Raw genomic sequence first — 55,998 nt, forward strand, 5'->3', positions numbered from 1 at the left:
GGTTGCCCCCCCTCAGCCCCGAATCGGGGTTCCTTGAAAACCAACCCCCCCCCACCCCCGCTCCCACGACGTCAATTCGACGAACTCAGGAAACAACGGGCGTGGAGCGCACCAGGTACTGCACGCTGAAGCGCCGGTCTTCGTCCATCCACACCTTCTCGACCGACAGGCCGGCCTTGTTGGCCATCTGGGCAAAATCATCCAGCGAGTACTTGCAGCTGTATTCCACCTGCATCGCCTCGTCCTCGCGGAACGCGAAGACCTCCTGGCCCACGTGCACGTCCTGGCGCTTCGTGCTCACCAGCGTGGTCTCGATGCGACCGGCAAGCGCGTTGTAACGCGCGCGATGGCGGAACGCATCCACCTCGAAATCCGTACCGATTTCGCGGTTGAGTCGCACGAGCATGTTAAGGGTGAAATCGCGGGTGACCCCCGCGGCGTCGTTGTACGCGGCCTCGATCTGCGCCGGATCCTTCTTCAGATCCACGCCGACGATGATGCCGCCGCCATCGCTCATCTCCGTGCGCATCTGGCGCAGGATCTTGATCGCATCCTTCGTTTCGAAGTTGCCGATGGTCGAGCCGGGGAAGTAAATGACCGTGCGCCGCGGCGAGCGCGCCGCCACCGGCAAACGCAGCGGCTGGGTGAAGTCCGCGCAGACCGGCTGCATCGGCACGCCGGGGAAGCGCGTCGCCAGTTCCGCCACGCTTTCCATCAGGGCCGTGCGCGAGATCTCCACCGGCACGTACGCCACCGGCGTTTCCAGGTGTTCGAGCAGCATCCGCGTCTTGATGCCGCTGCCACTGCCATATTCCACCAGGCGCACGTCGGGGCCCAGGGTCTCGGCGATATCGCCCGCATGGTCGCGCATGATCGCGATCTCGGTGCGGGTCAGGTAGTACTCGGGCTGTTCGCAGATCGCTTCAAAAAGCGCGGAACCGCGTTCGTCGTAGAACAGCCGCGAAGGAAGCTTCTTTGGTTTCGCGGCCAGGCCGCGACGAACGGTGTGGAGGGTATCCTCGATATCCGGGTGGCGGTCGTCCAGGCGGATGTCTTTCGGTTGAGCGCTCATCGATCGTTTCCAAGTCGTAGCCCCGAAAACTGCCAACGGGCGTGGGGCGGAAAAAAGTTGCGATAGGTCGCACGCACATGGTCAGCGGGTGTAGCGCATGAACCTCCGCGGAGGATCCACTGCCCATTCATAAACTTTCCGTTGTACTCACCCAGCGCGCCATCCAGCGGACGGAACCCGGGATAACTGACATAAGGGCTCATCGTCCATTCCCAACAGTCGCCGTACATTTGCCCCAGCTCCGCCTCGAACGAGCTGGCACGGGGTTGGAACACCCCGCTTTCCTGAAGGTTCCCGCGCACCGGGAGATCGGCGGCCATCGTCTCCCACTCCATTTCCGTCGGCAGGCGCGCGCCAGCCCATCGCGCAAAGGCGTCGGCTTCGAAGTAACTGATGTGGCATACGGGGGCATGCGGGTCGATGGCATGCCGGCCCTGCAGCGTGAATTCGGTTTCGCAGGCGTCGTCCCAATACAACGGACGCTGCCATTGTTCGGTTTGTACCGTGGCCCAGCCATCGGAAAGCCATAACGTCGGGGTGCGATATCCACCGTCTTCGATGAACGCACGGTACTCCGCGTTCGTGACAGGACGATTAGCGATCGAACCCGCCTGCCGGTACGTGCGGTGTCGCGGCTGTTCGTTATCGAAATGGAAGCCGCCGCCGTCGTACCCGATCTCGACGACGCGTTCGTCGAATGGAACGTATCGCAATGCCGGCGCCGCCACCGAGAGCGTGCGCGGTGCATCGGGCGCGTAAGCAGGCTCGAGCGGATTCTGCGCAAACGCATGCTTGATGTCGGTCAGCAACAATTCCTGGTGCTGCTGCTCGTGCTGCACGCCAAGTTCGACCAGCGTTACCAGTGCCGCGTCGGCGCGCTGCGCGATGAGCTCCGCAATCGCATCATCGATGCGTGCGCGGTACGCATACACATCCGCCAGCGACGGCCGTGTGAGCATGCCGCGGCGAGGCCGCGCGTGCATCGGCCCTACCGACTGGTAGTAGCTGTTGAAGAGGAAGAACCAGTCCGGATTGGGCGAGCGATATGACGCATCGCGGCCGAGGATGAACTGCTCGAAGAACCAGGTCGTATGCGCCAGGTGCCACTTGGTCGGGCTGGCATCCGGCATCGACTGGATCACGGTGTCTTCCGGCTGCAGCCGCGACGCCAGCTCAAGCGTGCGGCGGCGGATGCGGAGGAAGCGTTCGGCGAGGTCCGCGCCCAGGGGCGTGGAGGGGGCGATGCCGAGCGGGCGTGCGGTCATGCGCTGGGTTCCATGCTCGGCCGACGTTCCGTCAGCCGTGACGCATGACCATGCCCTAGGAAACGTTCAACGGGTGTGAGTGGTTGTGTCGCCGGCCTTAACGGAAGGTGGACCAACCCCCTGCCCCCTCTCGTTTTTCCCTGCGATACGGCTTAACGTGGTATTACCAACCACCGAGGGTCTCGCCATGCATGCCCGCTACCTGACCGCTGCCTGCTTGCTCATTGTCTCAGTGGCGGCCCAAGCCGCCGGCGCCGCCCCGCAGGAGCGCCACGAGCTCCCTGTAAACGATTGCATGCGAACCGACCGGATCTCGAACTACACCGTCGTCGACGCCCGCACCGTGACGGTCGCCAACGGCCCCAACTTCTTCAAGATCACCACCGACGTCGATTGCCCGCGCATGGATCTGGGTGGCGGCGTGCGTTTCCGGGCCGCCGACAACATCCAGGCAGTACAGCCGTTCGCCATCTGCGGCAGCATCACGGAAAAGATCGTCCGCCGCGATGATCCGCCGTGCCAGATTCAGTCGGTCGAGAAGATCGACAAGGCGACCTACCAGCAGCTCAACAAGAGCCACAAGACGTCCGGCCCAGGTACCAGCGGCGGCGTGCGCTAGCCCTGGCGCACATGGATCGCGCTTGCCCCGCCGACGGGGCAAGCGCGCCGACATCAGGTCGGCTTGACGAAGTCTATGACGATATCGCTCCGGCTCTCGGAGCCATCTGTGTGCCTGGTCGATTTATCAGTGTGGATCGCATAACTCCTGCCGGCGGGAATATCGGCGTTGTCCGAGTTGAACACCAGCGATCGTGCGCCGGTCGTCAGTGCAACACCCGGTATCGAGATACCCCCGGTACTGTCGTCCGACGCATGGGCGCTCCCCATCCACGCAACCCACTTGCCGCTGTGTTCCGCCTGGTGCCTGTTAATCTCCAACTGCGCCAGGTGATTGAATGAGGCGATCCGGGATTGGCGCGACTGGATGTCCGGGCTGATCGCCCGGGCGGCGACTGAATCGAGCGGCTTTATCTCGAAGCCGTGCTCCAGCGCGTTCCTGAAGAAATCGTTCTGGCCGTGCCGCCCGCGCAAACCTCCAATCATCTCCATCAGCGCATGATCGTGGGCCGTATCGCCATTCAACTTCAGCGGTCCTTCCCAACCCGCCAGATTCTCCCTGGGATACTCGATGAACAGTGTATCGACGCCTTGCTCCCTGAGATAACCGAAACTCCGGTTCAGGAATGCCGTGGCGTCCGGCTCGTCATGTGACTCACCTACAACAAGACCCTGCGATCCCCGGTAAGCGGCATCGATCAGTTGCCGGTCGGTGGGATCGGCCGGCAGCGTGACGGCGGGTAGTTTTGGACGAATTGCCCTGGGCAAATCGTGGTACGCCGCATCGCGAAGCTCGGTGCCTTTCTCGATGGCCCGCGCCTGCGCTGCCGCCAGAGCACCCGGCTCGACCGGCACGCGCTTCGGTGGCGTGCTGAGTATCGCCTGATCCTCTTTCGAAAGATCGAAGTGAGATGGGGAATCGGCGACTGCGCGTGATTCACGGCCTGGACCGACGGTCATGTCCGAATCGTAAAGCAGCGTACCCGCCTTACGGGTGACGGCGGGGCCCGTCGCCTCCCCTGTTCCGTCCATGACGACACGGCGAATGCCATCGCTGCCCTGCGCCACCTCGATACCTGTGATGTCACCCATATCGACATATTGCCGCCCTCGCCGATGGTATATGCCGTTCGCGTCTGGCGATCCCAGCTGGTAGAGCGGCACGCGGGAGAAATCCGACAACGAGGGAAATACGCCGCTGGTGAACCAGTCCACGGCGCTGGGTCCCTGCGGCGCGTCTGATGCAGGCACGCGCCTGAACGTGGTCTCCGGCGTTAGTGCGCCGACGGGCGCGAGGGTGTCACCGTTGGCGGCTAGCAGGCGTCCGCCGGCATCGTAGCGCACGCGCTCGGGCGTCCCCTGCCCGTCGATCCGTACGTAGTGCTCGCCACCTCGCGTCGTGATGCCATTGACACTGCGCGGTGGCGGCCAGATATCACCAAGGTCGTCGAACGAATCGAATTGCGGTGGGCGGGCGGCGTTGGTTGCCGTATGCCCCGTCGGCCTGGCGCCTGCGCCTCCCGCCTGTCGGGTATCAGTCCATCCCCGCTGCGTTACTTCCACTGCGGACGGACCGTTCGTCGGTGCCGGCGCTGGGGTGACGGCCGATGCGGTTGCAGCCGAAGCGCTGCCAGCGTATTGAGGCGACGGCGGGGCGGAAGGGTACGTAATCGTCGTCATGGCGTATCTCGTGGGCGATACCGCACCTTAGGCGTCGCGACGGAAGATCGGGTGGTAAATGCTTGCGGGTGCCTCTTCGCTGCAACAAATACCGCCTGCCTGAGGCTCGTGGCGCCTACCTTTCGTCGCCAGATCCGCACGACGTGAGGCACACCATGGACGCGATAACCGGCGGCACTCGCCGTGATACTCCAGCCGCCAGTGATACCGAGGCCGCACAGCCGTATGCGGTGGGAGAAGACCCGCGCGCACGCGCGCCAAAAGGCGATGCGCAACAGACCCGCGTCAAGGCTGACCGGGAGCGATCGCCTGATCGACGTGTCTCCGGGCGGGACGGCCGCGCCGGGGCCAACAATCTGATCATCCGAACCCCAACGACGCCGAACGCGCCGGCCGCTGCACCCGTTCCGGCTTCGCCACCGGCACCGGCACCGGCACCGGCACAAGCGTCCGAGCCTGCTCTACCGGCTTCGTCGAAGCCGACATCCCCCGGTGAAAGCATCCAGGCCCTGGCAGATCGGTTGACTGCGGAGCTTCCGACGGTTCGCGGCGTCGCCGAAACGACGCTAAAGCAGATCTTCAAGGAAAAGTTCAACGTCGCCATCGAGCCAAAGAATGTCCGCATCCTTTCCTTTAATTATCGAAAGGGCGAATCGGAAACGTCGCGTGGCGCGATTTACGCACGCATGCCTCTGATCGACGCCGCGATCGCCAACGTGCAGGCGTTCCCCAGGCAGGGTGGTGTCGCCGTACCGTGGCGAGAGCGAGCGCCGCGTATCGAATTGCGGAAATCGGTCGTGCTGACGCCGGTGGAAGCTCAGTTCCCGAAGGTCGATGACCGGGGCGAGTCCAAGGTGGTCGCCAACGATTACACCGGCATCTACGAGACGCGTGACGAACCCGTACCTGGACAGATACTGGAGCCACGCACGCAGCTGCCCGCTTCCCCTAAGGCTTTTTCGGACGCTATCTGGAAGGCGGACCTGTCGTCCGCCTATCAAGCGAGCGTGAACGCCTTCTGGGACAAAAATCGCGACGCGTACGCGACGATCGCGAAGGCGAACTTCCTCAAGGCAGCTGATCGACAGCTTGCCGATGGGACGCTCCCCCGCCAGGCGCATGACCTGGCATGGCGCATGGCACACGGCGGACCTCGCAAGGCATCGTCTGCGTTAACACCTGGCGATTTGAAGCGTCCACCGACCCCTGATCCCGCGATCGAGATGGGCCTGGTGAATATCGCCGGCCACGGTTCAACGGACCTCATTTACGGCACGAAGAAGAAGAGTGGCCTGACCGTCTTGTATGTACCCGGAAGCCCTTCGCCTTTCCACACGTTCAAGGATACGGCCAGCATGAAGCGCTGGCTTGCGGACGAGATGGCGTCCCCTCTGAAGAGGGAGAACCTCGGCAGACATTTCGCGACCAGGGACCGATGGGACAGGGTCCTTGGCGTAGGCGTCGATGCCGCGCTACGCGACGTCCCCGAAGGAAAGGGCGGATCTCCAGACGAGGTCATCACCGGTACGCCCTTACCCGATCCATTCCGCGTGGCGACCGAGCGTGTCGAGCAGCGAGCGAAGGATGACGGGAAAGCGCTGATCTCGACCCAGCGTGACTATTACAAGGCAAAGCTCCGTATCGCGGTTGAGGCGGGCAAGGCGCTGGGGACAGCGACTTCGTTCATAAGCCCATACGCTGGCGCCGCGATCGGCGGCCTTGCCGGACTGGGCGAGGTGTCGCTTGGCGCCGACGACCACATCCACGGAAAGCAAGGTCAAGCCGGCGTGGTAAGCGGCCTCCAGACCTTGATCACATCCGCGGCCTCCGTTTCCAGGGCCGACCCCCGCGGACCGGCAGCGGTCTCCAGGGATGACGCCCCTCCTGCGCCTTCAAGCACCGCCGAGCTGACCAGCACGCCCTACATACCCGGGAAAGAAGGCACGAGTCATCGCCGCTCACAGCTACCGACCGAAGTGGTCAACACGTTAAAAGCCATGGATGACACGCGGCACTTCGTAGGCATCATGAACGCCAGGACGCGAGTGATATACATCTTCCCATCAGCGCTGAAAGGTAACCCTGGCTCCGGATCCGAGATCCGGGCCCCCTTGCCCGGCGGCTTCTCCTACCAGCCGGGGCCAGGTGTCGAGAGGACGCAGCATCCATCAGGGGACCTGATTGCGGTCCAGCGAAAGAACTTCGGGTTGGCCGGGCACGCAGCACTGGTCGACCTGGTGAACGGTGAATCTGCCGACTTCGTTGGTTTTTCGGGGATCAAGGAGCCGGGCGACACCGTCAGGCTCGATTGGTCATCCCCTACGCTTAACCCGCGTTACGCGAACGCGCGAACCGGGAGTTCGCAACCGGGGGCAGATGTCCTGGGTGAAAAGCTACGGCAAGCCGTGGTCGTGCGTTTTGAGCGAGCGGGATTCAGGGTCGCCCCCTGAAAGACAGGCACAAAAAAGCCCGGCCTTGGCCGGGCTTTCCTTTTAACCATCCGTGTAACGATCAATAGCCGTCGTCGCGCACGTAGCGGGTCGAGTAGCCATCGTCATACGTGGTCGTGGTGGTGGTGACGCGGCGGGTGACCACCGGGCCATCATCGTAGACCACCGTGCGCGGCTGGCTGTAGTACACCGGGCGATCAACAACGACCGTGCGCGGCTGCGTGGCGTTGTAAACCAGGGCGCCTACCGTACCGGCAACAATGGCGCCGGCGATCCAGCGGCCGCTGTGGTCGTAGTAGCCACCTCGGTGGTAACCGCCGTAGTAGCCACCGTGGTAGTAGCCACCGCCGTGGTACCCGTAACCGCCATGGCCCCAACCGCGCGCAAACGTGGTCGGTGCGAACGCCATAAGGCCCACGGCAGCAAGGGCGATGGCGGACTTAACAAACTTGGCTTTCATGACAGTTACCTCCTCAGGTGAGCGCAGATTCGCGCTCGGCCACTGAATCCGAACTGAAGTTTTCTGCACCTGCCGTTCACGTTTTCCACGGATTCACGAACGGCTTGCGGAGCAGCCAGCAACCATGGATATCGTGGCGGCGGGCGAAGTCGAACGGGATGCTCGGTGCGCTCCAGTCTTCAATGGAAAGGTGGGGTTCGAGGGCCGCCTTATCAAGCTGGAAACGGCGGAAATTGTTCGAGAAAACAATGACCCCTTCCGGCAACAGACGCTCCGCGCAAAGCAGCAGCAGCTTCACGTGGTCGCGCTGGACATCGAAGTCGTCCGCCTTCTTCGAGTTGGAGAAGGTCGGCGGGTCGACGTAGATCAGGCCGTACTGCATCGTGCGGCTCTCTAGGAACTTCACGGCATCTTCCCGCACCAGGCGGTGCCGGTTGCCGGTGAAGTCGTTCAGGGCCAGGTTTTTCGAAGCCCAGTCGAGGTAGGTACCCGACAGATCCACGGTAGTGGTGTCGCGCGCGCCGCCCGCTGCGGCATAGACGCTGGCCGTGCCGGTGTAGGCGAACAGGTTGAGGAAATGCTTGCCGGCGGCAAGTTCCCGGATCTTCGCGCGCACCAGCCGGTGGTCGAGGAACAGCCCGGTATCGAGGTAGTCGGTCGGGTTGATCAGGAACTTCAGCCCGCCCTCGTGCACCTCGATGAACTGGCCCTGCTGGTCGAACTGGCCGTACTTCGAGCCACCCTTGCCGCGCTCGCGGGTCTTCACCGCTATGTGGTCGCGATCAATCCCAAGCACCTCGGCGGCGACACGTACGACCTCGCGCAGGCGGGTGCGTGCGACGTCCACCGGGATGTCCTGCGGCGCCTTGTATTCCTGGATGTGCAGCCAGTCCTCGTAGACGTCGATCGCGGCGGCGTATTCCGGCAGGTCCTGGTCGTAGGCGCGCCAGCAGGTGATGCCCTCGCGGGCCAACCGCTTGCGCAGGTGGCGGACGTTCTTCTCAAGCCGGTTCTTCAACATCTGCGCGCCGTCGGACAACGGCTTCAGCTCGCGCGGCGGCGCATCGCCGGCAGCGCGCAGGCTGAACGTGAGGAGCGGCGTTTCCAGCGCGCCGTTGTAGAGCGCGTAGCGCTTGTCGGGGGACAGGCGCAGGGCGCGGCCCAGCTCCTCGTCGCCCGCGAGGACGGCCGCGCGCCAGCCCGGGAACCGATCCTTCAGGGCCTGGCCCAGCTGGCGGTACAGGTGCGGCAGCTCGGCGCGATCACCCAGGCGCTCGCCGTACGGCGGGTTGGTGATGACGAGGCCCAGCGGCGTTTCCGGCGGCGGCTCGACATGCACCGCATCGCGGCGATCGAGGTGGATGAAGCCCGCCACGCCTGCGGTCTGCGCGTTGCGCTTGGCGGTCTGGACCATGTGGGCATCGGTATCGCTACCGAAGAACACTGGGCGCAGGTTGCGCATGCCCTCGTCGGTGGTGGCCTTCGCCTCTTCCCACAACTGCTTCCACAGCGCGTAGTCGTGCTTGAGCCAGCCGAGGAAGCCGAAGTAGCCACGGCGCAGGCCGGGCGCCGCACCGGCCGCCATCAGCGCGCCTTCGATCAACAGGGTGCCCGAGCCGCACATCGGATCGACCAGCGCGCCGCCCTCGGCGTACAGGCGCGGCCACTGGGCGCGCACGAGCATGGCGGCGGCCAGGTTTTCCTTCAGCGGGGCTTCGCCCTGTCGCTCGCGCCAGCCGCGGCGGTGCAGCGGCGAGCCGGAAAGGTCGATCGAGAGCGTGGCGCGATCGCGGCGGACACGGACGTTCACCTGGACATCCGGCTCGTCCGTTTCGACGTCGGGGCGAGCGCCGCTGGCCGTGCGGAACTGGTCGACGATGCCGTCCTTGGTCTTCAGCGCGATGAACTGGCTGTGGGTGAGCTTGCTCAGGGCGGTGTTGGCGTCCACGGCGAGCGTGCCGTGCGGTGCCAGGTGCTCCGCCCAGTTGATCGACTGCACGCCCTGGTAGAGATCTTCGGGCGTGGCCGCATCGAATTCCGCCAGCGGCAGGAGCACGCGGCTGGCCATGCGCGACCACAGGCAGGCGCGATAAGCCGTTTCCAGCGTGCCGGTGAACGAGACGCCCGCAAGCGCCTCCTTCACGTCCCCGGCGCCGATGGCGACCAGTTCGTCTTTCAGGAGGTACTCGAGGCCCTTCGGGCAAGTGGCGAAAAAGTTCATGCCAGGCTGTCCAGGAAGCGGCGGAATTCGGCGTCGATATCGCCAAGGGTGGCGGAAAGGCGGTGGTCGTCCTGCACCAGCAACAGCGGGGCGCCCTGACCGCGAGCGAAGGCAATGGCGCCTTCGACGGGGCAGACATCATCCGCATAGCCGTGGACCAGGAACGTCGGCACATCCGGCTTCGCGGTGAAGGCGCGCGGGTAGCCGGGGATTTCGGCCGGCAGAGCCAGCAGGAACAGGCCGGCCACGGGTGCATCGAGCGAGGCCAGCCCAGACACGAAGGCGCCCATGCTGGAGCCGACCAGGACCGGAGGCACCGGCGAGGCGGCGATGGCCCCGGCCAGGCGCGACAGGCGCGGGTCGATCGAGCCGGCGTGGCCCTTCAGGTCGTCCTCCCGGTAATCCGGGCGGTGGGTGGTCCAGCCAAGGGCTTCGGCGGTGGCCGCCAGGGCGCTGACCTTGGTGGCATCGGGGCCGGAATCGGACCCGTGGGAAAGAATGATGTGGCCGCGCATGGCGGTCTCCGTACGCGGATCGACTGGCTATGTTATCAAAGCGGCATGATCGACATCCTGCGCGCCCCCCTGCCCTATGAATCCCGGCTCCCTGAACGAGCGGGCGACACCATCGACCTCGTGGTCATCCATTGCACCGAACTGCCCGACCTGGCGATGGCCCGCGAATATGGCGAGCGCGTCCTGTACGAGGATCGCGGCACGGGGGCGTCCGGCCACTACTACATCGACCGGGATGGTTCGATCCTCTGCTACGTGGATCCGTCGCGGGTGGCCAACCACACGCGCGGCTACAACCCGCGCTCCATCGGCATCGAGCTGGTGAACCTGGGCCGCTACCCGGACTGGTTCCACACGGCGAAGCAGGAAATGACCGAGCCCTACCCGCCCGCGCAGGTCGCCGCATTGCGCTCCCTGCTCGACCACCTGGTGGACCGCTTCCCGTCGCTGCGCCATATCGCCGGCCACGAAGACCTCGACACGGCCATGGTCCCGTCCAGCGATGACCCCGAGAACGAAGTACCGCGCAAGCGCGATCCGGGCCCGCAGTTCCCCTGGGCGCGCGCGTACGACGATGGCCGGCTCGGCCGGATCAAGGCCTGATTCCCTATAATCGGCGGCTACCGCGCACTGTTCCCAAAGGGATACCCATGCAGGACAACCACGTCGGCGAGCTCGTCGAACTGCTCGAACTCGAACGCCTCGAAGACAACCTGTTCCGCGGCCAGAGCCGCGACATCGGCACGCGCTTCGTCTTCGGCGGCCAGGTGCTGGGCCAGGCGCTCTCCGCCGCCCAGCGCACGGTGCCGTCGGACCGCGTCGCGCATTCCCTGCACGCGTACTTCCTCCGCGCCGGCGATATCGACGCACCGATCGTCTACAGCGTCGAACGCACGCGCGATGGCGGCTCGTTCTCCGCGCGCCGCGTGGTCGCGATCCAGCACGGCCAGCCCATCCTCAATGGATCCATCTCGTTCCAGGTGCCCGAGGGTGGCTACGAACACCAGATGTCGATGCCCGAGGTGCCGGCACCGGAAGACGTCGAGCCGATGCCGGCTATGTCGGCCGAACAGCTCGCCCGCCTGCCGGAGAAGACCCAGCGCTGGCTCGGCAAGGATGGCCCGTTCGAGTTCCGCCATGTCTGGCCCCGCGATGAACTGCTCCCGGCCAAGCGCCCGCCTTACCAGCACATCTGGTTCCGCCTGACGGCACCGATCGCCGATACGCTTTCGCTGCACCAGGCACTGCTTGCCTATGCCTCGGATTTCCACCTGATCGGCACGGCAACGCTGCCGCACGGCATCTCCTACCTCACCCGCAACATGCAGATGGCGAGCCTGGACCACGCCCTGTGGTTCCATCGCGACTTCCGCATCGACGACTGGCTGCTTTACTCGTTCGATAGCCCCACGTCGCAGGGTGGCCGTGGCCTGGCCCGCGGCATGATCTACACGCGCGACGGCAAGCTCATCGGCAGCACCGCCCAGGAAGGCCTGATCCGCGTGCGTCCCGACTGACACGCCATGCAGATCGAGCTGCGGCACCTGCGATATTTCATTGCCGTAGCCGATGAGCTGCATTTCAGCCGCGCCGCCGAGCGGCTGGGAATTTCCCAGCCGCCTTTGAGCCAGCAGATTCGCGACCTCGAGGCACAACTTGGCGTGCGCCTGCTGCGCCGGACGAACCGCCGCGTCGAGCTGACGGATGCGGGGCGTGTATACCTCGTAGCGGCGCGCGACATCATTGCGCGGGTGGATGAAGCAGGGGACATGGCGCGCCGTGCGGAGCGTGGCGAGATCGGCGAGCTGCACGTAGGGTTTACCCAGAGCACGCCGCTGATCGAACGGTTTCCCCGTGCGGTGCGCGCGTTCCGCGATGCCTACCCTGCCGTGCGGTTGGTGCTGAAAGAACACAACACGCTGCAACAGATCGAGCGCTTGCTCGAGGGCACGCAGCAGGTCGGCCTGATACGCGGAACCGACCTTCCACCACCGCTCGTGGCACGCAAGCTCGTCGACGACCCGTTGGTCGCCGTTTTACGCGCCGACCATCCACTGGCGAAAGGCCGCCGCCCGCGCGTGCGCGTCGAACAGCTCGCCGATGAACCGTTTGTCGTCTTCGGTCGCAATGCTGGCACGGGTGTAGCGGCGCAGGTCCAGCTGATGTGCCGCAATGCAGGCTTCGCGCCACGTGTCGCGCAGGAAGCGGGCGAGTCGGCGACGATGGTCGGTCTCGTCGCCGCCGGCCTCGGCGTCGCCGTACTCCCCGAATCGATGCGCCTGCTGCACGTCGAAGGCGTGGCATACGTACCCATCGATTCTCCCGACGCCGCGAGCGCCTTGCACCTCGTGCACCGCCGCTCCGATACATCGCCGCTGGTAAAGGCGTTCATGCAGCTGATGCTCGTAGCGTAGACACAAGACTCCACACCGTCGCGCCCAGCCTCAACAGTCGCCAACAAAAACGCTGCGTACATAGCCATGTCGATCTAAGCGTGCGTCTGCAAGGATGACTGACGCGCACGCCTGCGCCTACACGCACAGTCGGCATTCCCCGACATCTAGACCGCGAGAAGAACACTAATGTGGTGATGCCCTGCTGGTCGGCTGCAAGGACGTCCAGCATCTAAGGGCACCGATGATCTGAACCGAAGCATCGCTCACTATGGAGAAATTGCATGGCAAGGCCGCCAGTAAAAGGTACCGGACCGGATCGCACGAGGGAGCCGCCGGTTAGCCTACCCCCCGTCACCGTGACTCATGAGCGCCCTCGTGATCCCGCACCACGCCCTTCACCTGCGCCAGCCCGTCCAGGGCCGCTGCCTGGCACTGGTCGCACTCCGGACTCGCAAAGCACGCCATACATGCGAGGTGCCTACAAATACACAACACCAGGCGGACACAGATATAGCTTGCAGATGCGCCCGAAGGCCTCACAAACGAGCGTCATTGACCAGATTGTGGACTATGGATTCTCGCTCAGCGCACCTGAAGAGACCATCGCCATCGCAGCTACGACCGCATTTCAAGAGAGCACTTTCGGAGACCACAGCACCACATCGCAATCCAGCGCCCTAGGCGTCTTTCAGTTCACCGCTCCAACGTGGTCGGATCGCTATTCGCATCTCAATAGAGAGAGCACGGCCGACCAGGTAGTCGCTATGTACGAACAAATCAGTTACTTCCGTGGCCGATACAGCCAACACCTTGCTGAAGGGAAGATCGCTGGAAGCATGACTTTCCCTGAATATGCCTATGCGAATCATAAGCAAGGTCCGTACAGCCCGACGACCATTGCAACAGACCCAAAAACACAGGAAGCGCTTGGCCTGTTTCGGGACAAATGGTTGATTCTTTCCCTGCACATCGAATAGAGCGCATATGAAGCTGGCCATCCCCCTCGCCGCCTTTGTGCTGGCGACAATACTTTCCTTCGCAGGCTATGCTTGCCCGGTCGAGCAAGCTCGATACCGTTACACGTCGTCCGATGGACCCGTGTCGGCAAGATTTGTTTTGGGCACTGCCGGTGAGGGGGATGGCTTCGGGCCAATGTACCTGCATATCGACTTTGCCAAGGTTGGGCCGAAGCCAAGTGAGCATAGGAACGGACATATAAAGGTTAAGTACCGCCTTTCCCGAGATATCGGCCCACATATTGATTTGATCTTGCAGGACGGGCCGGATAACCATCCGCCTCCCAGGGAGGGAAGGTATCCAAATGATGTGACGCTGGAGCAAGTCAGTGAACTTTATGCCGTGAGCCGAACTCATCAATTAATAGACGTCGTACCGAGAAGGAAAGAAGAAGCCCCCGCCTTTCTGTTTCTTCCGAGTTTGAGCAGCGCACTTCGATTTGTTGACGGCGTATCTATATACGCCGGCATGTTCGAGATGGTTTCGTGCAAGAAATGAGCTGCGCACGTACAGTTACTTTATTCGCGGCCTGGCTGTCGTCAGCCAGCATGGCGCACGCATGCTCGATTGAAAGTGCACACTACCGCTATACGGTGCCAGGTGTGAACGCAACAGCCGATTTTACCTTGGTTGTCGGCGACGCACTGGGACCTTTCAAGCGCACGCGCGCTGCGCTGCATCTACGCATACCTTCATCCGCCAAGGGGAAGGAAATGTCCACAGATGATTGGTTCCTGTTCGACCAAGGTTCGAGCTTGCGAATTTATCTCATGGAAAGCACGGACAGAAACAAGCCATCATGGTCGCTTTGGGAACAGCCACACGCGACCGGGCCTCTTTCCACGCTGCGTAACTATTTTGCATGGGATAGTGACCACGTGATGATTGAAGACCTACCTTTACCTAAGCATAAGGCGCCGAATCATATTTTTCTTCCCGAACTTCCCGGCTTACTGCCAGCGCTCACGGGCTCGACATTCGCGCCGGGCATGTTCGAACTGGATCATTGCGACCCCTAGCTCATTGTCGGGAACACACGACCTCCAAGTCTGCAGTCAGGCCCTTCGGGGCGGCAATTGCGGCAGGCAAGACGATGCTGACGAGTCCTCTTGCCTAGCCAAAGCCCTGGGTGCGAACCCGGGGCTTCGTTATATCTGGAGAGGCGACTTCGCTCATGCCGTGAGCGGCTTCAGGCGACGAAGCTTGAGGGAAATCACCAGGCCAACGGCGACGAGCACGGCTACGTAAAGCGCCACACCCAGCCACCCCGCATGCACCCATGCCACGCCACCGAGCGAGCCGGCGATGCTGGATCCCATGTAGTACGAGAACAGATACATCGACGAGGCGTGCGCCTTGGCGTGCTTCGCGCGCATGCCGACCCAACCGCTGGCGATCGAGTGGCCACCGAAGAAGCCGAACGTGATGAGTGCGATGCCGGTGACGATGGCCCAGAGCGAATTGCTTGATGTGAGCGCCACGCCGGCAAGCATCATGACCAGCGTGGTCCACATCACCCTGCCTCGCCCCAGCCTGCTAGCGAGCGAACCCATCCACGCCGATGCGCCCACGCCGATCAGGTACACCATGAAGATGGCGCCGACGTGCGATTGCGATAGCGAGAACGGCGGAGCGAGCAGCCTGTACGACACGTAGTTGTAGATGGTGACGAACGCGCCCATGAGCAGGAAGCCTTCGGCGAAAAGCCATGGCAGGCCCTTGTCCTTCAACAGTTCGGCGAAGGTCGAAAGCAACGCGCGCGGATGAGCGCGGCGCTTCTCGAAATGCAGTGACGCAGGCAGGCCCTTGGCGACGAGGAAAGCGGCAATGAGGCCGAGCACGCCGATAACGCCCACGGCCACGCGCCAGGACGCATGGTCTGCCGTGAACCCCGAGATCAACCGCCCGCTCATACCGCCGATTGCATTACCGCCGATGTACAGGCCCATCGCGAAGCCCAGCGACTCACCGTGTACTTCCTCGCTCAGGTAGGTCATCGCAACGGCAGGCAAGCCAGCCAGCGTCACGCCCAGCAATGCACGCGCTGCCAGCAACAAGGCCCAGCTCGGCGACACCGCCGTGAGCAGCACGAGGAGCGAGGACGACAGCAGCGAGGCCAGCATGATCGGCTTACGGCCAAAGGCGTCGGAAATGGCGCCGGCGAACAGCATGCCTACCGCCATCACCGCGGTCGTCAGCGACAGCGACAGCGAGCTGATCGCCGCATCCACGCCGAACTCGCGCGAGAACGCCGGCATCAGCGGTTGCACGCAGTAGAGCAAGCCGAAGGTCGCGAAACCCGACGAGAAGAGCGCGAGATTGGTACGCCGGAATGCAGGCGTGCCATGGCGGCTGCGCCGATCGACAACCGCCGGCGCGGCGGGGGACGAGCCGTCCACGGGGACCTCCAGGGAATGAGCCAGGTACATAGGCTAGACCCTGAATTGAGTCGAATCGATACCGCGAAAGCTCCGGTTCCATATGCACGACGGATCAATCGAGGCCCGCGTTGTGTGTGGGAGCGCGCTTACGCGCGATGTCGGGCACCGCAAGCCCCATCGCGCGCAAGCGCGCTCCCACAACCACACCGAGAGGCTTTTCAGCGTGCGGCGGTACCGGCTGGCAGGCCATCCCACTGCACCGCCTGCGCCAGTTCCTCGTCGGTCAGCGCGAGGTCGCCGGCACCGGCGGCGGCGTGTACGGCGACGATGTGGCCATCGTGCCGGGAGAGTTCGCGATTGCCTGCATCCGTGATGGCTTTCGCCCGCCCATCGTCGGCTGACAACAGTACGAGCAAGGTCTTGCTTCCGGCGGCGAACTTCACGCCGCTGGTGGCGCCGGATTTCGCCAGTTCGGCCGATGAGAGCGGCACGACCTTCACCTTCCCCGCCCAGCGTGGCGGCGCGATAAAGGTGTACCCCGCGGCCTCGTCGCGCCACTGGAAGCGTTTCATCGGCTCGGCGGCGGGGGCCTTCTGCCCATGCGTTCCGGGTGGCGGCTCGGCATGGCTGGCCAGCGGAAGCGCGAGCAGGAGAAGGACGGCGGCGGTTTTCATGGTGGTGGCTCCGTTGAACGCCGCCAGCGTACGCGGGTGCCCTGTGGGCATGGCGTCAAGCGCCACGGTCACCCGGATCCTCAACGTGCCCCTCCCGCCCGCTCACCCAGGCGAACAGGACGATACCCACGACGATGGCCACGGCGCCCAGGCCAGAGACGGCACCCGGCAGCGCTTCATGCAGGAAGCTCACGCCGATCGCCGTGGCGAAGAGCAACTCGGCCGCCTGCATGGCCTCCACGGCGGCCAGTGCCGTCGGCTGGCGGCCAACCAGTTCGGTCGCGTGGAAGAACAACACGGTGGCGATGACACCCGAAGACAGTGCAACACCCCCGGCGAGAAGCGCTTCATGCGGCGTGGGCGGTCCGATCGTCGCCCACGTAGCCGTCGCGAACACCAGCCAGAGCGGCCAGCTCGCCAGGGTCATGCCGAACACACGCTGCACCGGCCCCAGCCGGGTGCCGGTGCGTTCCAGGTGGAGAAGGATCTTCCGGTTGCCCAGTGGGTAGGCGAACGCCGCGAGGACGACGGCACCGACCGCGAGCCACGCCGACAGATCCAGTGACCCATGGGCATTACCGAACTGGAGGAGCATGACGCCAGCTACGATCAGCGCACCGATCGCCAGGGCGCCGCGGTGCCAGCGGGCGCGCTCATCGCGATAGATAAACGGCGCCATCAACGGCCCGGCCAGCACGGTCATCTGGAAGCTGCCGGCGATCAGCCACGAGGGGCCACTGGAGGCCGCCCACGTCAGCGGCACGCCGAACAGCACGAAGCCGACGGAACTCCAGCCGAGCCAGGCCCGCGGGTGTGAGCGCAATTCGGAAGGAAGCCTGCCCAGCCCACCCTGGAACGGGAGCACGATAGCCAGCAGCGGCAGCGTGAACAGGTAGCGAAGGATCACCGCCCACTGCCAATGGCCACCACTGCTGACGACGGCACGGTTGAGCACATAGGTGAACGTGAAGAACAGCGCCGACAGCAGCGCGATCGCCACGGCGTTCAGGGCGGTGGAAAGCATGGGGAGCCTTGCGGGGGTGGAACGAACCGCGACTATGCCAGCCGGCGCACGCCTTCGTCAGCCGCTTCGTTGAGCTCGTTGAGCTCCAGGAACAGCTCCTGCAGGTCACCACCGATGGAGCGGCCATCGACCACCAGCCCCACCGAACCCTTCACGCCCGCCACCGGGCAGCAGCCATCCGCGATGCCAAGCAGGTTGGCGGTGGTTTCGACCATGACCTGGCAGACGATGTCCATGAGGGTCGCCTTGCCGTTCTCGTCGAGTGCCTGGAACAGCGAAAGCGCCCGGACCCAGTGCGGGTCGACGGCCTGGTCGGGCGACATCCTGAACAGGTCCGCGTAGACCGCGAGGTTGTCGCGAACCACGGCATCCTGCAGGGCCTGAACGAAACGTTCGGCGTTCATGGGGGTGTTACCGGTGAATGGGGGATGTGCCTTAGATGGTGGCTGGTGGCGCGGAGTCAATCTCCCCTGGGGCGTCGTTCAGGATGGCGCCACGGAGAGCATCGCGCGCAAGCGCGCTCCCACAGTCCGGTGGAAGCAGGCGGCGCGGTAGTAGCGGACTCAGTGGTTTTCGCGATTCATGCGGCGGGGGCGGCGGTGCGCCGGCACGTAGCCTGGCCAGATGGCGTCGTAGAAATAGCGTTCCTGGGCGCTGGGCGGCTCGTACGGCTTGCTGGCCGCCGGTATCCGCTTTCGCAATGAGGACTCATTGTGCTCGGCCCAGCGCATGATCATCCGCTGCATCAGCGAGACGCCCCGCAGCGTCATCCCCTGCCCCGCCCTGGGCCCATAACGCCAGCGAACGACCCAGCGATCGCCCTGCGGGCTGACACGCGCGAACGCCCGCGTGGTCCCTTCCAGGATCGCGTATTGCCTTTCCCCCATTTGCACCCAGTGGACCATCGCCATGGGGGTGACGGTACGCAGGCGCAGTCTCAGATATGTGGACAGTCTGCGCCGGGTTTCTTAAGTGCGTGGCCCAAGCAACTGATTACGTTGTGGGAGCGCGCTTGCGCGCGATTTGGGTTGTCGCGAGCACCCATCGCGTGCAAGCACGCTCCCACAACGGCGCGTTCCTACATGGGTTCGAGGTGGGTGATGAGCAGGCGGACGCTTTCGCGGCCTTGCCAGTCGTTGACCGTCAGTTCGTAGGCCGCGCGAAAGCGATGCGGTGGTGGGGTGCCGTCGTAGCAGCTGAACATCACTGCATCCAGCGGTGCGCCGCCCTGTTCGTGGCGGAGCTGGAAGCGGAGGTGCTTCGTGCCCATGGGCTTCCATGAGGCGCATTCGAATACGTTCTCGAACAGCGGCGCGGGGAACGCCTGGCCCCAGGGGCCGGCGAAGCGCAGCTGTTTCGCGAGGTCGAGGGTGTGGTCGCGGTAGTCGAGTTCACCATCGGTATGCACGATGGCCTGAAGGCGTTCGTCGTCGAGGTGCGCACGCGCGGTCGCGTCGAAGATCGCGGCGAAACGGGCGAACTCCGCGGCCTGCATGCTGAGGCCGGCCGCCATGGCGTGGCCGCCGAAACGCAGGATCAGGCCCGGGTGCTTTGCGTCGATCTCGGCGAGCGCATCGCGGATGTGGAAGCCTGGGATCGAACGCGCGGAGCCACGTAGCTCGTCGGTGTCGTCACCCGCCGGCGCGAATGCCATCACCGGGCGGTGCAGCTTTTCCTTCAGCCTGGAAGCGACAAGGCCGACGATGCCCGCGTGCCAGCCGGGGTCGAACAACGCCACGCCCACGGCATCGACGTGCGCGGTGCGGGACACCATGGATTCGGCTTCCTCGACCATGCCCGCCTGCATCTCGCGGCGTTCCTGGTTGATGGCGCTGAGCTGTTCGGCATAGCGACGGGCGATGCCGGTGTCATCGGTGAGCAGGCAGGCGACGCCGAGCGACATGTCTTCGAGACGCCCAGCCGCATTGAGGCGCGGACCGATGGCGAAGGCCAGGTCGGTGGCGGTCACGGTGGAGACCGAGCGATTGGACGCTTCGATCAAGGCGGTGATGCCCGCGCATGCCTTGCCGGCGCGCATGCGCTTCAGGCCAGCTTCGACGAATACACGATTGTTGAAGTCGAGCGGCACGAGGTCGGCGACCGTTCCCAGCGCAACGAGATCAAGCAGCGTACCAAGGTCGGGTTCGGCACCTTCAGCGAAACGCCCGGCCTCGCGCATCGCCGCGCGTACGGCGAGCAGCAGGTAGAACATGACGCCGACGCCGGCGAGCGCCTTGCTCGGGAACGCGTCGCCATCGAGGTTCGGGTTCACCATCGCATCGGCGGCGGGCAACGTATCGCCCGGGAGGTGATGGTCGGTGATGAGCACGCGGATGCCGCGCGCATGCGCAGCGGCCACGCCCGCCACGCTGGCGACGCCATTGTCGACGGTGACGATCAAGTCAGGCGCAGGCTCCAGCGAAGCGACGAGCGCTTCGCTCAGGCCGTAACCGTGGACGAAGCGATTGGGGACCACGTGGGACACGTGCTTCGCGCCGAGCAGGCGCATGCCGCGCTCGGCGACGGCGGCGCCAGTCGCGCCATCGCAATCGTAGTCACCCGCGATGACGATGCGCTGGTTGTTATCGATCGCTTCGATCAGCAAGGCCACGGCGCGATCCATGCCGCCCAGCAACGTGGGCGAATGCATGCGCGCGAGGCGGTGTTCTGCACCATCCGGCGTACAGACGCCGCGTGCGGCGTAGATGCGCTGGATCACGGGATGGATGTGCGCGGGCCAGCCGCTGGGGGCGCTCTCGGCGGTGCGCTGGCGCCAGGTCTTCACGGCGTCGCCTTGCGCCAGAAGCGCAGGCGGTGGGGCTTGTGCAGGACCGTGCGGCGGCCGTCGGCAAACGACAGGCGCAGTTCGCCGCCGTTGGTGAGGCGGCTCTCGAGGTACGGCCACCAGGTGCGGTCGAATTCCGACGGTTGTACATCCTGCAGGTCCAGGAGTTCGGCGTGGCCTGCCCCGCCTGCGGCGGGGATCGCGCGCGAGCGCGCTCCCACAAGGGTGTCGCGGGGCAGGACTTCTACGCCGGCTTTGTGGCCTAGCGCCCAGACCAGGAGGTCGTCGCTATAGATGCGGGACTGGCCGCATTCGACCCATGCCGGAAGCGTGCCGGCGCCCCACAGCCAGACGCTGTTGATGGGTGGCAACCCATCCATCTGACGTGCGCGGTTGGCCGGATGGTTGTGCAGCACCACCTGTGCTTCGTTGAGCAGCGCGCGCCAGCGGCGACCGTCTTCGCCCTTGGGGAGCTGTTCGAACAGGTCGGCACCCAGCGCCTCTTCGGGCTCGGGAAACGCCGGCACCTGGACGTAGTTCGGCACCTTGAGCTGCCAGTGCTGGGGATCGCCCACCATCAGCGCCATGCCCTCTTCCGCGAACGTATCCTGTAACGCAGCGACCATGCTGGATGCGTCGGCGCTGCTCACGGCGAGGTTGCCGCAGCCGAGCAGGCGCGCGCCACTGAGTTCGGGCTGCACCCAGGCCGGGTCCGCACAGACCCACAGCGCGTCTCCCGCGTCACCGGCCACGCTCTGCCGGATCAGCGCCGCGACAGGGAGCGGGCCATCGGGCCAGCGAAAGCATTCCGACAAGGCATGCATGTAGCCGGGCGTCGCCGCCGGTAACGACGTGCCACGCACCAGCCACTGGTTGAACGCCGCCACGAAGCTGAGCTTGTCGCGGCCGGGCAGCAGCACATTCAACACGTGCGCCATCATCAGTCCTCGATTTTTTCGAGCAGTTCCATCCATTCGAACTCGAGCGATTCCTTCTCGCCGCGCAGTTCGGCCTGGCGCTGGCCAAGCCGCGCGAGCTCGGCGGTCGGGCCGCCGTACACGGCCGGATCGGCGAGCTTGGTTTCGATGCCGGTGAGCTCCTTGTCCATGGCCTCGACGAGCGATTCGATCTTTTTCACCCGGGCGCGCATCGGCTTTTCCTTCTCGCGCTCCTCGGCGGTGAGCTTGCGCTTCTCCTTCGCCTTTTCCTTCACCGGCGCATCCGCCGGGGCGGACGCCACCGCGGCGGTCTTGCGCGTGGTCGCGCGCGTGCGCAGCCACTTCGCGTAATCGTCGAGGTCGCCGTCGAACGGACCCACCTCGCCATCGGCGACGCGCCAGAACTCGTCGCAGACCATGCCGAGCAGGTGGCGGTCATGCGAGACGAGGACGAGCGCGCCATCGAAATCGGACAACGCGTCGGCCAGCGCCTCGCGCATATCGAGGTCGAGATGGTTGGTCGGTTCGTCGAGCAGGAGCAGGTTCGGCTTGTCCCACGCGATCAGTGCCAGTGCGAGACGCGCGCGCTCACCACCGGAGAACTCATCGACGTGTTCGAACACGCGGTCGGCCGGGAAATTCCAGGTGCCGAGGTAATCGCGCAGCACCTGCTGGCCGGCATTGGGCGCCTTGTCCTGCAGGTGATCGAACGCGCTCCAGCCATCGTGCAGGCTCTCCACGGTGTGCTGGGCGAAGTAACCGATCTTCAGGTCCTTGTGGAACGGACGCTCGCCGGCCATCGGCTCGAGTTCGCCGACGAGGGACTTCACCATGGTGGACTTACCCGCGCCGTTCGGGCCGAGCAGGCCGATGCGGTCACCCGCCTCCAGGCCGAAGGCGATGTCTTTCAGCACCACGCGGTCGCCGTAGCCTGCATCCACATGGTCGAGGCGCAGCATCGAGGTCGGCAGGCGCTCCGGCTTGGGGAAGCTGAAGCTGAAGGGGCGCTCGGCGCGCACCGCTTCCGTGCCGCTCATCTTTTCCAGGCGCTTCATGCGCGACTGGGCCTGCTTCGCCTTGCTGGCCTTCGCCTTGAAGCGGTCGATGAACGACTGCAGGTGGGCGCGCTCGGCCTGCTCGCGCACGTGCGCGATCTGCTGCTGGCGCAGGTGCTCGGCGCGCTGGCGTTCGAACTGCGAGTAGTTGCCGGTGTAGAGCTTCGCGGTCCCGTCGTGCAGGTGCAGGGTGTGCGTGGTCACCGCATCGAGGAACTCGCGGTCATGCGAGATGATCAGCAGCGTGCCCTGGTAGCGGCGCAGCCACTCTTCCAGCCACAGCACCGCATCGAGGTCGAGATGGTTGGTCGGCTCATCGAGCAGGAGCAGGTCGGAGGGCGCCATGAGCGCGCGGGCCAGGTTGAGGCGCACGCGCCAGCCGCCCGAGAACGAGGCCACGGCCTGCTCATGGGTTTCCGGGCTGAAGCCCAGGCCGTGCAACAGGCGCCCGGCACGGGCGCGGCCGTCGTAGCCGTTGACCTCCTCGATGCGCAGGTGGGCCATGGCCACCGCCTCGAGATCGCCCGCATCGTAGGCGTCCTGCTCGGCCTTCAGGGCCGCGGCCACCTCGACGTCGCCACCCAGCACGTAGTCGATCGCGGCATCGGGCAGGGCCGGGGTTTCCTGGGCCACCGAGGCCATGCGCACCTTCGGCGGCATGTCGAGGTCGCCCTTCTCCGGCTCCAGTTCGCCCTTCAGCGCAGCGAACAGGGTGGATTTGCCGCAGCCGTTGCGGCCGATGACGGCCAGGCTCCACCCGGTCTGGATGGTGAGGTCCATCTTGTCGAGCAGGGTACGGGTGCCCCGGCGCAGGGCGAGGTTACGAAACGAGATCATGGCGGGCCGAAGGAGGCGAAAGGCGACTGCGCATGATAGCTGCCCTGCCCGCTGGCGTCGCCCGAATGCGACTTGGGGCACAGCCGTGAAGATGGCCACGCGCCGCCCATGGCGCGATTTCGGGCGATCTGTTAAAACGCTGTCCTGCGCCGCATGGGGAGCGCGACGGAGCCATCATGAACACCATCAAGCCTGTTTTCACCGCGATCGCCCTGGCCCTCGTGGCCGTTGCCGCGGCTCCGACCGCCCGTGCCGGCGATACCCTCCTGATGCAGCGCGTGCAGCAGGAGAAGGGCATGAACCTGCCGAGCAAGGGCATGAGCATGGCCGAAGTGGAGCGCCGTTTCGGTGCGCCGACCTCGAAGCTCGATGCCCGCGGTGGCGGCAGCCACAAGCAGCCGGTCATCAACCGCTGGATGTATCCGGGCTATATCGTCTATTTCGAGAAGAGCCACGTGATCCACACGGTTCTCAATACGCCGGCGGGCAACAACACCAACCCGCAGAACCCGAAATAACCCGGTCGGGCAACGGTCATCGGGAAGCCTTACAATAGCGGGCTTCCCTTTCCCGACCCCGCCCGCCATGACGAACCCCGCTTCTTACCGCCTGCCCGCCGAATGGGAGCCGCAGGCCGGCGTACTCATCGCCTGGCCGCATGCCGGTACTGACTGGGCCGATCGCCTCGAAGGCGTCGAGACCACCTATATCGCCCTGGCCGCCGCGGTTACGCGCTTCGAGCCGCTGCATATCATCGTGGCCGATGCCGGGCTGCGCGAACGCGCGCGGCTGGCGATCGAGGAAGCCGGCGCCGACATGTCGCGCGTGCACTTCATCGAGCTGCCCTACGACGACACCTGGCTGCGCGATTCCGGCCCGATCACGCTGACCGGCCCCAACGGCGTGCTGCTCAACGACTACCGCTTCACCGGCTGGGGCGGCAAGTTCGGCGCCGAGCAGGATGACGCGATCATCGCCGGGCTGCTCCAGCGCGGCGTGCTCAGCGGCCTGCCGCACAAGCGCATCGACTGGGCACTGGAAGGCGGCGGCATCGAGAGCGACGGCAAGGGCACGATCCTGACCACCTGGAAGTGCCTGGTGCAGCGCCACCCGGATCTCTCCCGCGAATCCATGACCGACACGTTGGCCACCACCCTGCACGCCGACCGCGTGCTGTGGCTGGAGCATGGCTATCTTGAAGGCGACGACACCGACGCCCATATCGATACGCTCGCGCGCTTCAGCCCGGATGGCGGCATCGTCTTCCAGGCCTGCGACGACGCCAGCGATCCGCACTTCGAGGAACTGGGCCAGATGGCCACCGAACTCGCCGAGCTGCGTTCGCCGGAAGGTAAGCCCTATGTGCTGCACCCCCTGCCCTGGGCCCAGCCGATCATCGACGAAGGCCGCCGCCTGGCTGCGTCCTACGCGAACTACCTGATCGTGAATGGCGCAGTGCTGGTGCCGGCCTATGGCGACCGCGTCGACGCGGAAGCGGCCCGGATCATCGGGCTGGCCCACCCGGGCCGCGAAGTGGTGCAGGTGCCGTGCCGCCCACTCATCTGGCAGAACGGCAGCCTGCACTGCATCACCATGCAGTTGCCCGCCGATATCGCCAAGTAAGTTATTCCGAGGACAGACAACCATGACCCGCAAGACCCTCAAGGTCGCCCTCCTCCAGGAAACCGACCGCGGCAGCCGCGATGCCAACCTTGATGCGATCGAGGCTGGCGTGCGCGAGGCTGCGAAAGCCGGCGTCGAGCTCGTGCTGCTGCAGGAGCTGCATAACGGCCCGTACTTCTGCCAGCACGAGAGCGTGGCGGAATTCGATCGCGCCGAGACGATCCCCGGCCCGGGCACCGACCGCATCGGCAAGCTCGCCGAGGAGCTGAAGCTCGTGGTCGTCGCTTCCATCTTCGAGAAGCGCGCCACCGGCCTGTACCACAACACCGCCGTGGTCTTCGACCGCTCGGCCGTCATCGCGGGCAAGTACCGCAAGATGCACATCCCGGACGATCCGGCGTTCTACGAGAAGTTCTACTTCACCCCCGGGGACCTGGGCTTCGACCCGATCCAGACCTCGGTCGGCAAGCTCGGCGTGCTCGTGTGCTGGGACCAGTGGTACCCGGAAGCCGCGCGCCTGATGGCGCTGGCCGGCGCCGATATCCTGTTCTATCCGACCGCGATCGGCTGGGATCCGAACGACGACGATGCCGAGAAGGCGCGCCAGCGCGAGGCATGGATCACCGTGCAGCGCGGCCACGCCGTGGCCAATGGCCTGCCCCTGCTCTCGTGCAACCGCACGGGTTACGAGGCGGATCCGTCGGGCGTCGGCAGCGGCATCCAGTTCTGGGGCTCCAGCTTCGTCGCGGGTCCGCAGGGCGAGTTCCTCGCCCAGGCCGGCACGGACGGGCGTGAGCTGCTCATCGTCGATATCGACATGGAGCGCAGCGAGCACGTCCGCCGCATCTGGCCGTTCCTGCGCGATCGCCGCATCGATGCGTACGGCGACCTCACCAAGCGTTACCGCGATTAACCCCAAAGGACCACCGACGCGCATGCAGCCCGCCGAGCACGACGCCCCCCTCCCCGCGGCCCTGGAAGGCCAGCCCATCGAGCGCATGCGGCGCGACGGGGTCGACTACGTCATCCTCGGCACGGCGCATGTTTCGCGCGCCAGTGTCGATGCGGTCAACGCGTTGCTCGAGACCGAGCACTTCGACGCCGTGGCGGTGGAGCTCTGCGAAAGCCGTGCGCACGGTATCCGCGACCCGGAAGCCTTCAAGCAGATGGACCTGTTCCAGGTCATCCGCCAGGGCAAGGCCGGCATGGTCGCGGCCAGCCTGGTGCTTGGCTCGTTCCAGAAGCGCCTGGCGGCGCAGTACGGCATCGAGCCGGGCGCGGAAATGAAGGCGGCGATGGATGGCGCGGATGCGCGCGGCATCCCCGTGTGGCTGGTCGACCGCGAGGTCGGTACCACGCTCAAGCGTGCGTGGCGTAGCGTCGGTTTCTTCCAGCGCTTCGGCCTGCTGGCCGGCATGCTTGGCAGCGTGTTCGAGCGCGAGGATATCGCCGAGGCGGATATCGAGAAGCTCAAGCAATCCGACCTGCTCGAGAGCGCGTTCAGCGATTTCGCGAAGGATTCGGCGCCGCTCTACCGCGCGCTGATCGCCGAGCGCGATGAGTTCATGGCCGCGAAGCTGCGCGAGAACGGCGACCGGATGGACGAAGCCGCGCCGAGCCGCAAGGTGCTGGTCGTGATCGGCGCGGGCCACCTCAAGGGCATGAGCCACGAGCTGGGCCACCAGCACGGCGTGCCGTCGGCACTCGCCGACGAGCTGGCCGTGACGCCGCCGCCGGCGAAGTGGCCGAAGTACCTTGCCGTGGGCATCGTGCTGGCGATCTTCGCCGTCATTGGCTACGCGTTCTATCGCAACCCGAGCCTGGGCAAGGAGGCGCTGCTCAACTGGGTGCTGCTCACGGGTGGCCTCTCGGCACTGGGCGCACTGATCGCCGGCGGGCATCCGCTGAGCATCATCGCCGCGTTCGTCGCAGGCCCGGTCAAGCCGTTCCGCCCGGGCATTCCCTCCGGCGCCGTCAGCGCCATGGTCGAGGCGTGGATCCGCAAGCCCCGCGTGGTCGACTTCGAGCAGCTGCGCGATGACATCACGCACTGGACGGGCTGGTGGAAGAACCGCGTGGCCCGGACCCTGCTGAATTTCTTCCTGGTCTGCATCGGGACGATCGCCGGCGAGTACATCGCGGGCATCCATATCATCCGGTCGTTGCTGTAACCCTGATCGCGCGCAAGCGCGCTCCCACAACGAGCTCACCCCCGTGCTGCCGCTCCCGTGGGAGCGCGCTTGCGCGCGATGCCTTGCTGCACCGCCGGTTGTCGGCCGCCGGAAGGCGCCTCTATACTCCAATGGCTACTTTCCACCCCCGGCCCCGCCCGGTACCCAGGGAACCATTGATGAAGCGTCTGTATCTGTACGGTCTGATCGCTGTAGCCATGTGCGCCACCGCCGCGCACGCAGAAGGGGATAAAACGAGGGGACGCCAGCTCGTGTACACCTGCCAGGGTTGTCACGGCGTACCCGGTTACTCCAACGTCTACCCCTCGTACCACGTGCCGCACATCGCCGGCCAGAACGAGCAGTACATCGTCAACGCGCTGAAGGACTACCAGAAGGGCTTCAAGGCGCCTGGCACGGGCCGCACGCATCCCTCCATGGGTGCCCAGGCCGCTAGCCTGTCGGACAAGGATATCGCCGACATCGCCGCCTACCTTTCCAGTCTCGCCCAGTAAGCCGCCGAGGACGCATGATGATCCGTGGGTTCACCCTGACACTCATCGGCGCCGCGCTGGCGCTGACCGCTACCGCCACGCTTGCCTCTGGCGACCCCGCTGTGGGCGGCAAGAAGATCGCCACCTGCGTGGCCTGCCACGGCAAGGATGGCAACTCGGTCGACCCGCAGTACCCGCGGCTTGCCGGCCAGTACGCCGACTACCTCGCCCAGGCGCTGCACGAGTACAAGAACGGCAAGCGCGACAACCTGGTCATGAAGGGCTTCGCGGCCACGCTGTCCGACCAGGACATCGAGGATATCTCCGCGTATTTCCATACGATGCCGACCAAGCTGAGCGGGCTCGAGCACCACGTGCAGGGCGACTAAGCCGCCCTGTCGCTACGCTCACGCGCAAAAAAGCCCGCTCACGCGGGCTTTTTTGTGGCGCACCTTTCCGCACTGCATGTGGGAGCGCGCTTGCGCGCGATGAGGCTTGCGGAATCCTCCATCGCGCGCAAGCGCGCTCCCACAGTAGGTGAAGATACGGCCGGCTAGCCGGCCTTGCGTTCGAAGTAAGGCTTCTCGCCGGTGGCGTGGTCGGTGACGTCGCGTACCTCGGTCACCTCGGGTACGCGCTCGCGCAGGGTCTTCTCGACGCCGTTCTTCAGGGTCACGTCGACCATGCCGCAGCCGTGGCAGCCGCCGCCGAAGCGCAGCACGACGACGCCCTCGGCAGTGACCTCGACCAGCGAAATGCGGCCGCCATGCGAGGCGATGCCGGGGGCGATTTCGGTCTCGAGCACGTACTTCACCCGCTCGACCACGCCGGCGCCCTCACCCGGGGCCTCGCCCTTGATCCGCGGGGCGCGGATGTTGAGCTGGCTACCCGTGGGGGTCATCTCGTAGTCGATGTTCGCCGGATCGAGCCAGGGCATGCTCTCGCCGTCGACATACAGGTTGAAGCCCTGGCATTCGATGGTCCATTCATCGCCGGTGAGTTCGCCCGGGGCGCAGAACTCCAGTTCGCACTGGGCCGACGGGGTGCCGGCCGCGACGACGCGCAGGCGTACGCCAAGCCCATCTTCGCCCTGCTGGGCGATCAGCCGCTGGAAATGCGCCTGGGCGCGTTCCGTGATATCGATCATGGTGACTCCGGAATACCTGCCCGGCGCGGGGATCGCCGGGAAACAAGACCATTTTAGTACGGTTTCGATCTGGGCGCGCCCTTTTGACAATTCAACCGCGACCATCGACGCTTCGCACCTTTCCCCGGATGGACACCCCGCCATGTCGCTTTCACCGCTCGCCACCCAGCACTGCCAGCCGCGCAAGGGCGCCGAACATGCACTGGACCGCGTCGCCATCGACGGTTACCTGAAGGACCTGCCGGGCTGGAAAGTGAGCGAGGACGGCAAGGCGATCGTGAAGGACTTCCCGTTCAAGGACTTCCACCACACCCTGGGGTTCATCAATGCGGTGGGCTTCATGGCCAACCAGGAAGACCACCACCCTGACCTGGAAGCGGGTTACGGCCATTGCCACATCCTCTGGTCCACCCACGATGTGGGCGGCCTGTCGCTGAACGATTTCATCTGCGCCGCACGCGTCGAGGCCCTGCTCGATCGCTGACGTGCCACCGCGCCACTATCGCGTGCTTGGGCTGGCCATGGCCGCCCTGGCCGTGGGCGCGTTTTTCCTGTTGCCGTTGCTGGCCGCCTCCGTGGTGCGCGGGGCGATGGAGGCGGATGGCGCGGCAGACCGCGCCGCCTACGCCAGCGGGGCATCACCCTGGTCGTGGCGTTTCCGCGGTCCGGACGACATCGTCGCCGGGAAGGTCTTCGGTGATGCGAAGGCGGCGGCGGATGCAAGCGGCCTGATGGTCTCGCCCTACCGAACGGGTCGCGGCGAGATCGGGTTTCCGCTGAGCCGCCAGGCCGACCTCCGGCGGCTCAACGTCCTTCGCCTGGACGCGATCGCCCACGACGGCGACTTCAGTGTCGTGGTGCGCCCGACCCTCGCTGCGCCGCTCGTCCGCGCCAGCATCCCGGGCCTGGCGAACCCCATCAGCCTGGATCAGCTCGCCTGGCATGACTCCGCGGGGAGGCCGGCCCCTCCCCCTGAACGGGCTGCGATGCTCCGGCTGGCCTTTACGCTCCCGCCCGGGGCGACCCTGATCCTGCGTGACGCGAGCCTTGCCCAGGCCGATGGCCGAATGCCCGAAGCCGGGATCGCTCTTCCCCACGGCATGACCGCCGAAGGTCTTTTGCGCTGGCGCGACCGCCAGCGTGCGGGCAACCCTCTTGTCACCTTTGGCGACGCCGTGGCCGAAACGCCCTGGCCGGCGCCAGCCGGCTGGATCATCCCGTGTCTGTATGGGCTGCTGTTGGGCGCGGGCGCCCTTGTCACCCGACGCCGGGCGGCAACCACGCGGGCGGGCGATCTGGCGAACGCGGCCCTTGTCCTGGCCGGACCCGTCTGGTTCATCGCCGGCCTGGGCCTGACCATCCATGCCCCGGCGGCGCAGGCCGTATCAATGTTCGCGGGCGGTGTGGCTTACGCCGTCTTCCTTACCTGGATTCGAGCCGTGCCCCGCTGGCACTGGACACGAGGATGGCACATGGCCGGCTGGCCCTTGCTGGCGATCCCCGTGGCCATCGGCATCGCCGCGGTGGCCGGCCACCCACCGGTGTGGCCGCCGACCGGCCGAATCCTGCTCTACGTGGGCTGGGCGTTCTTCCAGCAGTGGCTGATGCTGGCCGTGGTGGCCGCCCTGCTGGCCCGGGCGTTGCCGCGTCCGGTCGCCGTCCTGCTGGCGGCGCTGGCCTTCGCCCTGCTCCACACGCCCAACGGCCTGCTGATGCAGCTGTGCTTCGTCGCCGAACTGGGCTGGGCCTGGTGGTACCTGCATCACCGGTCATTGCTGCCGGTGGCCGTCGCCCACGCGGCCGCGGCGGTGATCATGCAGGCCTGCATGGCCGGCGGGGTGCTGCGCTCACTGGAAGTCAGCGCGCGGTTCCTTTCCTGACCCTGCCGTCCATGCGGTTGTGGGACGGATCGCGTCAGCTGCGCAGATTGTCCAGGAACGTCTTCAGATCGTCGGGCAACGGCGCTGAAAAGTCGTAGTTCTTGCCGTCGAGGTCGAAGCTCATCCGGGCCGCGTGGAGGAACATCCGCTTCAGGCCCTTGGCGCGCATGCGCTTGTTGGCCTCGGGGTCGCCGTACTTGGGGTCGCCGGCGAGCGGGTGGCCGATGTACTGGGCGTGGACGCGGATCTGGTGGGTACGGCCGGTACCGAGGGTCGCCCGCATCAGGCGGCTGCCCGGGTACTGCTCCACTTCTTGGAAGAAGGTGAGCGAAGGCTTGCCCGCGTCATCGACCCGGACCATCCGTTCCCCGCCGTGCATGACCGACTTCAGCAGCGGCGCGTTCACGTCGAACTTCGCCTTGCGGGGGGTGCCGGTCATCAGGCAGAGGTACTGCTTCACCACCTGGTTGTCGCGGATTAGCGCCTGGAGCCCGGTAAGGCCGGCCCGGCTCTTCGAAAACACCAGGACGCCACTGGTATCCCGGTCGAGGCGATGGACCAGCTCGAGGTGCTCATTGGGGCGGGCGGCGCGGAGCAGCTCGATCGCGCCATGGCTCACCCCGCTGCCACCGTGGGCGGCAATGCCGACCGGCTTATCAATAACCAGGAAGTGCTTGTCTTCAAAGATGATCGAGTCCGTGACGGCCTTGACCATGCCGCTCGGCGCGACACCCTCCTCCCTTTCGGCAACCCGGATGGGCGGTATCCGCAGCATGTCGCCGGCGGCCAGCCGGGTATCCGGTTTGGCCCGTTTGCCGTTAATGCGAACCTGGCCCGTTCTCAGGATGCGGTAGACCAGGCTCTTCGGCACGCCCTTGCACAGGGTCATGAGCGCGTTATCCACGCGCTGCCCGTCCCTCTCGGGGCCGATTTCGACCAGCCGTACACCTTGGCCGCCGTCGAGGGAAGTTGCCGTCTGCATTGATAAAACTCGAAATTGATAGGATACTCGGCGAGCGTCAGGCTCCGCTGAAGACTTATCTCTCGCGGGGTGCCGGTTCCGTCGCGTAAGGCGAGTGTCACGCTATCCCGTCCGAGGGGTCGGGAGGTGGAAGACACCCCATATCGTAATGGTTCGGGTTGCAGTTGTCCGGTTATCTGTAAGAAACGGGATGGCTGCAAGGCGCTTATTCACGAATCACGCCGAGGCCAGGTATCGGCCCCGGAAACCATGCCGCTTAAAGCCTTACCGCTGCGGCGCGATCCCCGGCAGGCCGCCACATGGGCGCCACCGCGGCGCGCGGCCGCGCGGCAAGGCCGAGGAATCTACAATGAAGCGTATGTTGATCAACGCGACTCAGCGCGAAGAGTTGCGCGTGGCCATCGTCGACGGCCAGAACCTTTACGATCTCGACATCGAAATCCCGTCCCGGGAACAGAAAAAGGCCAATATCTACAAAGGCCGCATCACCCGCGTCGAACCCTCCCTCGAAGCCTGCTTCGTCGATTACGGCGCCGAACGCCACGGCTTCCTGCCGCTGAAGGAAATCTCCCGCGATTACTTCAACCCGAACGCGGAAGGTAAATCGAATATCCGCGAGCTCCTGAAGGAAGGCCAGGAGATCATCGTCCAGGTCGAGAAGGAAGAACGCGGTAACAAGGGCGCGGCCCTCACCACGTTCATCAGCCTTGCCGGCCGTTACATGGTGCTGATGCCGAACAACCCGCGTGCGGGTGGTGTGTCGCGTCGCATCGAGGGCGAAGACCGCCAGGCCCTCAAGGAAGCCATGGAGCACCTCTCGGTGCCCGATGAGATGGGCCTGATCGTGCGTACCGCCGGCATGGGCCGCGACGCCGAGGAACTCCAGTGGGACCTGGATTACCTGCTCCAGCTGTGGAAGTCGATCTCAGCCGCCGCGACGTCGCAGAAGGCGCCGTTCCTGATCTACCAGGAATCGAAGCTGTTCATCCGCGCCCTGCGCGACTACCTGCGTAACGACATCGGCGAGATCCTGGTCGACGAGGAATCGTTGTTCAAGGACGCGCGCGATTTCGTCCAGCAGGTCATGCCGAACAACCTGCGCAAGCTCAAGCTGTACCAGGACCCGACCCCGCTGTTCTCGCGCTACCAGATCGAGACCCAGATCGAGTCCATCTTCGAACGCAATGTCCGCCTCCCCTCGGGCGGCTCCATCGTCATCGACCAGACCGAAGCCCTGACCGCCATCGACATCAACTCGTCGAAGGCCACCAAGGGCAGCGATATCGAAGAGACGGCGTTCAATACCAACCTTGAAGCCGCCACCGAGATCGCCCGCCAGCTGCGCATCCGCGACGCCGGCGGCCTCATCGTCATCGACTTCATCGACATGGACAGCCCGCGCCACCAGCGCGAGGTGGAAGAGCGCCTGAAGGACGCCCTCAAGGCCGACCGCGCCCGCGTCCAGATCGGCCGCATCAGCCGCTTCGGCCTGCTCGAGATGTCGCGCCAGCGCCTGCGCCCGAGCCTGGGCGAAGCCACCCAGAACGTCTGCCCGCGTTGCGAAGGCCACGGCCACATCCGCAGCGTCGAGTCGCTGGGCCTGTCGACCCTGCGGCTTATCGAAGAGCACGCGATGAAGGAAAACACCGGGCAGGTCCTGGTGCAGGCGCCGCCGTCGGTCGCCAACTTCATGCTCAACGAGAAGCGCGCCAGCATCGTCGAGATCGAGCTGCGCCATAACGTCCACGTCGTGGTCGTCGCGGACGACAAGCTGGAAACCCCGCACCTCGAGATCACCCGTATCCGCGAGGCGGACATGGGCGAGCACAGCAAGCCGAGCTACGAGCGCACCACCCCGGTGGTCGCGACGGCGCTGCCGAAGATGGGCCAGATGCTGGGCAGCGGCGAGCAGCCGCTGGTGACCGGCGTGGTCCCCGCCTCGCCCGCACCCATCCGTGACGACGAGCTGGAAACGGCCGCCGCGCCGGTCCAGGCGACCCGCCCGGCCGCTCCTGCCGCACCCACCGGCGGCTTCTTCTCGCGCCTGTTCAGCGGCCTGTTCGGTGGCGGCGCCAAGCCGGAGCCGGCAGCACCTGCGCCCGCCCCCACCTCGCGCCGCGAGGAGTCGCGCTCGGGCGGCCGTAACGATCGCAACGACCGCAACCGCCGTGACGATCGCCGCGGCGAAGGCCGTGGCGAGGGTCGTGGCAAGGGCGAGCAGCGCCAGGGCCAGAACCGCAAGGACAAGGCCGAAGGCCAGGCCCGCCAGGGCCAGCAGCCAAAGCAGAAGCAGGAAAAGAGCCAGCAGCGCCAGGGCGAAGAGAAGAACCGGCAGAAGGACGGCCAGCAGGAGAAGGGTGGCCGCCAGGGTCGCCAGGACCAGCCGGAGAAGGCCCAGGCCAACGAGAATCGCCGCCAGCAGCAGCCGCGCGGTGAGCGCCAGCCGCAGGGTGAGAAGGTCGAGAAGGTCGAAAAGGCCGCCGCACAGGCACAGCCGCAGCGCGCGCAGGCAGAAAAGCCGGCGGCACCGGCCGTCGCCCCTGTCGCCGACGAAACGCTGCTGACCGCGCCGGTCGCCGAGCTGCCGGTCGCGACGGATGAGTCCGTCCAGGCCGAGGGCGCCGATGGTGCCCAGGGTGAAGCCAACCGCGAGGCCGGTGAAGGCGGCCAGCGCCGTCGCCGCGGCCGACGTGGCGGCCGTCGCCGCCGTCGCCAGGAAGATGGCGCCCAGGCAGGCGCACTCGAGGGCGGCGCCGATGCCGACATGGACGATGACGAGGGTGATGACGAGGCCGGTACCGGTCGCGACAGCGCCAGCGTGCCGCCGGTGCTCGACACGCCGGAAGCCGCCGAGAACGCCATCAAGCTCGAGGCGCCGCGTACGGAGGCCACCCGGCCGTCCGAGCCGGGCGACGACGAGCACGTGCCGTCGGCACTTACCCTGCCCTCGCTGCCGAAGCTGCCGCCCATCCCGGGCACGGCTGCACCGGCCACCCAGGCACAGCCGTCGCATGAACCCGTCAGCCCGGCCGACTCGGTCGAGGTCCGCACCAGCGAGCGCCGCCAGACGGAATCGGATGCACCGCTGAAGACGGCTCCGGCCGCCCCGTCGCATACGCCGGTCCCGGCCGCTGCCGCGGGTGAATCGGTGCTCGACGCGCCGGCGCGTGGCCTGCCCATCGACGACGTGCCCGCCACGCCTGCGGTCGAGGCCGTGAAGGCCGAAGCCGCTCCCGTGGTCGAGGCCGCTGCTCCGGTGGCTGAGCCGATTAAGCCGGTCGAAGCACCGAAGGACGACGGCATCGCCCCGGAAGACGCAGCGGCTGCGCCGGTGGTGGACGCTGAGGAAGCTGCAAAAGCAGCCGAAGCCGTGAAGCCCGTCGCCGCTCCGGCCCCCGTTGCGGAGGCGCCGAAGCCGGCTCCGGTTCCCGTGCCGACGCCCGCTCCGACGCCGGTTGCGGCCCCGACCCCGGCACCCGCCGCGGTAGCGGCCCCGGCTGAACCGGTCACGCCGAAGTCACCGGAGGCGTCCAACGTCTCGCACGTGTCCCACGCCCCGGTTGCCCCGACGGAACAGCCGGGCTGGACTCCGCCGACCCAGGGCGACCTGCTGACGCGGCCACGCCACGAGCCACACGACGGCCAGCACTAAGCACGATGAAGCGACGGGGAGGCCAGGTGCCTCCCCGTTGCGTTCATGGCATCGAAATCCCCGGAGCGGACTGGCGGCCTAGCTGCCGACCTGGTGGTTGTGCGTATCGAGCAGGCCGTGGACGGTCATCAGGTGGGCAAGGCCTACCACGTGGTCCACGTGCAGCTTCTCCATCAGGCGCTGCTTGTAGGTGGAGACGGTCTTCGGGCTGAGGTTCAGCCGCTCGCCGATGGAGGTGAGCGGCATGCCGCGCACCAGCATCATCGATACCTCCATCTCACGGGTGGACAGCGAATCGAATGGCGAATCGGAGCCATCAAGCGTCGCCAGCGCCAGCTGCTGGGCCACCGTCGGGGCAAGGTAACGCCGGCCGCCGGCGACCGAACGCACGGCCGTCAGCAGTTCGTCCGCGGAACAACCCTTCGTGAGATATCCCAGCGCGCCAGCGTCCAGCAGCCGCTTGGGGAACCGCGCGTCATCCACCACGGTGAGGATGACGATATTGGTACGTAACTTGGCACGGATAACGCGCTCGGTGAGCTCCACGCCACTCATGCCTGGCATGTGCACATCGACGAGGGCGATATCCGGTGACTGCGCACGGATGAGGCGCAGTCCCTCCTCCGCGGTCCCGGCCTCACCCCTGATCCGGAGGTCAGCCTGCTGCTGCAGGATCATCCGGAAGCCGGTCCTGACCAGTTCATGGTCGTCGACCAAAACAACACTAATCATTCATTGCCCTCCCTGGGCCGACTTTACTTCTTTGCGCGCCCACTGCGCGCGGCCTGCGAACGCATACAATGCCAGATGTGCAGGCGTGACAACCAGCGCAGCCATATCATCAGGCACGGACAAACGGCGCTGTAGCGGCTTTCGCCGTCCCATGTGAGGTGACAGTGCCCGGTCTTCGTGTCATCGTCCGACGCGAAAGTGTGTAGGCCAAGGAAGCATCATGGATGATCGTACCTATCTGCTCGGCAAGCTCGCCGCGCTGGAGATCGCATTGGAAGCCGCCATCTCGGCCCATCCCGAGCCCCGGGTGTTGACGCTCGCGCTATGCCAGGCCATGGCACGCCCCGCGCCAAGCCATCTCGCCGCGGATCTGCGTGCCTTTACGGAAGGATGGCTGGCGATCGTGACGCCTTTATTGATCACGCACACGAAACCCGTGCGCAGCTCGCCACGACGCCGCACGAATTCGCTTCTTCACTAAGCGCCCCTGAGACGCTTCTCAGTCCGGTGCATCGAGCAACGCTTTCGCGTGCGCCTTCTTCGAGGCCTGGGCATCGATATAGCGACGCACCAGCACGATGCCAGCCAGGATCAGCAGGGTCGGCCACAAGCGCCCGCCCGTGGCCTTCGCCAGCAGCTTACCGGCGGCCATGGCGCCGATCGTGCTCGCGTGGTTGCTCGTTTGCGCCGTGGCCATGAGCGATCTCCCCAGCATCGGTGGACACCAGCCTCGCCAAGCGCACATTCGTGCGATGTGAAGCTGGCGGCGAGACCGCCTTCGCGTGCCTCACCAGATGCGTACGCGCTGCCCTGGCGGCAGGTATAAACGCATGCCAGGGCTGACCCGCCAGGCCGTGTTCCAGCTGTCCAGATTGCGCATGGTCCACACGCGTTGCGTCCCGGGAGCGTGGCCGTTGGTCAGCAGCCGGCGGCGCAGGTCCGCGTCACGGTAACGGTACCGCCACAACTGCGCCCAGCCGAGGAAGAAGCGCTGGTCCCCGCTGAATCCGTCGATGACGACCGCGCGCTGCCCTTCCGGTGAAGCCTTGTAAGCGTCGTAGGCGACCGTGAGGCCGGCGAGGTCCGCGATATTCTCGCCGAGCGTCAGGCCTCCATTCACGTGCGTGCCGGGCAACGGCTCGTACTGGTCGAACTGCCGCACCAGCGCCCCCGTCCGCTCCTTGAACGCCGCCACGTCGGCGGGCGTCCACCAGGTGACCAACCGCCCGTGTTCGTCGTACTTCGCGCCCTGGTCGTCGAACTGATGGCTGAGCTCGTGCCCGATCACCGCACCGATACCACCATAGTTCACGGCTGCATCGGCATGGGGATCAAAGAACGGCGGTTGCAGGATGGCCGCCGGGAACGTGATGGCCACGGTCGGATAGTTGGCGAACGCATCGACCGTCATGGGCGTCGTCGTCCACTCCCAACGATCGACGGGCTTGCCGATGCGGCCGAGATCCCACGCATGCTTCCATTCGCGGGCCCGCATGGCGTTACCGAGCAGGTCATCCGCGCGCATGGCCAGCGTGCCGTAGTCGTGCCAGCGATCGGGGTAGCCGATGCGCGGGCTGAAGTTGCGCAGCTTGGCGTGCGCGCGCTGCTTCGTCGCCGGCGCCATCCAGTCCAGCTTATCGAGACGGCGATCCATGGCCGCGATGATGTTGCGCACCATCGCGAGCGCCGCCGCCTTCGTTTCAGGCGTGAACCAGCGCGCAACATAGGCCTTGCTCACATCGTCGGGCACCGCATCCACGGCGAACTGCGCAGCCCGTTGCTCGCGCGGCTCACGCTGTTCGCTGCCCTCGAGCACCTTGCCATGGAAAGCGAAGTCCGCGTCGGCCACGGTGTCGGGCAACAGGTCGGCGTATGCATGGAGCGATGCCACGAGCAGCGCGTCGCGAAGCACGGGAACGGGCGTGGTCGCCACGAGCCGGTCGATGGCGGCGACGGCGTCCGGCTGCATCACGACGATGCGCGTGGAGGCATCCGCCGGTGCGCCAAGCAGCCGGTCGAAGCCGAGATTCGGCGACGCCGCCTGCAGTGCGCCGAGGTTCACCGGGTTATACGTACGCGTCGCATCGCGGTTCTGCAGCGGCGTCCAGCTGGCCTTCGCGATGGCCATTTCGAATGCCATGACAGCGTCGGCACGCTTCTCCGTGCCGCTCGTTCCATCGGCCAGGGCGAGCATGCGTGACAGCCATGCGAGGTACTTCGTGCGCGTTTCGCGCATGGGCGCGGCATCGTCGAGGTAATACGAGCGATCCGGCATGCCCAGGCCCGCCTGCGAAACGATCGACGTATAGACCTCGGGGTTGCCATCGTCGGGCTGTACATCGACGGCTATGGGCAGGCTGATGCCCAGCCGCAATGCCTGCGGCAGCAGCGCGCGGTAGCTGGCGAGGTCGTGGATGGCGTGCACGCGATCGAGCCAGGGCTTGATGGGCGTCATGCCGCGTTGCTCGACCCGCTCGTGATCGAGATAGCTTGCGTACGCAGAGCCCATCCGGCTCGATGGGTCGCGTCTCGCCGCTTCCAGGATCTCGCGCACCCGCGCCGTGTTTTCGTCGGCCATGCGGGTGAACAGCGAGACCGTCGACCGATCCGGCGCGATGGGCGTCTTTTTCGCCCAGGTACCGTTCGCGTAGGCGTAGAAATCATCGCCGGGCCTGACCGTGCGATCCATGCCGGCCTCATCGAAGCCGAACCGGCCCGTGGCGGCCTGCTGTGCCGAGGTGGGCCCGGCCACGCAAAGAAGCGCGGCCGCAAAGGCCAGGCTGCGCGCCAGGCCGTGCCTGGTCATGTCGCTCACGCTCATCGATGCTCCCATCCTGAATGCCTCGCGTATCAGCATAGCCCGGCATGCCCAGGGGCCGGGAATCGCGTTCCATCCCGGTCATTCCCGCATTCATCGGAAATCGCGCCACTTCGCGGGGCGCGGGACGGACACTCCGCCCACTCAATGACGATGGTCTGCGGAGGTAAGCATGGAACGGACCCGCTACGCTCGCCTGGGCTGCCTGGGCGCCTGCCTGGGCGCCGCGCTATTCACATCGGCCGTGGCCGCGGAGGGCCGGGCGCGGGGCGATATCGCGCTTTACGTGCGCCAATGCGCAGCCGCCCTCGCCTGCAACGGCTCCTATCTGGTGTCGCGTTCGGGAGATGTCGTCTACGAGGGGGCGGTCGGCAAGGCATCCGTGGATCGAAGGTCGCGCCTGACACCGGCATCGGCTTTCGACATCGGCGCGATCGGCGAGCAGTTCACGGTTGCGGCGGTGTTGCGGCTTGCCGAGCGGCATCAGCTCGCCCTCGATGACGCGGTCAGCAAATACCCGCCAGGTTTTCCCGACCCGACCGTGACTATCCGCCAGTTGCTGACGCGCACCTCGGGGATTCCGGATGGTGCGAGCGAGAGGCAACTGCGCGGCCTTATCGCAAGCATCGCGGGACAGAGCTATGCCGATTTCGTGCGCGAGCAGTTCTTTGAGCCATTGAACATGCGGCACAGCTGGGTTCGCACCGCGACGAGTGGCAAGGATGATGACGCCCAACGCGCGCATGGGATGCGCATGACACGGAATGGCTCGCTGAAGCCGATGGACGACACGACAGGATGCGACAGCAAAGGCCTCCATGGGACCTATTCGACGACCGGCGACCTGCTGCTATGGGCTCGTGCCCTGCAGGCGGGCAAGGTGGTCTCGAAGGAAGCATGGCGTGACGTGATGGGTGACGCACGCGTCTCGCAGGTTGGGCGATGGGAGGGCTTCGCAAGCAACCTCACCGTCCTTCCGGATAAGGACACCGTCATCGTCATCCTGACGAACAACGACCGGCCTGAAGAAGTGCGCGATGCGCGTAACGCGTTCGTTGGCATCCTGCGCAAGGAGGCCAACCTGATGGTCGCGAGCGAGTAGCAACCCTCAAAAGGGCAACTGGGAGGATCATTCACCCGCCCGGGCAAGGAATATTAAGCTATATTGGACACATAGCCACATAATGTCCATAATAGCGAACATGCCAAGAAAGCCGCCAGTCGTTTTTCCGCAAGAACAGCGCCTTCTCTCCGCGCTGGGAGAGCGGCTGCGCCTCGCCAGACTCCGGCGGAAGCTAAGCAACGCCGTCGTAGCGCAACGCGCCGGTATCTCGCGAACGACGCTATACAAGGTGGAAAGCGGCGATCCCGGGGCCACGCTGGGTTCCTATGTCCGGGTACTCGCCGTGCTCGGGCTCGAGAACGACCTCGAGACGCTTGCTGCCGATGACAAGGTGGGACGCAAGCTGCAGGATCTGGCTATGACGCCAACGCGTGCCAGTCGTGCGGGCAAGCACATCGCGAGGCCGACGCGCATGCCTTCCGATACGGAAGGCAAGTCATGAGTCCCCCGGATAAAGCGCTGGAAGTCTGGCTCGACGGTGATCTCGGCCCCGCCTGTCGCGTTGGCACGCTGGCCCATGATCGCGGCCAGATCCGCTTTCACTACGACCGCGAGTGGCTCGGCGACCCACGCGCGTTCGCACTCGACCCCGATCTGTCGCTCGACGAGCACCCCTTCTTTCCGAAACCGGAGCTTGGAAATTTCGGGATCTTCCTGGACTCCTCGCCCGATCGATGGGGCCAAACGCTTATGAAACGCCGCGAGGCCCTACAAGCCAAGGACGAACAGCGGGTGCCGCGCACACTCTACGCATGGGACTTCCTGATCGGCGTGCAGGACTTCACTCGCCAGGGTGCACTGCGATTTCGCCTTGCGGGAACGGAAGTCTTCCTCGGTAGCGACAAGATGGCAGCACCGCCCGTCACTACGTTGCGCGAGCTTGAAGCCGTGGCGTACCAGCTCAGCAGCCGCCGGATCGATGATCTGGACGCGTTGCGGAAATGGCTCGTGGTCCTCGTAGCCCCCGGCGCCTCCCTCGGCGGCGCTCGTCCAAAAGCCAACTTCACGGAAACCGACGGCTCACTCTGGATCGGCAAGTTTCCCGCACGGGACGACGACCGGGACATCGGGGCTTGGGAATATGTGGTGCACACGCTGGCCCGAAAAGCTGGCGTCGATGTTCCTCCCGCCAGGCTGATCCGACTGAACAACGACTTTCATACCTTCTGCGTACAACGCTTCGATCGCATCGAAGGCAAACGGCGATTCTATGCATCCGCCATGACGCTGCTGCGCAGGGACCAGAGCGAAGGCACGAGCTATCTTGAACTTGCTCAGTTCCTTCGTGCCCAGGGCGATGCCGCCCACGCGGATGCAGATCTTGCCCAGTTGTTCCGCCGCGTAGCCTTCAACGTGGCGGTCGGCAATCGGGACGATCATCTGCGCAACCACGGTTTCGTACTGGGAGAAACCGGTTGGCGACTGGCACCCGCCTTCGACGTCAATCCAAACATCGACAAGGCAGAACACGTCTTGAATCTGGACGACGCTGACAACCGCCCGAGCCTCGAGACAGTGCTGAACACTGCAGTGTTCTATGGCCTTTCCGAAGCGGAAGCCCGGCAGATCCTGGACGAGGTCGTGAACGCGGTCGACGACTGGCGGGAGGTCGCGCGACGAATGCGCATCAGCAACGCCGATATCGAACTGACTGCGGGAGCCTTCTCGGCCCATTCGGAATTTCGGGCATCGTGAAAAAACAAAACCCCGGCGCAAGGCCGGGGTTTTGCAGAAAACTGGAGCGGGAAACGAGACTCGAACTCGCGACCCCGACCTTGGCAAGGTCGTGCTCTACCAACTGAGCTATTCCCGCGTCGTGAGCCGGCCATTATAGGGATCGGGAGGAGATTCGCAAGCCCCCTCTCCCATCCCGCTTCAGCCCATGCCGCGGGCGAGCTTCATGGCGAGGACCAGGGCGCCCACGCCCACACCGACGGAGGCCGCCACGTAGGCCACGGCCAGGCCGAGCTGGCCGCGCTCATAGAGCAGGACCGTTTCCAGCGAGAAGGTCGAGAAGGTGGTGAAGCCGCCGAGGATGCCCGTGGCGACGAACAGGCGCAGCGACTGGGGCGACGTGCCCTGGGCCGCGAGCCAGCCGGTAAGCAGCCCCATCAGCGCCGAGCCGACGATGTTGATGAGCAGCGTAGGCCACGGGAAGCCCTGCCCGAGCAGGCGCATGCCGAACACGCTGATGCCATAACGGGCCATGGAGCCCAGGCCGCCACCGATGAATACCAGGAGATAACCCACGAAAACCTCGCGTCATTGAGAAAGGGCGACGCGCGTGGGACAGGCAAACGCCTGCCGTGGCACCGCGTCGCGGCCACTACGGCAGGAGCTATCAGCCAGACGGCGGTTATCGGGAAGCCCCATTCCCATCACGCACGAGCCTAAAGGCCGGTGCGCGCGCGTGCAAGCATCAGCTCGCGAACACGCGGGCGATCGCGTCGACCGGTTTGCGCAGCAGGGTCTCGTTGAATGCGAGGTGCAGGCGGCCGTCATCCGGCTTCCCGACGAGGATATCCGCGTGGCGCGCGCGCTCGCGCAGCCCCTCGGCAATCTTCGGCTCGAGCACCGCGATAGCGATGTTGCTCGCGCGCTCCACGCGCTCGATGCGGATGCCCGGCATGCCGGCCAGCTTCGTCAACAACGCGTCACCAGCGGTGCGCACGCGGGCAAACCGCTCACTAAATCCCTCGAGACGCTGCAGCGCGAGCACGGCCGCCGGGAAGCCGCGGAACAACGTGCCGCCGAAGATATGGCGCACGTGCCGCGCGCGATCGATACGGGCCTTATCGCCCGCGAGGATCGCACCGAACGGTGCGCCGAGGTACTTGTATAGCGAGACGTAGACGGTATCGAACGGCGCCGCGTAACGCTTCGGATCGAACCCTTCCATGCCTGACATCAAGAGCAGCCGCGCGCCATCCAGATGCATGCCGGTGCCGTTCTTCTTCGCGATATCCGCGATACGCAGGATCGTATCGAGCGCGACGGTCGAACCATCCAACCGACGCACAGGGCTCTCCAGCGAAATGGCACCGATCTCAAGGGGGTAAGGGTCTTCCGAGCGCTGCTGATATGCCGCTTCGACCGACGCGACGAGCGCCTCCCCGGTACCGCCTTCGATCGGCACCGGGTTGATCCCGCTCAGCACTGGCGTCGCGTCTTCCTCATCGCGGTAGACGTGGCTCTCCTTCTGCAGCAGCAGGTGGCGGCGATCGCCACACAGGATGCGCACGGCGATCTGGTTGGCCATGGTGCCCGTCGGCATGAACGCCGCATCTTCCTTGCCTAGCAGTTCGGCGAAGCGCTTCTCCAGCTTTTCCACCGCCCCTTCGCTCAGGTAGATATCGCCGACCTGGGTATCGCCCGCGATCGCCTCCTCTAGCCGGTGCGGGAGATAGATGGAGCGCGTCGGGATGTCATCGCCGACGAGGGCGACGACCTTTTCGACAGGAATCGGCTTCTCGGCGGCCGGGGCCGGCGCCGCGGCAAGGGCCAGTGGCGCGGCCCCCGCGGCCAGCGAAAGGGCGCCTAGCGGCACCGCCTGGAGGAACTCACGACGACTGACCATGGACGCCTTTCCCTTCGCTGTGGTGCGCGGAGCGTCACACGGAACCCACTACTCCGGCAACGCCCCACGCAGCGCTTCGGCATCGCGGCGCGGCGGCGCGCCGAACATGCGCGCGTATTCGCGACTGAACTGCGACGCGCTCTCGTAGCCCACGCGAAACGCGGCGGTCTCCGCATTGGCCGTGCCGGAGACGAGCAGGTGTCGCGCCTCGAGCAGGCGCAGCTGCTTCTGGAACTGTACCGGCGTCATCGAGGTGAGCGCCTTGAACTGGCGGTGGAACGCCGACGGACTCAGCTGCGCGATCGCCGCGAGTTCGTCGATGCGCATGGCTTCAGCAAAGTTCGCGCGCAGCGCATGCACCGCGCTGAGGACGCGATGGGTGCGGCCATCGGCCAGCGCCACCTTCGCCACATCCGCCGCGTGTGGCCCGCTCAACAGCCAGTAGGCGATCTCGCGCATCGCCAGTGGGGCAACGTGCGGAATGGCCTCCGGCGTCTCGAGCAGGCGCATCAGGCGGATCACGCAGTCGGCCAGCGGGCCATCGTAATCGGTGACGAACACGCCACGCGGCACCTGCGCCGATACCTTCACCGGCGTGGCCAGGCTATCCAGCACTTCGCTCATCAGCTTGCGATCGAGGCCGATGACGACCCCAAGGAACGGCTCGTCCGGGCTGGCCGCCACAACGCGGCTGAAGGCGGGCATCTCCACGCTCACCACGAGCGCCTGGCCCGGGCCGTACTCATACCGGCGGTGGCCGAACACGCTCTGCTTGCTGCCCTGCGCCACCACGCACAGCGAGGGCTGGAACAACAGCGCACCGGGCCGCTTCGGGAGGTCCGAGCGGAGGATGCCGACGTTGTCGATGGCGGTCATCCACGGGTTGTCGCCGGGATGCGACTCGGTATAGCGCCGGACGAGGTCGATGAGGGACGGGTGCATGGGCGGCCTCCACGAAGAACGGCTGGCATCGTACCCAGCCTACGCTGCCTTGATGGGGGTGCAGGCAGGATCAGGCAAGAAGCGGCTGCCTTCCGGCATTCGGCCCAGCCGCGGCAGCCCCTACCTTTTCCGTCACCCCCTTCCCCACCGGAGTTACCTCGCATGACCGCTTCCCAGGACACCACCCGCCGGATCGCCATCGTGACCGGCGGCAGCCGCGGCCTCGGCCGCAACACCATCGTCAATCTCGCCCGGCGTGGCGTGGACAGCATCTTCACGTACCACTCGAACGAGGCAGAGGCGCGCGCCGCCGTCGACGCGGTCGCGGCCGAGGGCGCGAAGGCCGTGGCCATCCAGCTCGATACCGGTGACGCCGCCGGGTTCGACGGATTCGTCGGCCAGGTGCGCCAGGCCCTCGCCAGCCTCGGCGCCGAGCGCTTCGACTACCTCGTGAACAACGCGGGCACCTCGCACCACACGCCCATCGCCGAGACGACGGAAGCGCAGGTGGATGCGCTGTACAACGTGCATTTCAAGGGCGTGTTCTTCCTCACCCAGAAGCTGCTGCCGTTGATGAACGACGGTGGCCGGATCATCAACCTGTCCAGCGGCCTCACCCGCTTCGCCATGCCCGGTAGCGCGCCGTACGCGGCGATGAAGGGCGCGATCGAGGTGCTGACACGCTACTTCGCCAAGGAGTTCGCCGCGCGTGGCATCACCGCGAACACGGTGGCCCCGGGCGCCATCGCCACCGATTTCAGCGGCGGCATGGTGCGCGACAACCCCGAGGTGAACAAGCGCGTGGCGGAGTTCACGGCCCTGGGCCGCGTCGGCGTACCCGACGATATCGGCCCGATGATCGCCAGCCTCCTCGCCGAGGAAAACCGCTGGGTGAACGGCCAGCGCATCGAGGTTTCCGGCGGCATGATGCTCTAGTCACGAGCCGACGATGGCCCGAGCGGCGATAATCGGCCCATGAAACCATCCAGGCCGAACCGCCGGGCCATCCCGGACCACCACGTCAAGGTCCGCGGGGCGCGCGAACACAACCTCAAGAACGTCGACGTCGACCTCCCGCGCGATGCGCTCGTCGTCTTTTCCGGGATCTCCGGATCCGGCAAGTCGTCGCTGGCTTTCGGCACGCTCTACGCGGAAGCACAGCGCCGTTACCTGGAATCGGTGGCGCCGTATGCACGCCGGCTGATCGACCAGGTCGGCGTGCCCGACGTCGATGACATCGAGGGCCTGCCACCGGCGGTCGCGCTGCAGCAGCAGCGTGGGACGCCAGGCGCACGGTCATCGGTCGGCAGCGTCACCACGCTTTCCAGCATGGTTCGCATGCTTTACTCGCGCGCCGGCAACTACCCGGCCAACCAGCCCATGCTGTTCGCCGAGGATTTCTCGCCCAACACGCCGCAGGGTGCCTGCCCGCATTGCCACGGACTCGGCCACGTCTATGAAGTGACCGAAGCCTCCATGGTGCCCGACCCGTCACTGACGATCCGCGAGCGCGCCATCGCGTCGTGGCCGCCGGCCTGGCACGGGCAGAACCTCCGCGACATCCTGGTCACGCTGGGCTACGACGTGGACATCCCATGGCGTGACCTGCCGAAGAAGCAGCGCGAGTGGATCCTGTTCACCGAGGAACAGCCGGTCGCACCGGTCTATGCAGGCTTCTCGCCGGCGGAAACGCGCGCCGCGCTGAAGCGCAAGACCGAGCCGAGCTACATGGGCACCTACATGGGTGCCCGGCGCTACGTGCTGCACACGTTCGCGACGACGCAAAGCGCGCTGATGAAGAAGCGCGTGTCGCGTTACATGATCGGCAGCGTGTGCCCCGTATGCGATGGAAAGCGGCTGAAGAAGGCCGCCCTGTCGGTCACGTTTGCCGGCCTCGATATTGGCGCGCTTTCGGCGTTGTCGTTCGACCAGATGGCCGAGGTGCTGCAGCCCGTGGCGGAAGGCCGCTTCGACGCCACACCGGCCACGCGCACGCGCAGCCGTGCCGAGGGCAAGAAGGACCTTGAGCGCCGGGTGGCCGAAGGCGGCTTGTCGCACGAAGGTTCATCGGATGTACGGCGCACGCCCAACCTCTCCGAGGAGAAGCGGATCGCGGCCCAGCGCATCGCACAGGACCTCCTTGCGCGCTTGGGCACACTGCGAGACCTGGGCCTCGGCTACGTCTCGATGGATCGCGCCAGCCCTACGCTTTCGCCCGGCGAGCTGCAACGGCTGCGCCTGGCCACGCAGATTCGTTCGAACCTGTTTGGCGTGGTGTACGTACTGGACGAGCCTTCCGCCGGCCTGCACCCTGCCGATGGCGAAGCGTTGATGTCGGCGTTGCTGCAACTCAAGCAGGCAGGTAATTCGATCTTCGTGGTCGAGCACGATCTCGACATGATGCGGCGCGCCGACTGGCTGGTCGATGTCGGGCCCGATGCGGGTGAACGCGGTGGTGAAGTGCTCTATAGCGGACCGCCCGCAGGCCTGAAGGGCGTCGCGGCATCGCACACGGCGCGGTATCTGTTCGGCAAGGATCGCGTACCCGCGCGCCAGCCGCGCACGCCGGTCGGCTGGCTGCAACTTCGCGGCATCACGCGCAACAACCTGCACCGCCTCGACGTGGATTTCCCGCTGGGCGTGTTCACCGCCATCACCGGCGTGTCGGGCTCCGGCAAGTCCAGCCTGGTGAGCCAGGCGCTGGTCGAACTGCTCGGCGAGCACCTGGGCCAGGATGTCGCGGCCGCACCGGAGGAGACCGACGAGCCGGGCCCCAGTGTCATCGTCCGTACGGGCGGGCGCCTCCACGCCGGTGCGGAAGGCATCAAGCGTCTCGTGCAGGTCGACCAGAAGCCGATCGGCCGGACGCCGCGCTCGAATCTCGCCACGTATACCGGGCTCTTCGATCACGTAAGGAAACTCTTCGCCGCGACGAAGATGGCGCGATCGAAGCGGTTTGACGCGGGGCGTTTTTCGTTCAACCTACCGAAGGGCCGCTGCGATACCTGCGAGGGCGAAGGCTTCGTCAGCGTCGAACTGCTCTTCATGCCGAGCGTGTATGCGCCCTGCCCGACCTGCCATGGTGCGCGGTACAACGAACAGACGTTAAAGGTGCAGTGGAACGGGAAGAACATCGCCGAGGTGCTGCGCCTCACGGTCGACGATGCCTGCGCGTTCTTCGCCACCGAGGCGGCGATCCTGAAGCCGCTGCAGCTCCTGCGTGATATCGGCCTGGGTTATCTCCGGCTCGGGCAACCCGCTACCGAGCTGTCGGGTGGCGAGGCCCAGCGGATCAAGCTAGCTACGGAACTGCAGCGTCCGCAGCGCGGCGCCACGCTCTACGTGCTCGACGAGCCGACCACGGGGCTGCATCCCTCCGACGTCGACAAGCTGGTCGCACAGCTGCAGGGGCTGGTCGAGGCGGGAAACAGCGTCATCGTCATCGAACACGAAATGCGTGTCGTCGCGGGAAGCGACTGGGTGATCGATGTCGGCCCCGGCGCAGGTACCCAGGGCGGCCAGATCGTTGCGAGCGGGCCGCCCCGGGATGTCGCCAAGGCGGTGGGCAGCGTGACCGCACCGTACCTGGCGCGGGTACTCGGCCTGTAACGGCCAGGGTACCCGCGCACCTTGCCTGTGGGAGCGCGCTTGCGCGCGATAGGTCTTGCGGCAAGACCCATCGCGCGCAAGCGCGCTCCCACAAGATGCTTCTACACGCCAGCGTCACGCATGATGTCGCCGCGGCCTCAGGGGCAACCCGGCGCGGGTGCACCGACGCGCGGGCTGACCACGATGCGGTCGAGGTCGGGTGCGAACCCAGACGGGTTGCCCAGCTGGAGCGTGTTGCTGCCCTTCAGCAGCGACACTTCCATGACGCGGGCCACCGGGTCGTCGAAGCTGCTCCCATCGAGGTCGAGCTGCTGCGGGTTGCGTCCATTCACCGTCAGGAACAACGAGCGCGGTCCCTTGGTCGCGTAGTCGATCTCGAGCTGGTAAACGCCGGCACGCGGCACGTCGACATGCGTGAACGTGACCGCGTTCGCCGCCCCGCCACCGATGTTGCCCGCCTTCGCGAGGCCCGAGAAATAGTTGCTGAAGCCCGCGGTGGCCGTGCCGCCCAGCGTCGCCGATTCCGCCTCGTAGATGCTGGCCACCGGCGCCGGCACGCCCATGCCGTCACGGATGACGATGCGATCGAGGTCCGGCGGGTAGCTCACCGCATTGCCGAAGCGGATGCGGTTCACGCCCTTGCGCAGGCAGACCGGCAGCGTGCTCGACGAAGGCAACTGGAAACTGCCGCCGCCCGAATTGAACGTGTGGTACGCGCCGTCGTTCACCTGGTAGAGGTATGAACGCAGGCCCTGGGTCAGCGAATCGACCTGCATGAGGTACACGCCATCGCGCGGCACGCTGATGTTATTGAACGTCACCGTGTTGTTCGCGCCGAGGCCGAGGCCACCGACCTTGTTGCCGGCGGAGCAACCCTGGCACGCGAAGACCTGCGCATTGCCATCGAGTGCCGCGGCTTCCGCCTCATACGCGGCGGAAGGGCCGGCGGGTACCTGCCCCGGCAATCGGTCCACGAGGAGCAGCTGCGTGCCGTGGGCAGGCAGGACGACCTCGTGCTGGAGCACCGAAGGGCCGAGCTCCCTGTGCGACCACAGGTCGCGCACACGCAGCGCACCGACGGCACCGAGCACGCGCCACGGCAGGACCACCCGGGCCGGCGCGGCGTTCATGTTGAACAGCGCCACGTAGGAGCGGCCATGGCCCAGATCACTCACCCACACTGGGTGATCGCCACCGAGCACCTGGCGCGCCGGGTGCCCGGACTGGTCGACGGCCAGCACCTCATCGTTCGTCGCGATGCGCACGCCTTCCGGATCGAGCTGGGTCAGGTCGCCGCCGAGATACAGCGGTGCATTGGCCATCGACCAGATCGTCATGGCCGAACGTTTCTCGTCATCGGTGAGGCCATCGCGCGCGCCGTCGGCGATATCGAGCGAGTCCAGGTCGTTCCAGCCCTTCGTGGGGCCTGCCGCATCCTGCCAGCCCGGCAGGTCGCGGAAGCGCTTTTCGATGCGTGGCCAGTTGGTGAGCGTGGCGCAGCGGCCTTCGCATTCCACGTCGTCATCGATGCGCCGCGCGTTCGACCACGCAGACCAGATGTTGTTGTAGTCCTTGCCGACCTGCCACGACACGGTGAACCACGTCGGCCGGCCACTCTTCGCGATCGCCTTCGACCATGCCACTACGTCATCGCGATTGTCGATGCTCAGGTCGTCGCTGTACGAGCCAGGCGTAACGCCATCGAGCTTGATGAAATCCACGCCCCAGGACGCGAACAGCGCGACCACGGAGTCCATGTACTCCTTCGCGCCGGGCTTCGAAAAATCGATCTTGTAGTGGTACGGCGACTCACCGGGACCACCAAACGCATTACCGGCGCGGTGTGGCAGCGCAAGAATGTCCTGGACATGCCGGTCCGTACCGACGATTGGAAAGTTGGCCTGCACGGCCGGTTCTTCCACGCCGGGGATCCAGTAGATGCCGGCCTTCTGTCCATTCGCATGGATGTGGGCGATCAACGCCTTGATGTCGGGGAACGTCGCAGGATCCGGCGTCGGCCGGCCATTCGCGTCGAACCCGCCCATCCAGCCGGAGTCGAGGTTGATGTAGGTGTAGCCATGGGCCTGCAGACCCGACGCGGCGAGCGCGTCGGATTGCTTCACCATGTTGGCCTGCGTCAGGAACGCAGGATCCATGGTCTGCTGACTGAAACTGCTCCAGCCGAGGTACGGGCGTTGCGCCACGCCATTGACCTGGGCGGCGGCGGAACTGGCCAGGGCGAACAAGCCACAGGCCAGGGCGAGGCGGCGGAGCGACGGAACATGACGTACAGGCACGGCGCGACTCCTTGCGGGGGGAAACTAGCGCTGTTCGAACACGACTCCTGCGGCGTCGAAATCGCCCTTGATCTGCAGGTCCAGGCCGTGTTCCATCCAGTACGCGCCGCTCGCGGCGTCGGGCGTGCCCGGTGCGCCGGCGCCATGGATGTAGCGGATGCGGTAACGCGCGTTCGCGTCGAGGCCCTGCGGACGCAGCGTCGGGAACGCCCTGCCCTCCTCGCCATCACGCTGGAACGCGAACAGCACGGCCTGCTTGCGATCGGCCGACACGGAATTCGTCGCGGACCATGGCGCGCGCTGTTGCGGCGAGAGCAGGCGATAAAGGTCACCGCGCTGCACCGTGGCGCGAATGGACTTGTACTCGGCGATGTAATGCCGCGCGGTGGCGTTGTCGGCGTCGGTCCATTCGAGCAGGTTGGCGCCGATTCCAAGGCCGCCCTGCATCGCGGACAGGAAGCGGAAATCCAGTGACAGGGCACGCTTGTTCGCCCAGCTCGGCGATGCCGTGACCCAGGCCATCATCGCGGCGGGCGTATAGGCCTGGCTGAAACCATCCTGGATGGCGAGACGGTCCGAGGCATCGGTGTTGTCCGAAGGCCACACTTCGTCGGTGAGCGCCATGATGCCGAGGTCAACGCGCGCGCCACCGCCGGAGCACGATTCGATCTCCACGCCCGGGTGCTTCGCGCGCAGGCGGCGGAGGATGTCGTACAGGTTCCGCGTGTAAGCGACATACACCTTCTGCTGCTCATCCGGGGCCATCTGCGGCCAGCCCGGCTCGGACCAGTTGCGGTTGTAGTCCCACTTGAGGAACTGGATGTCGTTCTCCGCGAGCAGCTTGTCGAGCACCTCGAACACGTGCGCCTTCACGTCCTCACGCGCGAGGTTCAGCACCAGCTGGTTACGGCCCTCGCTACGCTGGCGATCCGGGAAGTTGAGTACCCAGTCGGGATGCGCGCGATAGAGGTCGCTATCGGGATTCACCATCTCGGGTTCCACCCACAGGCCGAAGCTCATGCCCAGGCCATGCACCTTGTCGATGAGCGGCTTCAGGCCGTTGGGGAACTTGGTGCGGTTGACGGTCCAGTCGCCGAGCCCGGCGTGGTCGTTGTTGCGCGCACCGAACCAGCCATCGTCGACGACGAAACGTTCCACGCCGAGCTTCGCGGCGCGCTCGGCCAGCTTGATCTGGCCGGCTTCATCCACCTTGAACTCGGTGGCTTCCCACGAGTTGTAGAGCACGGGGCGCAGCTTCGCGTTATCCCCACCCGGCAGGATGCGGCTGCGTTCGAAGCGGTGGAGGAGCCGCGACGCCTCACCCATGCCGTCGCCCGTGTAGCCGCCGTAGAACACCGGCGTATCGAGAGACTCGCCGGGCTTGACGCGATAGCCAAAATCGAACGGGTTGTAGCCGCCGGTCACACGGACCTGGCCCAGGATGTCTTCATCGACGCGGATGCTCCACGAGCCGCTCCACGCCAGCGCGCCGAACCATACATCGCCGTGCGCCTCGTTCCAGGCCCCACCGCGATTGATCGCGAACCACGGGTTGTTTTCATCACCCGTGGAGCCGCGCCGGCTTTCCAGCACGGTCGCGCCCGGCGTGATCGCCCGGGTCTGCAGGTGCCATTCGCCCGCCCAGGTGCCGGTGAGGTAACGAAGTGAATAATCGCTTCCGGAAGGCAGGCTCCAGGTCGCCGCGGCGGCGCTGTCGATCGTCAGCGGCTGCTTGCCCTTGTTCTCGATATGCGCGGAGCGGCCGATGACACCCGTGGCATCGTCGGCGGTGTAGTGAAGCGTGACATCCACGCCGGCTTGCTTGTCGCTGAGCACGATGTCGAGTGCACCGTGGTCGATGCGGTAGCTGTCGTAGCGCAGGATCAGGTCGCGGTTGCCATCGTCGAGCTTTACCTTGAGTGCCGGCATCGCCGTGATGTTGCCGCCCCACCCCGCGTATTCCTGCCGTGACAACGCGCCCTTCGGATCGAACGAGGAACGTTCCGGCGCCGGCATCGCCGGCCCCAGCGGATCATCCTTGGCGAGCCTCGCGCCCCAGTACAGCGTCTGCAGCTTGCCGTCCGGATCCACGCCCATGGCGTAAGTGACCTTGCCTGCATCGAGACGGAAGACGTGCGCGGCCGTGTCGTAGCGGACGGCCGCATCGCGCGGCGCAGGAGCGGCGGCCAGCGGGGTGGCGAAGATGGCAGCGATAGCCAGGGCAAGCCGGGTGGCATGGGCGTGGTGCTTCAACGTGGTTACCCCTTCTCGGAAACGCGGAACGCAAAGGATCGTGCAAGAGATTCGCCGGGCGCGAGCACGGACATGCCGTGCGCCGCGGCGCCGCCGGGCTGGTTCACCGCATTGACGGGGTGATCCACGGGCTCGAAACAGAAGAACGATTCATCGGTAGGGACGTACAGGACGTATGTGTCCACATCGCCGGTGACATCCAGGCAAAGGCGTTGCTGCGGCCAGGTGATGCGGCCCGCGCCGGTCCAGCCCTGGAACGCGTTGTTGAGGCCGCCTGCAGGTAGCGGCCGATCGGAAGAAAAATCCCACGCCGGCGGCACCGCGTCGCGCGCGACCGGAATGAGGTTCCGTTCGTCATTGCGCCACACGGAGCACGCCGGGGCGTGCAGCTGCACGCTACCGTGGCGGGGAAAGAAAGGGTGCAGGCCCAGGCCGAACGGCAGCGCGGACGGGCCGTGATTCGTGACGGACAGCTCGACGCGGAGCGTGTCGTGCTCCAGGTGATAGGCCATGCGCGCACCGTAGGCGTAGCCGCCTTCGACGGTGTCGTGCAGGGAGAGTACGGCGGCATCGGGCTCGTGCGAATCCACCTGCCATGCGCGCTGCCAGCCCGTGCCGTGGATCGGGTAGTCGTCGTCGGCGCGATTGCGCGCCAGGTCGATGCGGATGCCGTCGTGGGTGTAGCCACCGCCTGTTATGCGGTTGCTCCAGGGGATGAGGGGGTAGCAGGCCAGGGTGTTGGGGTCGGTTGGCGCGTCTGCGGCGTCGATGGAGCTATCGCGCGCAAGCGCGCTCCCACCAAAAGCCGGACGCATCAGGGGGATGGGGGCGTCGTGGCCCAGCCAGTCGAAGCGCGCTATGCCGCCGCCCACGGCTGGCAGCAGACCCACGCGTAGCCGGTCGGTGGTCAGTTCCAGGACGTCGGAACAGTCCCGATTCTTCCCCTGCATCCCCACACCCTTCCCAAGATGGATAGCGGCGAACCTGAGGGGTAATTGTAGTATTTTATGACTATCAACGATCAAGCTGCGCCGCAGCATGCCTGCTGTCGTGGGAGCGCGCTTGCGCGCGATGGCTCTTGCCTCAAGCCCCATCGCGCGCAAGCGCGCTCCCACAACAACAATAGCTTACCTACGGCGACGGATGTTCCGGCGGGATGCGTCGACCATCTCCCGCATCGCCTCGCGCGCGGCGTCCGGCTGCTTGCGGCGGATCGCGTCGAGGACCAGCGCGTGCTGCGGAAGCGCGGCCTTGAAATCGACCGCCTTGCTCGCCGAGAGAAGGAAATACTGCGCCAGCGCCGTCTCGATCACCGTGAACAACGACACCATCAGCTCGTTGTTGGTGGCCTGGAGCATGGTCTCGTGGAACGTGAGGTCCGCCTCCGCCCAGGCGTCGAGGTCTTCCGCTGCCGCCATCGCCTCGTAGGCCTCCTTCAACGCGGCCAGCTGAGCCGTGGTCCGCCGTTTCGCCGCCGCCGCGGCCGCGCCGGGTTCGATCAGCTCGCGCATTTCCACGAGCTTGTCGACGAAGTCGGCGGTGGGCATGGACGCGCAACGCCAGGCGAGGACGTCCTGGTCGAGCTGCCGCCAGTGGACGGCTTCGCGCACGCGCGCCCCGGTGCGCTGGCGGGATTCGATCAGGCCCTTCGCCACCAGCACCTTCATGGCTTCGCGCAGTGCGGTACGGCTGACATTGAGCTTTTCCGCAAGGATATCCTCGCGCGGAAGACCCTCGCCCGGTGCCAGTTTGCCGCTGACAATGAGCTGGCCTAACTGGTTAACTACCTGGCTATGCAGGTTGCGTGCTGCCACGGGCTTCAAAGGGGGCGCTCCTTGTCTGGACGCCCACACGGTATTCGCCAGCCAGCGGCGTGGCAAGGTGGTTGCAAACGCAACGTCCGGAACCCGTGCCCGCACGGGTTCCGGTTACGTCGGTTAAAACTCGGTCCAGATGGCTTCTTCCGCAACCGGCGCACGGGCAGGCGCGCGAACGGCGGCCGGCAGCGCGCGATCGTTTGAACGCGATGCCATCGGCGCCTGCTGCTCAGGCGCCGCAGCCTCCTCGCCACCGATGCTGAAGAACGCCACCTGGCGCATCAGCTCCTCGGCAAGGTCAAGCATCTGCTTGCTCGCGGCGCTGGCCTCCTCGACGAGGGCGGCGTTCTGCTGGGTCACTTCGTCCAGCGCGGTCACGGCACCGTTGACCTGCTCGATGCCGGCCGATTGCTGGAGGGAGGCCGCAGCGATGTTACCGACCAGGCCCGACACCTTCGTCGCGCCCGTGCCGATCAATGCCAGGGCCTCGCCCGTGCGGCCAACCAGCACGGCGCCCGCGTCCACGCGTGCGGAAGCGTCGGCGATCAGCTTCTTGATGTCGCGGGCGGCAGCGGCGCTGCGCTGCGCGAGGGAACGCACTTCGCTCGCGACCACCGCGAATCCACGCCCCTGCTCACCCGCACGGGCCGCCTCGACCGCGGCGTTGAGCGCGAGAAGGTTGGTCTGGAACGCGATCTCGTCGATCAGCACGGCGATCTCGCCCACGCTGCGGCTGCTGCGGGTGATTTCACCCATGGCGACCACGGCTTCATCCGCCACCGACTGCCCGGACACTGCGTCGCCATGCAGCGACGTGGTGAGTTCCCGCGCCAGTTCGGCGCCTTCCGAGTTCTCACGCACGGTGGCCGTCATTTCTTCCATGGACGCGGCCGTTTCCTCGAGCGAGGAGGCCTGCTCCTGGGTGCGGCTCGAAAGATCGTCGGTTCCCGCGGAGATGTCGCGGGCCGCGTAGGTCACCTGCTGCGCATTGCTGCGCACCTGCCCGACGATGCGGGTGAGCTGCTCGTCCATCGTGGCCAGCGCGCGTAGCGTGTCGCTCAGTTCATCCCTGCCCTGCACGTCGAGCTGGTGGTTGAGTTCGCCACGGCTGATCCGCGCAGCCACGTCGCGCGCGCGCAGCAGCGGCCGCACCACGGCGCGGGCAAGCAGGACGCCTAGTACCGCCACGAGCAAGGCGGCCGCGACCAGCACACTCACGGTCACGATGACGGTGTGGCGCTCGCGTGTCGCTGCGGCGCGGTAGTCTTCGTCGGCCTGCTGCTCGTTCACGGTGATGATCTGGGAGATTTGCGCGGTCGCCTGGTCCATGGCCGGGCCGACTTCCTTGATCAGGAACGCGACAGCGTCCTTATCGCCGTGCGCGAGTTTGTCCAGGAGATTTCCGAGCCGGGTATCGGAGGTGTCGCGCGCCGCGATGAAGGCCTTGGCGGCTGCGCGCTCGTCATCGCTGGTCACCAGGGCGGGGAAATAGG

Annotated in this window: 50 protein-coding genes, 1 tRNA gene and 1 riboswitch (1 of these 52 running past the window's edge); of the genes, 23 read left to right on the forward strand and 28 right to left on the reverse strand. The window is 65.9% G+C overall.

What is annotated here, in order from left to right:
* Positions 1-85 precede the first annotated feature (85 nt).
* Together egtD and egtB are read right to left on the reverse strand one after the other, a co-directional pair.
* Complete coding sequence (gene egtD, locus ACZ6YI_RS05060) at positions 86-1,072, reverse strand: L-histidine N(alpha)-methyltransferase (RefSeq protein WP_465777690.1); 987 nt, start codon at positions 1,070-1,072, stop codon at positions 86-88.
* Positions 1,069-2,337, reverse strand: a complete 1,269-nt coding sequence (gene egtB / locus ACZ6YI_RS05065) for an ergothioneine biosynthesis protein EgtB (RefSeq protein WP_465777691.1) — start codon at positions 2,335-2,337, stop codon at positions 1,069-1,071. The genes egtD and egtB overlap by 4 nt, the downstream gene beginning before the upstream one ends.
* Positions 2,338-2,524: 187 nt before the next feature.
* Between egtB and ACZ6YI_RS05070 the strand changes: the two genes are divergently transcribed.
* Positions 2,525-2,956: a DUF6491 family protein gene (locus tag ACZ6YI_RS05070; protein WP_440329233.1), complete on the forward strand. Its 432-nt coding sequence runs from the start codon at positions 2,525-2,527 to the stop codon at positions 2,954-2,956.
* 53 nt (positions 2,957-3,009) lie between these two features.
* Here the strand turns inward: ACZ6YI_RS05070 and ACZ6YI_RS05075 are convergent, their stop codons facing one another.
* Complete coding sequence (locus tag ACZ6YI_RS05075; protein ID WP_465777692.1) at positions 3,010-4,635, reverse strand: TraB/GumN family protein; 1,626 nt, start codon at positions 4,633-4,635, stop codon at positions 3,010-3,012.
* Between the two features lie 155 nt (positions 4,636-4,790).
* Between ACZ6YI_RS05075 and ACZ6YI_RS05080 the strand changes: the two genes are divergently transcribed.
* Positions 4,791-7,085 (forward strand): dermonecrotic toxin domain-containing protein, encoded by a 2,295-nt coding sequence (locus ACZ6YI_RS05080; RefSeq protein WP_465777693.1) that lies wholly within the window; start codon positions 4,791-4,793, stop codon positions 7,083-7,085.
* A 61-nt stretch (positions 7,086-7,146) separates the two neighbouring features.
* Here the strand turns inward: ACZ6YI_RS05080 and ACZ6YI_RS05085 are convergent, their stop codons facing one another.
* From ACZ6YI_RS05085 to ACZ6YI_RS05095, 3 genes are all read right to left on the reverse strand, one after another.
* Complete coding sequence (locus tag ACZ6YI_RS05085) at positions 7,147-7,545, reverse strand: hypothetical protein (RefSeq protein ID WP_465777694.1); 399 nt, start codon at positions 7,543-7,545, stop codon at positions 7,147-7,149.
* Positions 7,546-7,621: 76 nt separating this feature from the next.
* Positions 7,622-9,766 carry a bifunctional 23S rRNA (guanine(2069)-N(7))-methyltransferase RlmK/23S rRNA (guanine(2445)-N(2))-methyltransferase RlmL gene (rlmKL, locus tag ACZ6YI_RS05090; RefSeq protein ID WP_465777695.1) on the reverse strand — a complete coding sequence of 715 codons (2,145 nt, stop codon included), beginning with the start codon at positions 9,764-9,766 and terminating at the stop codon, positions 7,622-7,624.
* Positions 9,763-10,281, reverse strand: coding sequence for an alpha/beta hydrolase (locus tag ACZ6YI_RS05095; RefSeq protein ID WP_465777696.1), 519 nt, complete (start codon positions 10,279-10,281; stop codon positions 9,763-9,765). The genes rlmKL and ACZ6YI_RS05095 overlap by 4 nt, the downstream gene beginning before the upstream one ends.
* A 45-nt stretch (positions 10,282-10,326) precedes the next feature.
* Between ACZ6YI_RS05095 and ACZ6YI_RS05100 the strand changes: the two genes are divergently transcribed.
* The 6 genes from ACZ6YI_RS05100 (at position 10,327) to ACZ6YI_RS05125 (ending at position 14,713) form a co-directional block, all read left to right on the forward strand.
* Positions 10,327-10,884, forward strand: a complete 558-nt coding sequence (locus ACZ6YI_RS05100) for an N-acetylmuramoyl-L-alanine amidase (protein WP_465777697.1) — start codon at positions 10,327-10,329, stop codon at positions 10,882-10,884.
* A 47-nt stretch (positions 10,885-10,931) separates the two neighbouring features.
* Positions 10,932-11,798 (forward strand): acyl-CoA thioesterase, encoded by an 867-nt coding sequence (locus ACZ6YI_RS05105; RefSeq protein ID WP_465777698.1) that lies wholly within the window; start codon positions 10,932-10,934, stop codon positions 11,796-11,798.
* Between the two features lie 6 nt (positions 11,799-11,804).
* Positions 11,805-12,695, forward strand: a complete 891-nt coding sequence (locus ACZ6YI_RS05110; RefSeq protein ID WP_465777699.1) for a LysR family transcriptional regulator — start codon at positions 11,805-11,807, stop codon at positions 12,693-12,695.
* A 497-nt stretch (positions 12,696-13,192) separates the two neighbouring features.
* Positions 13,193-13,654: a hypothetical protein gene (locus ACZ6YI_RS05115; RefSeq protein ID WP_465777700.1), complete on the forward strand. Its 462-nt coding sequence runs from the start codon at positions 13,193-13,195 to the stop codon at positions 13,652-13,654.
* A gap of 7 nt (positions 13,655-13,661) precedes the next feature.
* Positions 13,662-14,192 carry a hypothetical protein gene (locus ACZ6YI_RS05120; RefSeq protein ID WP_465777701.1) on the forward strand — a complete coding sequence of 177 codons (531 nt, stop codon included), beginning with the start codon at positions 13,662-13,664 and terminating at the stop codon, positions 14,190-14,192.
* A gap of 104 nt (positions 14,193-14,296) precedes the next feature.
* Positions 14,297-14,713 carry a hypothetical protein gene (locus ACZ6YI_RS05125; protein ID WP_465777702.1) on the forward strand — a complete coding sequence of 139 codons (417 nt, stop codon included), beginning with the start codon at positions 14,297-14,299 and terminating at the stop codon, positions 14,711-14,713.
* Between the two features lie 153 nt (positions 14,714-14,866).
* Here ACZ6YI_RS05125 and ACZ6YI_RS05130 read toward each other — a convergent pair whose 3' ends face one another.
* The 8 genes from ACZ6YI_RS05130 to ACZ6YI_RS05165 form a co-directional block, all read right to left on the reverse strand.
* Positions 14,867-16,123 carry an MFS transporter gene (locus ACZ6YI_RS05130; RefSeq protein ID WP_465777703.1) on the reverse strand — a complete coding sequence of 419 codons (1,257 nt, stop codon included), beginning with the start codon at positions 16,121-16,123 and terminating at the stop codon, positions 14,867-14,869.
* Positions 16,124-16,293: 170 nt separating this feature from the next.
* The gene (locus tag ACZ6YI_RS05135) at positions 16,294-16,749 is read right to left on the reverse strand and encodes a hypothetical protein (protein ID WP_465777704.1); all 456 of its coding nucleotides are present in this window, start codon (positions 16,747-16,749) and stop codon (positions 16,294-16,296) included.
* Between the two features lie 55 nt (positions 16,750-16,804).
* The gene (locus ACZ6YI_RS05140) at positions 16,805-17,773 is read right to left on the reverse strand and encodes a multidrug resistance efflux transporter family protein (protein WP_465777705.1); all 969 of its coding nucleotides are present in this window, start codon (positions 17,771-17,773) and stop codon (positions 16,805-16,807) included.
* A 32-nt stretch (positions 17,774-17,805) separates the two neighbouring features.
* On the reverse strand, positions 17,806-18,177 hold the full coding sequence (locus ACZ6YI_RS05145) for a hypothetical protein (RefSeq protein WP_440329249.1): 372 nt from the start codon (positions 18,175-18,177) through the stop codon (positions 17,806-17,808).
* A 159-nt stretch (positions 18,178-18,336) separates the two neighbouring features.
* Positions 18,337-18,684, reverse strand: a complete 348-nt coding sequence (locus ACZ6YI_RS05150; RefSeq protein ID WP_440329250.1) for a hypothetical protein — start codon at positions 18,682-18,684, stop codon at positions 18,337-18,339.
* A 167-nt stretch (positions 18,685-18,851) separates the two neighbouring features.
* On the reverse strand, positions 18,852-20,558 hold the full coding sequence (gene recJ, locus ACZ6YI_RS05155) for a single-stranded-DNA-specific exonuclease RecJ (RefSeq protein ID WP_465777706.1): 1,707 nt from the start codon (positions 20,556-20,558) through the stop codon (positions 18,852-18,854).
* A complete protein-coding gene (locus tag ACZ6YI_RS05160) occupies positions 20,555-21,496 on the reverse strand; it encodes a phosphoglycerate mutase (RefSeq protein WP_465777707.1) in 942 nt (313 codons plus the stop codon). The genes recJ and ACZ6YI_RS05160 overlap by 4 nt, the downstream gene beginning before the upstream one ends.
* A 2-nt stretch (positions 21,497-21,498) precedes the next feature.
* Complete coding sequence (locus tag ACZ6YI_RS05165) at positions 21,499-23,388, reverse strand: ABC-F family ATP-binding cassette domain-containing protein (protein WP_465777708.1); 1,890 nt, start codon at positions 23,386-23,388, stop codon at positions 21,499-21,501.
* A 176-nt stretch (positions 23,389-23,564) separates the two neighbouring features.
* Between ACZ6YI_RS05165 and ACZ6YI_RS05170 the strand changes: the two genes are divergently transcribed.
* The 6 genes from ACZ6YI_RS05170 to ACZ6YI_RS05195 all read left to right on the forward strand — a co-directional run bounded on the left by ACZ6YI_RS05170 (position 23,565) and on the right by ACZ6YI_RS05195 (position 28,065).
* Positions 23,565-23,906, forward strand: a complete 342-nt coding sequence (locus ACZ6YI_RS05170) for a hypothetical protein (RefSeq protein ID WP_440329257.1) — start codon at positions 23,565-23,567, stop codon at positions 23,904-23,906.
* A 67-nt stretch (positions 23,907-23,973) separates the two neighbouring features.
* A complete protein-coding gene (locus ACZ6YI_RS05175) occupies positions 23,974-25,011 on the forward strand; it encodes an agmatine deiminase family protein (protein WP_440329259.1) in 1,038 nt (345 codons plus the stop codon).
* Between the two features lie 22 nt (positions 25,012-25,033).
* Complete coding sequence (locus tag ACZ6YI_RS05180; protein WP_465777709.1) at positions 25,034-25,924, forward strand: carbon-nitrogen hydrolase; 891 nt, start codon at positions 25,034-25,036, stop codon at positions 25,922-25,924.
* A gap of 22 nt (positions 25,925-25,946) precedes the next feature.
* Positions 25,947-27,182 carry a TraB/GumN family protein gene (locus ACZ6YI_RS05185; RefSeq protein ID WP_465777710.1) on the forward strand — a complete coding sequence of 412 codons (1,236 nt, stop codon included), beginning with the start codon at positions 25,947-25,949 and terminating at the stop codon, positions 27,180-27,182.
* Between the two features lie 179 nt (positions 27,183-27,361).
* A complete protein-coding gene (locus ACZ6YI_RS05190; protein ID WP_465777711.1) occupies positions 27,362-27,697 on the forward strand; it encodes a c-type cytochrome in 336 nt (111 codons plus the stop codon).
* 17 nt (positions 27,698-27,714) lie between these two features.
* Positions 27,715-28,065, forward strand: a complete 351-nt coding sequence (locus ACZ6YI_RS05195) for a c-type cytochrome (RefSeq protein WP_465777712.1) — start codon at positions 27,715-27,717, stop codon at positions 28,063-28,065.
* 164 nt (positions 28,066-28,229) lie between these two features.
* On the opposite strand, the gene ACZ6YI_RS05200 is transcribed toward ACZ6YI_RS05195, so the two are convergent.
* Positions 28,230-28,823, reverse strand: coding sequence for an NfuA family Fe-S biogenesis protein (locus tag ACZ6YI_RS05200; RefSeq protein ID WP_440329269.1), 594 nt, complete (start codon positions 28,821-28,823; stop codon positions 28,230-28,232).
* 142 nt (positions 28,824-28,965) lie between these two features.
* Here ACZ6YI_RS05200 and ACZ6YI_RS05205 point away from each other — a divergent pair, with 142 nt between their 5' ends.
* Entirely contained in the window at positions 28,966-29,307 is a 342-nt protein-coding gene (locus ACZ6YI_RS05205; protein WP_465777713.1) for a 4a-hydroxytetrahydrobiopterin dehydratase, read from the forward strand.
* A 1-nt stretch (position 29,308) separates the two neighbouring features.
* The gene (locus ACZ6YI_RS05210; protein ID WP_465777714.1) at positions 29,309-30,703 is read left to right on the forward strand and encodes a CPBP family glutamic-type intramembrane protease; all 1,395 of its coding nucleotides are present in this window, start codon (positions 29,309-29,311) and stop codon (positions 30,701-30,703) included.
* Between the two features lie 34 nt (positions 30,704-30,737).
* Here the strand turns inward: ACZ6YI_RS05210 and ACZ6YI_RS05215 are convergent, their stop codons facing one another.
* Positions 30,738-31,685, reverse strand: coding sequence for an RluA family pseudouridine synthase (locus ACZ6YI_RS05215; RefSeq protein WP_465777715.1), 948 nt, complete (start codon positions 31,683-31,685; stop codon positions 30,738-30,740).
* A gap of 349 nt (positions 31,686-32,034) precedes the next feature.
* Between ACZ6YI_RS05215 and rne the strand changes: the two genes are divergently transcribed.
* Positions 32,035-35,337: a ribonuclease E gene (rne, locus tag ACZ6YI_RS05220; RefSeq protein ID WP_465777716.1), complete on the forward strand. Its 3,303-nt coding sequence runs from the start codon at positions 32,035-32,037 to the stop codon at positions 35,335-35,337.
* Between the two features lie 78 nt (positions 35,338-35,415).
* On the opposite strand, the gene ACZ6YI_RS05225 is transcribed toward rne, so the two are convergent.
* The gene (locus ACZ6YI_RS05225; protein WP_440329277.1) at positions 35,416-36,069 is read right to left on the reverse strand and encodes a response regulator; all 654 of its coding nucleotides are present in this window, start codon (positions 36,067-36,069) and stop codon (positions 35,416-35,418) included.
* Between the two features lie 220 nt (positions 36,070-36,289).
* Here ACZ6YI_RS05225 and ACZ6YI_RS05230 point away from each other — a divergent pair, with 220 nt between their 5' ends.
* Positions 36,290-36,550 carry a hypothetical protein gene (locus ACZ6YI_RS05230; RefSeq protein ID WP_465777717.1) on the forward strand — a complete coding sequence of 87 codons (261 nt, stop codon included), beginning with the start codon at positions 36,290-36,292 and terminating at the stop codon, positions 36,548-36,550.
* Positions 36,551-36,568: 18 nt separating this feature from the next.
* Here ACZ6YI_RS05230 and ACZ6YI_RS05235 read toward each other — a convergent pair whose 3' ends face one another.
* Both ACZ6YI_RS05235 and ACZ6YI_RS05240 read right to left on the reverse strand, forming a co-directional pair.
* Positions 36,569-36,766, reverse strand: coding sequence for a hypothetical protein (locus ACZ6YI_RS05235; RefSeq protein WP_440329281.1), 198 nt, complete (start codon positions 36,764-36,766; stop codon positions 36,569-36,571).
* A 90-nt stretch (positions 36,767-36,856) separates the two neighbouring features.
* A complete protein-coding gene (locus tag ACZ6YI_RS05240) occupies positions 36,857-38,890 on the reverse strand; it encodes a M13 family metallopeptidase (RefSeq protein ID WP_465777718.1) in 2,034 nt (677 codons plus the stop codon).
* A gap of 169 nt (positions 38,891-39,059) precedes the next feature.
* Here ACZ6YI_RS05240 and ACZ6YI_RS05245 point away from each other — a divergent pair, with 169 nt between their 5' ends.
* The 3 genes from ACZ6YI_RS05245 to ACZ6YI_RS05255 all read left to right on the forward strand — a co-directional run bounded on the left by ACZ6YI_RS05245 (position 39,060) and on the right by ACZ6YI_RS05255 (position 41,705).
* Positions 39,060-39,989 (forward strand): serine hydrolase domain-containing protein, encoded by a 930-nt coding sequence (locus ACZ6YI_RS05245; protein ID WP_465777719.1) that lies wholly within the window; start codon positions 39,060-39,062, stop codon positions 39,987-39,989.
* 100 nt (positions 39,990-40,089) lie between these two features.
* The gene (locus ACZ6YI_RS05250) at positions 40,090-40,452 is read left to right on the forward strand and encodes a helix-turn-helix domain-containing protein (protein WP_465777720.1); all 363 of its coding nucleotides are present in this window, start codon (positions 40,090-40,092) and stop codon (positions 40,450-40,452) included.
* Positions 40,449-41,705 (forward strand): type II toxin-antitoxin system HipA family toxin, encoded by a 1,257-nt coding sequence (locus tag ACZ6YI_RS05255; RefSeq protein ID WP_465777721.1) that lies wholly within the window; start codon positions 40,449-40,451, stop codon positions 41,703-41,705. The genes ACZ6YI_RS05250 and ACZ6YI_RS05255 overlap by 4 nt, the downstream gene beginning before the upstream one ends.
* Positions 41,706-41,747: 42 nt before the next feature.
* Here the strand turns inward: ACZ6YI_RS05255 and ACZ6YI_RS05260 are convergent.
* The 4 genes from ACZ6YI_RS05260 to ACZ6YI_RS05275 all read right to left on the reverse strand — a co-directional run bounded on the left by ACZ6YI_RS05260 (position 41,748) and on the right by ACZ6YI_RS05275 (position 44,529).
* Positions 41,748-41,823: transfer RNA gene (locus ACZ6YI_RS05260), tRNA-Gly, on the reverse strand.
* A 62-nt stretch (positions 41,824-41,885) separates the two neighbouring features.
* On the reverse strand, positions 41,886-42,260 hold the full coding sequence (gene crcB / locus ACZ6YI_RS05265) for a fluoride efflux transporter CrcB (RefSeq protein WP_440329289.1): 375 nt from the start codon (positions 42,258-42,260) through the stop codon (positions 41,886-41,888).
* A gap of 75 nt (positions 42,261-42,335) precedes the next feature.
* Positions 42,336-42,396: riboswitch (Fluoride riboswitch) on the reverse strand.
* Between the two features lie 33 nt (positions 42,397-42,429).
* On the reverse strand, positions 42,430-43,587 hold the full coding sequence (locus ACZ6YI_RS05270; RefSeq protein WP_465777722.1) for a threonine aldolase family protein: 1,158 nt from the start codon (positions 43,585-43,587) through the stop codon (positions 42,430-42,432).
* A gap of 48 nt (positions 43,588-43,635) precedes the next feature.
* Positions 43,636-44,529, reverse strand: a complete 894-nt coding sequence (locus ACZ6YI_RS05275) for an AraC family transcriptional regulator (protein ID WP_465777723.1) — start codon at positions 44,527-44,529, stop codon at positions 43,636-43,638.
* Between the two features lie 162 nt (positions 44,530-44,691).
* Between ACZ6YI_RS05275 and ACZ6YI_RS05280 the strand changes: the two genes are divergently transcribed.
* Together ACZ6YI_RS05280 and ACZ6YI_RS05285 are read left to right on the forward strand one after the other, a co-directional pair.
* The gene (locus tag ACZ6YI_RS05280; RefSeq protein WP_465777724.1) at positions 44,692-45,465 is read left to right on the forward strand and encodes an SDR family NAD(P)-dependent oxidoreductase; all 774 of its coding nucleotides are present in this window, start codon (positions 44,692-44,694) and stop codon (positions 45,463-45,465) included.
* Between the two features lie 39 nt (positions 45,466-45,504).
* Positions 45,505-48,138: an excinuclease ABC subunit UvrA gene (locus ACZ6YI_RS05285; RefSeq protein ID WP_465777725.1), complete on the forward strand. Its 2,634-nt coding sequence runs from the start codon at positions 45,505-45,507 to the stop codon at positions 48,136-48,138.
* A gap of 137 nt (positions 48,139-48,275) precedes the next feature.
* On the opposite strand, the gene ACZ6YI_RS05290 is transcribed toward ACZ6YI_RS05285, so the two are convergent.
* From ACZ6YI_RS05290 to ACZ6YI_RS05310, 5 genes are all read right to left on the reverse strand, one after another.
* Entirely contained in the window at positions 48,276-50,435 is a 2,160-nt protein-coding gene (locus tag ACZ6YI_RS05290) for an alpha-galactosidase D (RefSeq protein WP_465777726.1), read from the reverse strand.
* 24 nt (positions 50,436-50,459) lie between these two features.
* A complete protein-coding gene (locus ACZ6YI_RS05295) occupies positions 50,460-52,688 on the reverse strand; it encodes an alpha-galactosidase (protein ID WP_465777727.1) in 2,229 nt (742 codons plus the stop codon).
* A 5-nt stretch (positions 52,689-52,693) separates the two neighbouring features.
* On the reverse strand, positions 52,694-53,638 hold the full coding sequence (locus tag ACZ6YI_RS05300; RefSeq protein WP_465777728.1) for an aldose 1-epimerase: 945 nt from the start codon (positions 53,636-53,638) through the stop codon (positions 52,694-52,696).
* 177 nt (positions 53,639-53,815) lie between these two features.
* Complete coding sequence (locus tag ACZ6YI_RS05305) at positions 53,816-54,502, reverse strand: FadR/GntR family transcriptional regulator (protein WP_440327167.1); 687 nt, start codon at positions 54,500-54,502, stop codon at positions 53,816-53,818.
* A 123-nt stretch (positions 54,503-54,625) separates the two neighbouring features.
* On the reverse strand, positions 54,626-55,998 hold the 3' portion of the coding sequence (locus ACZ6YI_RS05310) for a methyl-accepting chemotaxis protein (protein ID WP_465777729.1). It continues 286 nt past the right edge of the window; the window shows 1,373 of its 1,659 coding nt (coding positions 287-1,659); its start codon lies beyond the right edge, outside the window; it ends in the stop codon at positions 54,626-54,628.

It is taken from the genome of Luteibacter sp. NPDC104163 (assembly GCF_055584245.1).

What these genes read in the sequence shown, in the direction of transcription:
- ACZ6YI_RS05135 (WP_465777704.1), bottom strand. Translation starts at nt 16,749, where the DNA reads ATGAAAACCGCCGCCGTCCTTCTCCTGCTCGCGCTTCCGCTGGCCAGC.
- ACZ6YI_RS05285 (WP_465777725.1), top strand. Translation starts at nt 45,505, where the DNA reads ATGAAACCATCCAGGCCGAACCGCCGGGCCATCCCGGACCACCACGTC.
- ACZ6YI_RS05070 (WP_440329233.1), top strand. Translation starts at nt 2,525, where the DNA reads ATGCATGCCCGCTACCTGACCGCTGCCTGCTTGCTCATTGTCTCAGTG.
- ACZ6YI_RS05100 (WP_465777697.1), top strand. Translation starts at nt 10,327, where the DNA reads ATGATCGACATCCTGCGCGCCCCCCTGCCCTATGAATCCCGGCTCCCT.
- rne (WP_465777716.1), top strand. Translation starts at nt 32,035, where the DNA reads ATGAAGCGTATGTTGATCAACGCGACTCAGCGCGAAGAGTTGCGCGTG.
- ACZ6YI_RS05270 (WP_465777722.1), bottom strand. Translation starts at nt 43,587, where the DNA reads ATGGTCAGTCGTCGTGAGTTCCTCCAGGCGGTGCCGCTAGGCGCCCTT.
- ACZ6YI_RS05240 (WP_465777718.1), bottom strand. Translation starts at nt 38,890, where the DNA reads ATGAGCGTGAGCGACATGACCAGGCACGGCCTGGCGCGCAGCCTGGCC.
- ACZ6YI_RS05235 (WP_440329281.1), bottom strand. Translation starts at nt 36,766, where the DNA reads ATGGCCACGGCGCAAACGAGCAACCACGCGAGCACGATCGGCGCCATG.
- ACZ6YI_RS05165 (WP_465777708.1), bottom strand. Translation starts at nt 23,388, where the DNA reads ATGATCTCGTTTCGTAACCTCGCCCTGCGCCGGGGCACCCGTACCCTG.
- ACZ6YI_RS05275 (WP_465777723.1), bottom strand. Translation starts at nt 44,529, where the DNA reads ATGCACCCGTCCCTCATCGACCTCGTCCGGCGCTATACCGAGTCGCAT.
- ACZ6YI_RS05140 (WP_465777705.1), bottom strand. Translation starts at nt 17,773, where the DNA reads ATGCTTTCCACCGCCCTGAACGCCGTGGCGATCGCGCTGCTGTCGGCG.
- ACZ6YI_RS05195 (WP_465777712.1), top strand. Translation starts at nt 27,715, where the DNA reads ATGATCCGTGGGTTCACCCTGACACTCATCGGCGCCGCGCTGGCGCTG.
- ACZ6YI_RS05200 (WP_440329269.1), bottom strand. Translation starts at nt 28,823, where the DNA reads ATGATCGATATCACGGAACGCGCCCAGGCGCATTTCCAGCGGCTGATC.
- ACZ6YI_RS05095 (WP_465777696.1), bottom strand. Translation starts at nt 10,281, where the DNA reads ATGCGCGGCCACATCATTCTTTCCCACGGGTCCGATTCCGGCCCCGAT.
- ACZ6YI_RS05250 (WP_465777720.1), top strand. Translation starts at nt 40,090, where the DNA reads ATGCCAAGAAAGCCGCCAGTCGTTTTTCCGCAAGAACAGCGCCTTCTC.
- ACZ6YI_RS05085 (WP_465777694.1), bottom strand. Translation starts at nt 7,545, where the DNA reads ATGAAAGCCAAGTTTGTTAAGTCCGCCATCGCCCTTGCTGCCGTGGGC.
- ACZ6YI_RS05225 (WP_440329277.1), bottom strand. Translation starts at nt 36,069, where the DNA reads ATGATTAGTGTTGTTTTGGTCGACGACCATGAACTGGTCAGGACCGGC.
- ACZ6YI_RS05175 (WP_440329259.1), top strand. Translation starts at nt 23,974, where the DNA reads ATGACGAACCCCGCTTCTTACCGCCTGCCCGCCGAATGGGAGCCGCAG.
- ACZ6YI_RS05190 (WP_465777711.1), top strand. Translation starts at nt 27,362, where the DNA reads ATGAAGCGTCTGTATCTGTACGGTCTGATCGCTGTAGCCATGTGCGCC.
- ACZ6YI_RS05215 (WP_465777715.1), bottom strand. Translation starts at nt 31,685, where the DNA reads ATGCAGACGGCAACTTCCCTCGACGGCGGCCAAGGTGTACGGCTGGTC.
- ACZ6YI_RS05075 (WP_465777692.1), bottom strand. Translation starts at nt 4,635, where the DNA reads ATGACGACGATTACGTACCCTTCCGCCCCGCCGTCGCCTCAATACGCT.
- ACZ6YI_RS05130 (WP_465777703.1), bottom strand. Translation starts at nt 16,123, where the DNA reads ATGTACCTGGCTCATTCCCTGGAGGTCCCCGTGGACGGCTCGTCCCCC.
- ACZ6YI_RS05230 (WP_465777717.1), top strand. Translation starts at nt 36,290, where the DNA reads ATGGATGATCGTACCTATCTGCTCGGCAAGCTCGCCGCGCTGGAGATC.
- egtD (WP_465777690.1), bottom strand. Translation starts at nt 1,072, where the DNA reads ATGAGCGCTCAACCGAAAGACATCCGCCTGGACGACCGCCACCCGGAT.
- ACZ6YI_RS05120 (WP_465777701.1), top strand. Translation starts at nt 13,662, where the DNA reads ATGAAGCTGGCCATCCCCCTCGCCGCCTTTGTGCTGGCGACAATACTT.
- ACZ6YI_RS05255 (WP_465777721.1), top strand. Translation starts at nt 40,449, where the DNA reads ATGAGTCCCCCGGATAAAGCGCTGGAAGTCTGGCTCGACGGTGATCTC.
- ACZ6YI_RS05170 (WP_440329257.1), top strand. Translation starts at nt 23,565, where the DNA reads ATGAACACCATCAAGCCTGTTTTCACCGCGATCGCCCTGGCCCTCGTG.
- ACZ6YI_RS05185 (WP_465777710.1), top strand. Translation starts at nt 25,947, where the DNA reads ATGCAGCCCGCCGAGCACGACGCCCCCCTCCCCGCGGCCCTGGAAGGC.
- ACZ6YI_RS05280 (WP_465777724.1), top strand. Translation starts at nt 44,692, where the DNA reads ATGACCGCTTCCCAGGACACCACCCGCCGGATCGCCATCGTGACCGGC.
- ACZ6YI_RS05105 (WP_465777698.1), top strand. Translation starts at nt 10,932, where the DNA reads ATGCAGGACAACCACGTCGGCGAGCTCGTCGAACTGCTCGAACTCGAA.
- rlmKL (WP_465777695.1), bottom strand. Translation starts at nt 9,766, where the DNA reads ATGAACTTTTTCGCCACTTGCCCGAAGGGCCTCGAGTACCTCCTGAAA.
- ACZ6YI_RS05110 (WP_465777699.1), top strand. Translation starts at nt 11,805, where the DNA reads ATGCAGATCGAGCTGCGGCACCTGCGATATTTCATTGCCGTAGCCGAT.
- ACZ6YI_RS05180 (WP_465777709.1), top strand. Translation starts at nt 25,034, where the DNA reads ATGACCCGCAAGACCCTCAAGGTCGCCCTCCTCCAGGAAACCGACCGC.
- ACZ6YI_RS05300 (WP_465777728.1), bottom strand. Translation starts at nt 53,638, where the DNA reads ATGCAGGGGAAGAATCGGGACTGTTCCGACGTCCTGGAACTGACCACC.
- ACZ6YI_RS05080 (WP_465777693.1), top strand. Translation starts at nt 4,791, where the DNA reads ATGGACGCGATAACCGGCGGCACTCGCCGTGATACTCCAGCCGCCAGT.
- ACZ6YI_RS05150 (WP_440329250.1), bottom strand. Translation starts at nt 18,684, where the DNA reads ATGGCGATGGTCCACTGGGTGCAAATGGGGGAAAGGCAATACGCGATC.
- ACZ6YI_RS05205 (WP_465777713.1), top strand. Translation starts at nt 28,966, where the DNA reads ATGTCGCTTTCACCGCTCGCCACCCAGCACTGCCAGCCGCGCAAGGGC.
- ACZ6YI_RS05245 (WP_465777719.1), top strand. Translation starts at nt 39,060, where the DNA reads ATGGAACGGACCCGCTACGCTCGCCTGGGCTGCCTGGGCGCCTGCCTG.
- ACZ6YI_RS05160 (WP_465777707.1), bottom strand. Translation starts at nt 21,496, where the DNA reads ATGGCGCACGTGTTGAATGTGCTGCTGCCCGGCCGCGACAAGCTCAGC.
- egtB (WP_465777691.1), bottom strand. Translation starts at nt 2,337, where the DNA reads ATGACCGCACGCCCGCTCGGCATCGCCCCCTCCACGCCCCTGGGCGCG.
- ACZ6YI_RS05145 (WP_440329249.1), bottom strand. Translation starts at nt 18,177, where the DNA reads ATGAACGCCGAACGTTTCGTTCAGGCCCTGCAGGATGCCGTGGTTCGC.